Genomic DNA, 52806 nt, shown 5'->3' on the forward strand with positions numbered 1-52806 from the left:
CTTCAAATACCTTTAGTAAATCTTTATTTGATTGTTCTTCTGTCTTTAATAGCTCAGAAAATTCACTTTGCAAGCTTTTCATCTTTTCATCGAAATTGATATTTTCGTCGCGATTCACAAATTCAATATATTTACTTGGCACAAGTGAGAAGTCTTTTTTGGCTACTTCATCAAAGTTAGCGGAATAACAATATTCGGGTATGTTTTTATAATCCATATCTTTTTGTTGCCAAGTATGATAAGTAGAAGCTATATCATGTATATGCTGTGGACTGAATTGAGTAAATTTCTTTTCAAAGGGTTCACCTATTTGGCGTAAATCCATAAAGAGAATTTCATTTTCACGCTGACGATAATTGCGATTTTCATCTCCAATGTTCCGGTATTGTTCTCTTTTATTTTTATTTAAAATCCAAATCGTAACACTAATATTGGTTGTGTAAAACATATTTTGTGGTAATACCATAATGGCTTCCACCAAATTATTTTCAATCAGCTTACGGCGAATTTTGTATTCTTCGCCACCGCCGCTTAAGGCACCGTTTGCCAAGACAAAGCCTGCAATCCCGTTTTCGGATAGTTTGGATGCCATATTCAGTATCCAGGCATAGTTGGCATTACTTTTTGGCGGCACCTCGTAACCGGCCCAGCGCGGGTCATCTAACAATTCGGTTTCGGCGCGCCAGTCTTTTTGGTTAAAGGGTGGATTTGCCATAACAAAATCGGCCTTGAGGTCTTTATGCTGATCATCACCAAAGGTATCGGCTGCTTTTTCGCCAAAGTTTGCCGAAATACCGCGTATGGCAAGGTTCATTTTTGCCAGTTTGTAGGTGGTGTTGGTATATTCCTGCCCGTAAATGGAAACTTCTTTTTTGTTTCCGTGGTGTGCTTCAATAAACTTTACCGATTGTACAAACATACCGCCCGAACCGCAAGCAGGGTCATAAATAATTCCCTTGTATGGTTCAATCATTTCTGCAATCAGATTTACAATGCTTTTGGGTGTATAGAATTCTCCTTTCCCTTTTCCCTCTGCTAATGCAAATTTCGAAAGGAAGTATTCGTAAACTTTTCCAACCACATCTTGTTTTGGGTCTTTGGTAGTATCAATGTCGTTTATGGAGTCGAGCAATGAAGCCAGTTTGGTTACATCCAATCCCAAACGTGAAAAGTAGTTATCGGGCAATGCGCCTTTCAGGGCTTTGTTGTTTTTCTCAATGGTGTGCAAAGCTGTGTCAATAAGCAATGCAATATCATTTTGTTTTGATTTTTTAATCAGATAATTCCAACGACTGGTTTCTTCCAAAAAGAACACATTGTTCATATTGTAAAAGTCAGCCATTTCAATGTATTTTTCTTTGCCTTCGGAAATGAGTTTAGCTCGGTGTTCTTCAAACTTGTCACTTGCAAACTTTAAAAAAATCAGTCCTAAAACAACGTGTTTGTATTCGGAAGGTTCTATACTTCCTCTCAATTTATTCGCAGCATCCCAAAGGGTTACTTCTATCGGTTTATTGTTTTTGTTCTTTTTTGCCATTCTATATTTTATGTCCTTTAATTCAGTTTTTAAATTTACTTTTTCTGTTTCGTTGTCTGTCCGAGCGTTGGCTAAAAAATAGCTCTTTTGGTTTTTCAGGGTTTGCCTGTGTGTCGGCAAAAACCAAATGTGCTATTTGTACGTTGGCATTTCCTTTCAATTTTCTATTTGCTAACAAAAATTTTCCATTGTTCTGTATCTTTGCCTTGCCCATAACTGATTTTTATATATGAATTGCTTCATTGTAAGCTGAAGCGGCAGCTTCCATTATTGCTTCCGACATTGTAGGATGAGGATGAACTGATTTCAAAATATCATGTCCTGTGGCTCCCATTTTTTTTGAAATAATTATTTCAGCAATCATTTCGGTTACATTGCTACCGATTAAATGAGCACCAATAATTTTATCATCCTTAGAATTAAATATCAATTTTACAAATCCCTCATAATGTCCTGAGGCTGATGCCTTACCAGAGGCGGTGAAAGGAAATTTTCCTTTCCTTATTTCATAGCCGGATTCTATTGCAGCATCTTCTGTTAATCCAACAGAGGCAAGTTCGGGTTGTGTGTAAGTACAAGCAGGAATATTAGTATAGTCAAGTTTTTCAGGAGATAAACCTGCTATTTTTTCAACACAAATAATTCCTTCGGCAGAGGCAACATGTGCCAATGCAGGTCCATGAACAATATCGCCAATTGCAAAAACACCATCAATATTTGTTTTATAAAAATTGTCAACGTCAATTTTACCTTTAGTGGTTGAAATTCCTACTTCCTCCAATCCAATATTTTCTGTGTTGGGTGTGATTCCTACTGCACTAAGTACAACATCTGCTTCAATAATCTCTTCACCCTTTTTTGTTTTTAAAAATACTTTACATTTATCAGCAGATATGTCAACTTTTTCTACAGAAGAATTTGTAAAAACTTTAATTTTATTCTTTTTAAAACTCCTTGCCAATTGTTTTGCAACTTCTTCATCTTCATTAGGAACTATTGTTGGTAACAATTCTACAAGAGTAACTTTTGTTCCAATTGAATTATAAAAATATGCCAACTCAGAACCAATTGCACCCGATCCAATTACAAGCATTTCATCAGGTTGATTTTCTAATGACAAAGCTTGTCTGTAGCCTATAATTTTTTTGCCGTCAATTTTTATATTTGGCAACTGAGCAGCCCTTGAACCTGTTGCAATAATTATATTTGTAGCTTCATAAATTGTTTTTTCTCCATTAAAATCTACTTCAACCTTTTTATTTTCTAATAATTTCCCGTTTCCTTGTAATAAATCAATTTTATTTTTTTTGAAAAGATATTTTACGCCTTTTGACATCTTTTCGGAAATTTCTCTTGAACGTTTTATAATTGCATTAAAATCTACTTTCACATTGTCTATGCTAATACCATAGCTTGAAGCATTTTTTATGTCATTGGCAATTTGAGCTGAGCGAAGTAGAGCTTTTGTAGGAATACAACCCCAGTTTAAGCAAATACCACCCAAAGATTCTCTTTCAACAACTGCAACTTTTTTCCCAAGTTGAGTAGCTCTTATTGCTGCTACATATCCTCCGGGACCACTACCTATAATTATAATATCATACATGAGTAAATTTTATTTTTTATTGTAATTTGTCATTGCCTTTGCAATTCCCTCAAAAGCAATTGATTTAATTGAATCGTAAACAATAGTTGATTTATCACTTAAAATACTGATTTCCTTATCTGTCCATTCACCAAGAACATATTTTACTTGTTTCCCTTTAGAAAATTCATCACCAATTCCAAAGCGAAGACGTGAAAAATTTTGTCCTCCCAAAACATTAATTATGTCTTCTAATCCATTATGTCCGCCTGCTCCACCTTTTGTACGTATTCTAATTTTGCCAAAAGGTATGGCAATATCATCCACAATAACTATGAGATTTTCTATTGGTATTTTCAAATAATTAAGCCAGTATCTAATTGATTTACCACTAAGGTTCATAAAAGTGGTGGGTTTAATATAGAAAAAAACTCTGTTTTTAATTTTGTGCTTTGCAATAAATGCTAGCCTAGCATGCTCAAATACAAAATTTTCTTTTTCGGCAATATTGTCCAAAATGGTAAAGCCGATATTATGACGAGTATTTTTGTACTCATCACCAATGTTCCCAAGTCCGGCAATTAAAAACCTCAATTGTTTAAAATTAAATTGTTTAAAATATCCTATTGTTTTTCGCTTGAAAAAAATTCACCGAAAATTAATTAATCAAATGAAAAATTAAAATTCGGTGATATTATTTTAAAAATACTTTTCCTCTTGTTGAAACTACTTAGAATCTTTCTCTTCAGTTGCTTCAGCTTCTTTCTCTCCTTCTTCTCCTTCTTCTCCTTCTTTGTCTCCTTCTTCTCCTTCTCCTTCTTCAAGTTCTTCATCAGTTAATCCTTCTTCACCAACTTCTGGAAGTTCAACCAATTTTGGAATAGAAACGCCCACTACAGGAGTATTATCGGATGCAAGAACTTCAATATTCGGGATTTCAATTTCTCCAATTTTTAAAGTATCTCCTAATTTTAGATGTTCAATATTTATTTCCAATGTTTCAGGTAAGTCTGAAACTTTTCCTTTTAAACGTATTTTTCTTAATTTTCTAAATACTTTTCCACCTTCTGTAATACCTAAAGGAGTCCCAACCAGTGAAATTGGATAGTATATTTTTATTTCTTTGTCATCTGTAACTTCCATAAAATCTAAATGGATTGGGTCATCAGATAAAGGATTAAATTGAATATTTTTTATAACAGTTTTATATTCTTTACCTTCCACATTTAAAACAACCATATAAACTTGGTCTGTATAAACTAAATCTCTTAAGTCATTTATAAAACAGTAAATGCTTATGTTTTCTTTTATTTTATCGCCATAAATAACTGCCGGCACAAAACCTTCTTTTCTTAGTCTGTTAATTTCTTTTTTGGTTGAAGTATCTCTTAACTTCCCAGTCAACACGAACTTTTTCATAATAATTTTTCTTTTTTAGAATTTAAACTTTTTTTGTATTGCTCCCGGCATATTAAACAATGAGCTTATAGACTCATGCTCATAAACATTATGAATAGCCTTTGCAAATAGGGTTGAAATTGAAAGAACTTTAATTTTACTAGATCTTTTTTTTAACGGAATAGTATCGCAAACAACGATTTCTTCCAATTTTGAATTTTCAAGATTTTTTATTGCATCTTCCGAAAAAACAGGATGTGTAGCTAATGCTCTTACACTTTTTGCTCCTGAATCTATCATCAATTGAGCAGCTTTAACAAGTGTGTTTCCTGTATCAATCATGTCATCAACAATTATCACATTTTTACCCTCAACATTTCCAATTATCCTCATTTCTGCAACTTCATTAGCCTTTACTCTGTGCTTATCAGAAATAACTATTTCGGAATGTAACTTATCTGCAAATGCTCTTGCACGCTTAGTTCCACCAATATCAGGAGAAGCAATCACTAAGTCTGATAAATCAAGGTCTTCAATATATGGAATAAAAAGAACTGAGGAATCAAGGTGAACAACAGGTATAGGAAAAAATCCCTGAATTTGTGCAGCATGTAAATCCATTGTCATAACCCTAGTAGCACCTGCTGTGTGAATAATATCGGCTAATAGTTTTGCTCCAATAGATACTCGGGGTTTGTCTTTTCTATCCTGCCTAGCATATCCAAAATAAGGAATTACTACATTAATGTTGTTAGCTGATGCCCTTTTTGCTGCATCAATCATTAATAATAATTCCATTAAATTATCTGAAGGGGAATAAGTTGATTGAATAAGAAATACATCACAACCACGAATTGATTCATTAAAATTGGGTTGAATCTCACCATCTTTAAACTTTATAATACTTAGATCTCCAAGATCAATACCAAAAGCACGTGAAATTTTTTGCCCAAGATCAAATGAAGCATTTCCTGCAAATATTTTTATCGGATTAAACTTTGCCGGCATTTTTTTACAATTTATTTAATTCCTGCATTTACTAACATTATTTTCAGAATTGCAAAAGTAAAAATATTAGTTATTAATACTGAATATTTATCAATAAAAATTAATGTATTAATTTTTATTAGCTGATTCTTATTTTTAGGCACTTATCTAACGAGTACTTTAAAACAAAATTAAAGCTATCATATTGAATTATTGTGTTCATTATTTGTAACGTAATTTAGCAACATTCTTTTCTCTCAAAGCTTCTAGTATTTCATTAACGGTATAAGCCAATACATTAGTCAGAATATCACTCAACTACTGCCATACGGAGTTTCATAAACATGGATAAATCATCTTAATAGTCACTTGGTAGTCCAAAATTTCTTACTGTAAAAGATATTGACACCCCATTTTTGTAATAACTATAAAATGGGAATCTGACATATATGGTATTCTTTAAAACTTAGTATATCCATACTTTTATATTTTTGGAGAATTCATATCATTATATGGGGAACTCAGTTGATTCGTAGATAAACTAATAGCTACATTAAGTCCTATTATTATCAACTGTATTTCTAATACCTTCTCTATCTTCTGGGGAAAGTGCATCATTATATGGGGAACTATCTTGATTAACTACTAAACTTATATCTGTACTAAGACCTTTATTATTAGCAACTTCTTTAATCCCATTATTATCTTTTTGGGGAAATGTATCATTATATGGGGAACTACACTTTATCATTTCATTAAGATTTTCTTTATTAAATCAAATAAATCTCCCTTACTATCTTCTACATTAAGTCTGTACTTAGTTCCCTTTCCAGTTCCTTCTTGAGTTAATACATCATCTTTAACAAGTTTTTCAATCATATAACGCATCTGGTCACGAGTTAATTTATCTTCAAATATTTCCATAAAATCACTTACACTAAGTTTATTTTTACTTTGATATCCTTCTGCTATCATACTCAGATAAATTGGTCGATAACCAACAATTTTATCTTCTGTTTGTGTAATTTCAAAATACTTATCTCCAAGTGTATATATTTCACTTGTGGTTTTGCCACTTCTTTTAATTACATTTTGAGTATATAATTTCTGTACAATATCTCTATTCAAGCCACTTGATATACCTATTCGTATTTTATCCAGAGTGATTAAATCAAAAACGCCAAGTTTGTTGTTTTCATCACGTTGGCTTTGTTCTTCATTTGCAAAAATTAAAAATGAAGGGTCTTGAATGTCGGCAGATATTTTTAATTCGACCTGGAGCATACTTGTGCTAAAATAGTCTGGGACAGGCTTTGATTCCATGAGACTGTATAAAAATAATTTGTCAACTCCCTGACCTGAACGTTCAACCAATCCGGTTTTTAATAGAATGTCGGCAAGTAACCTGCTTCGGGGAGTGCTGTTAACTGTAAGTAAATTTTCCAGATTCACACCACGAGGAAAACCACCTGGGTTTGTAATAACTATTTTGTTTGGATATTGTTTAATAACTATCTCACTGGTAATTGTATAATCTCTGTGAACAATTGCATTTAATACAGCTTCTCTGATAATGTCCTCTTTAAAGAAAGGTAGATCGAAAATATATGGCCCTTGTTTTAGTTTAAATGTAGGATTGCTTGCAGGCTGATTGATATAATCCCAAATTTTATCAATAGCAACGAATAAAGGTTCTTGTATTTCTACCCTGTTATCAGATTCAATTGCTGTATCGCTTCTTCGATATTCAATAATTACTTTTGCTTGTGGTAAGATATTATGTATTTTGCCTTTTTTACCGATAAGGATTAATGCCGCATTAGATAACTTGCCATCAATCATCAGGTCGAGGTCGATTAGTACCTGTTCGTTTGATTGCGTTTTAAAACCGGGATTATTTTGCTTTTTGGCATACTTCTCTTTTAAGATATCTATTGCGTTCTCGTCAATATCATCAATTGTTAAACCTTCGCAAATCTTAGCAGAAAAATCGGGTTCTTGTTCCTGAAGAATTTTAAATAATTGTTCATCGCTCATCGGTAATAAATCCTCACCAACCCGCATTAATGGAATATCTTCAAATTTCAGTGTTTTACCAACTGGTCTGGAAGGAATATGAATAACCAATACGCGCTTATCTCCTTCATGTAAAACTTCTGTTTGAATCCTGATTTGTTTATCACGGTAAATATCCTCGGCTAATTTGCCTTCTCGCCCTTCCCAAGCTGCAGAACCGGTAATGATATGCAAGCCGTTATTATTCTCTCTTACTCCAAGAATTAATTTTCCTCCACCTTCATTTGCAAGAGCAACAACATAACCCAATACACTTCGCCTGCCATTATTATAATTGTATTGGGTTTTAGCTTCTTTAAACTCAACTTTATCTTCGCTTTCTTTAAGTCGTTTTAATTCGTCTATTATCATGTTAATTAATTTTTAGCTTCCTTTAAATTGTCTTAATAGGTATTATTTGATTTTAAGATTGACACGATTATTGACTTTTAAAATTTTTATTAAACCCCAGTTTCCAATCATATAAAACTAATCTACAAAAAAAATAAACTATCATTATTGTTAATAACTAAAATCACAAGGAAATGAATTAGTACTACGAAACCTATTTTCATATTTTATTGTAGATTTTCATTGTTTTTTTTAAATTACTACCATCATAAGTATATACTACACATTCCTGATATATCTATTATAAATACCTTAAAATACATACTTTCAATCTTGTACAATTTATAATACTCATGCAAAAGTAATAATGTTTTATCAGATAACAACGAACTTATATTCTTTTAGTTTGATTACTATTTTTTAGTCGTCTATTCCGTTTATTTCCAAATATAGGGTATAAGCAAAATTTGCTTGATTTTTTTTAAATCAATTTCATACACAAAATAAATTTGTTAATTTTGCAACTCTTTTTAAAACACAAAATATTAGAAAATTGAAAGTTAATAAAGACAATTTTGAGATTATTGTAAAAACATTCCAAGGATTAGAGGACGTTCTTATTAAGGAAATTAAAAATCTTGGAGTTGATCATGTTGAAAAAAAAATACGTGCTGTTAGTTTTATAGGAAACAACGAACTACTTTACAAAGCTAACTTAAACTTGAGAACAGCATTAAAAATTTTAAAACCAATTGCCCAATTTAAAGCAAGAGACGATTTTAATCTTTACAAAAAAATTCAGCAAATCGACTGGTCAACTTATATGAGTCATCGCGACACCTTGTTTATTGGTAGCACTGTTTATTCCGACTATTTTAAGCATTCGAAATATGTGATACATAAAACCAAAGATGCAATAGTTGACCAATTTATGAAAAAAAACAATAAGCGACCAAACATTGATCTTGAGAATCCTATTTTAAAAATTGATGTTCATATTATTAATGACAATTGTACAATATCACTTGACAGCTCAGGAAAGCCACTAAATCAAAGGGGTTACAGATTAGAAACCAATGAAGCACCGATAAATGAAGTTCTTGCAGCAGGATTAATTTTACTTTCAAACTGGAAAAAAGATTCTAGTTTTATTGACCCTATGTGTGGCTCGGGAACAATTCCTATTGAAGCGGCAATGATTGCAAATAATATTGCTCCAAACATAAACCGTCAACATTTTGGTTTTTTTAATTGGAAAGGTTTTAACAAAGCTATTTGGACACGGATTCATGAAGAAGCTTTAAATAACGAAATACGATTTAAGCATAAGATATATGGATACGATAAATCACCAAGAGCAATAAGAATTTCAAAAAAGAACCTTGCAGAATCAAAAATGCGTGATAAAGTAACTTTTGAAGTCAGGGACTTTGAAGAGCTTGAACCTCCAAAAGAAAAAGGAATGTTGATAATAAATCCACCCTACAATGAGAGGTTGCAAAATATTGATGTTGAGAGTTTTTACGAAATGATAGGTGATAGATTTAAACAAAAATTTACAGGATATGATGCATGTATTTTAAGTGCAAATATTGATGCAATAAAAAAAGTAGGTCTTAGAACTTCTTTTAAAATACACCTCAACAACGGTGGGTTAAAATGTAAATACCATAAGTATCAAATTTATAAAGGAAGTAAAAAGAATAAATTTTAGGAAGGTTCTCGTATTTTTACCTTTTTAATCAACAACAAGAAATATGAATCAAATTTTATTTTTTGAACCTTTATTAAAAAAAACTTCAAAAGTAATTTCTTTAAATGCAGAAGAAAGTCATCACTTAACACGAGTATTACGATTAAAAATAAATGATGAAGTACTTGTTTGTAATGGGAAAGGAATTATTTCAAAAACTAAAATTATTAGTATTTTAAAAAATAATGTAAATCTTGAGATTACGGAAAGCAAAGAACACACAAAGCCACAACCGATAATTCATCTTGCTTTTAGCCCTTTAAAAAAAAGGATTAAAAATGAATGGATAGTTGAGAAATCAACAGAACTCGGAGTAAGTTCTATAAGTTTTTTTCAAAGTAAACATTCGGAGCGAGTGAATGTAAATAATGAAAGAATGAGGAAGGTTGTAATTAGTGCAGTAAAGCAATCACTAAATCCTTTTAAGCCATTAATTAATGAACTTCAAAACTTTGAAAGCCTTATTAAAAACTATAACGACACAAAATATTTAAAATTAATAGCCTATTGCGGAACATCAGAAAAAGAGCATTTTTCAAAATATATAAAAAAAGGAAATAAAGAAGTAGTACTGATTATTGGAGCAGAAGGTGGTTTTTCTGAGGAAGAAATTAACTTTGCAAAATCCAATGATTTCATTACTGTTAATTTAGGAAAACTTCGGCTTAGGTCTGAAACAGCAGCATTGTCAATGCTATCAGGGATCTTAGCTTTAGCTCAAAAATAAAAATAAATATGAATAAATTAAAAATATCCATAACAATAGCTTTCACAATACTGCTTTCCTTCAATTTGTTTTCTCAAAATAGCAGTGTAAAAATAGGAAGATTGGTTTATAAAGGAGGAGGAGATTGGTATGCAAATCCCACATCATTACCTAACCTCATTAAGTTTTGTAACGAAAATCTTAACACAAATATTAATGATGCTGAAGATATTGAGGTAGGGAGTAAGGACATTTTCAACTATCCTTTTATCCACATGACGGGTCATGGAAATGTTGTTTTTAATTTTTCTGAAGCAGAAAATTTACGAAAATATTTAATTAGCGGAGGTTTTCTTCACATTGACGATAATTATGGAATGGACTCATACATTCGTCCTGAAATAAAAAAAGTTTTCCCAGAAAGTGAATTAGTAGAATTACCCTTTTCTCATTCAATTTATCATCAAAAATATGATTTTCCAAAAGGCTTGCCAAAGATACATCAACACGATAAAAATTCTCCACAGGGATTTGGAATTTTTTACCAAGGGCGTTTGGTTATTTATTACACTTATGAATGTGATTTGGGTGATGGGTGGGAAGACAAGAGTGTTCACCACGACCCCGATGCAACACGATTAAAAGCATTAAAAATGGGAGCTAATATTATCCAATTTGTTTTTATGGGAGAAAAGGAATAAGCAGTTATTCAACTGTCAAATTATTATTAACCTAGATTAATATTAATGAATTTTTGAATTTCCTTCATTCTATTTTCATAATTTTTATCAGTGTCAATTAAATCATTAACAGTTTGACAAGCATGAATTACTGTTGAATGATCGCGTCCTCCAAAATGTTTACCAATTACACAAAGTGAAGAATTAGTAAGTTTTTTAGAGAAAAACATTGAAATCTGACGTGCTTGCACAATTTCTCTTTTTCTAGTTTTTGCTTTTATATCATCAATACTTATATTTAAATGATCGGCAACCAGTCTTTGAATATGTTCAATTGTGAGGTCTTTTGATGATTTTCTAATAAATCCTTTAAGTACCTCTTTTGCCAAATCAACCGACATTTCTTTTTTATTGTAAGATGCCTGAGCAAGGATTGATATCAAAGCACCTTCAAGCTCTCTAACACTAGTATTTACATGGTATGCAATATATTCAACAACATCCCTAGGCATTTCTATACCGTCAGCATACATTTTGTTTTCAAAAATTGCAATCCTTGTTTCAAAGTCAGGCTTTTGAAGATCTGCTGATAATCCCCATTTAAATCTTGAAAGTAATCGTTCTTCCAATCCTTGAATATCTTTTGGAGATCTATCGGAGGTAAGAACTATTTGCTTTCCATTTTGATGTAAACTATTAAAAATATGAAAGAAAATATCTTGTGTTTTTTCCTTTTTAGAAAAGAACTGAACATCATCAACAATGAGAACATCAATTAGTTGATAAAAATTAATAAAATCATTAACAATTTTATTTTTTAATGATTCAATAAATTGGTTAGTAAATTGTTCAGCAGAAACATACAGTATTACTTTATTTCTAAAATTATTTCTAACCTCATTCCCTATTGCCTGAGCCAGATGAGTTTTTCCTAAGCCAACACCTCCATAAATAAAAAGCGGATTAAAAGAAGTACCACCCGGTTTTGCAGCAACTGCCAAACCAGCACTACGTGCAAGCCTGTTACATTCACCTTCTACAAATTGTTTGAAATTAAAATTACTATTTAACTGAGGATCAACTTTTATCTTTTTTAAACCAGGAATAATAAATGGATTTTTTATAGAATTACTAATGTTAACAGGCATTGATATTTCCATACCACCATCATTACTAAAATGAGATGCCGGCATATTTATCGTTCTTTGAGCATTTCCTGAACTGCTGTTTTCCACAAGGATATTATATTCTAATTTAGCACCGGTACCAATTACTTTTTTTATTATTTTACGCAACAAATTAACATAATGTTCTTCAAGCCACTCATAAAAGAAAAGACTAGGCACCTGAATAGTAAGTACCTTTTTTTCTAATTTAACCGCTTCAATTGGATTAAACCATGTTTTGTAACTTTGTGCATTAATATTATCTTTAATAATTTTAAGACATTTCTTCCAAACTTCAATATGCTGTTCGCTCATAATTGTTCAATAAAGTAAAATTTTTTAACATTTTTTCAGGTTATAAAGGTGGTAATATTTTCAACAATAGAGAAATTTTTGTTGATAAAATTTTAATAAATTTTTAAAGTCTTGCTGTGCTTGACTTTCGGCTTCAAATCTTTTTCAAAATAAAAATCCATCCGTCCGAGGTAAATACCTGCAAAGCCCTGTTGAAATATCTGACACTCAGCACCTTCTGCGTTTTCAATTATTTCAGGTTTTTTCATAAAGGTATGAGTATGACCACTTATTATGTAATTAATATAGTTTGTTTTTTGAGCAATTTTTATATCATTTATTTTATTAGATTCATAATCAAATCCTAAATGAGAAATACATATTATTAAATCGCATTTTTTCTCATTTTTCAAAATATTTTCTTGCTCAATAGCAACTTTTGTCGGATCCAAATATTTTATATTCTTGTACAAACTTTCAGATACCAATCCTTGAAGTTCTATTCCAAGTCCGAAAACTCCAATCTTAATTCCATCCATTTCAAATACTTTATTATTAATGGTAAGATTTTTCAAAGGAGTTTCAGAAACATCATAATTAGAAATTATAAATGGAAAACTTGAATTTTTAATATTTTTTGCCAAAGTATTCAAGCCTGCATCAAATTCATGATTACCAATTACAGCTCCATCATATTTCATTTCCGACATTAGCTTAAATTCAAGCTCTCCATTGAAATAGTTAAAATAAGGTGTACCTTGAATAATATCACCTGCATCAAAAAGCAATACATTTTTTTCTTCTTTACGGATTTTTTTAATTAAAGTCGCTCTTCTTGCACAACCTGCTAATCCTTGATTTCTACTTCCATCCATCGGAAATGGTTCAATCCTGCTGTGTGTATCATTAGTACTTAAAATGGTAATTTTTTTTACATCATTTTTTGCAAAAGAATTAAAGGGTATTTTGCTCGAAAGCCATATTCCTGCTCCTGCATAAACTGAATTTCTTATAAACTTACGCCTATTAATTTTTTTTGATTCTTCCATCAATCTCCGTTTTTATAAGATTAGCATTTTTTGTTTGCTCAACAATATTTTCAATTATCATATCACGTAACAACAAATCAATTTTTTGCTTTTCTTCAACCTCTTTTAAAAAAAACATTCCACTACCTCCACCTGCGAGATAATCATTTGTAAGTACAAAATAATTTTTATCCTTTTGATAAGGCTTACCATTTATTAATATATCAAAACATTTATTGTTTTTTATAGTAAATCTGATTCCCGATACTGCCATACCATCATTGCTTGCAAAATATTCAAACAACTTTTCCATCAGTTCGGGAGTCATTTTCAAAATCACAACTTTATTATTAAAAGGCATAATTTCGTAAACATTTCTAACGCTAATATCTCCCTTTGGCATAATTGCCCTTAGCCCACCATTGTTAGTAAATGCAAAATCTACTTTTTTATTTAATTTGTTTTTTACAGTTTCTAACATTAAATCGGCAACAAAATTACCAAGTAATCCCTCAGGAAAGCCCTTTACCATAACTTGAGTTGAATGACCAATTATAACATTCATTGTTTTGTCAAGGCTATCTTTGTAAGGCTTAATTATTCCCTTTATTTCAGCATCTTCATTTATGTTTGAAGAAATTTCGTATCGTTGAGAACTTACTTTAGACAGCTCATCCTTTACCTCATTTGAACAGGAAAATAAAATTATGGATAAGATCAAAAAAGACAAGCAAGTATATTTTTTTAAACCTAACATTTAAAAATCAATTAATTACCTTTAAAACAATTGCTGAGCTTCTTTTTTTAAATGTGTTTTTGCATCATAAAGAAAAACACTTATTTTTTGATTATTCAAAAGAATAATTTTTACTAAATCAAGTGAATTATTTTGATTATCAACTTTTTCTTTTGATAAATTAATAATTTTTGCAATTTCAGATTTAGCTTTCAATACTTTATCCCATGCTTCATTAGAAACATACAATTGCTGTGCTACATTATGGTCAAATTCAGCCCTAAGATTTGAAATTAATTGAGCATGTAATTGTTCAACATTCATTCCTGCTTTATTTATCCTTACAATTAAATTTTCAGGAGCAATTCGTTCAAGCAATAGCATTACTCTTTCATAAGCTTGTAACTTAAGCATTATCAAATCCTTTGCAGAATCAGATTTTACATCAATCAACTTTTTATCTTTTTCATTTTGTAAAAAGCTTTTTAAAATATAAAATGCCGTTACAAAAACAATTACTGAGGGTAATAAAACTTTTATTAATTCAATAAATACATCCATATCACATTTTTTTATTTGCAAAAATACTAAAGTAAGTTGGGATTTCAATTACTCTTTTCAATATTGTTCAAGCAAAGTTATTTTTAAAAATTGTTTTTTTTATAAAAACATGTATATTTGTAAGTTGTTTCATGATTACAAATCATTTAAATAGAACTAAATTGAAAAATTTTACTACTTCATTTTTTATTTTATTATTTTTCTTTATTTCAACTTTATCAAAAGGACAGGGTGCAGTTGATCACTGGGAAACCATAATATTTCCACAATTTTCATGGGATTATTTTGTTGGTACTACCGAGCCCGATTCCACATGGAATACACTTGCTTTTAACACAAGTAATTGGAATAAAGGAAAAGGAGGAATTGGTTATGCCGATGGAGATGACAGAACAATTATTCCATCTACAATATCACTTTACATGAGAATGAAATTTATGGTACCTGATAAGGATAAAATTGCCAGAATTATATTATCAATGGATTATGATGATGCATTTGTAGCCTACCTAAATGGAACAGAAATAGCAAGGTCGAACATAGGAACTGTTGGGATTAAACCAAAGTACAATGATACATCATTAACATTTCATGAAGCGGTTATGTATAAAGGTGAGGATCCTGAATCATTTTCCCCATCAATAGATTTAATATCTAATACACTTTCCACAGGAATGAATGTACTTGCAATTCAAGTACATAATACAGGTATTACTTCATCCGACATGTCAGCAATACCATTTTTATTTGCAGGCATTAATGATAAAAGTACATTTTATGCACCACCTCCTTCATGGTTCAAGGTAGCTAATATTTTCATTTCTTCAAATTTGCCAATTATCCAAATCAATACATTAGGAAATACAATTGTTGATGAGCCAAAAATAACTGCTGAAATGACAATTATTAATAATGGACCTGGAAAATTAAACATTCTTTCAGATTCATCAACGGACTATTCAGGACAAATCGGAATTGAATACAGAGGACAGTCTTCTCAGGAATTTATAAAAAAATCAATGGCAATTGAAACTCGCAAATCTGATGGAAGCAATAATAATGTTTCTATTTTTGGTTGGCCAAAAGAAAACGATTGGATTTTATATGCTCCTTACAGTGATAAAAGTCTGTTACGAAATGTTCTTACTTTGAAATTAGCAGAAGCAACAAATCAATATTCATCAAGGACAAAATTTTGTGAATTATTTATTAATGGAGACTATAAAGGCGTTTATGTTTTTATGGAAAAAATCAAAAGAGACAATGGAAGAGTAAATATTTCAAAATTAAAAAGCAGTGACATAACAGGAGATGACCTTACAGGTGGATATATAATAAAGGTTGATAAATCGGATACCATTGCAGAAGGTTGGTATTCGTACCCAAGTCCTGCATATCCTGATGCAATGATTCTCTTTTTATCATATCATTATCCTAAATGGGATGAAATAGTTCCCAAACAAAAAGAATATATACAAAATTATATCTTAGATTTTGAAAATACTTTAGTTAGCAATGAGTTTGCTGACCCGCTAACAGGTTATTCAAAATACATTGATATAAGTTCATTTATTGATTTTTTATTGATAAACGAACTTAGTAAAGACATTGATGCTTTTAAATACAGCGTTTTTATGTACAAAAATAAAGATAGCAAGGGTGGAAAATTAAAAATGGGACCATACTGGGATTTTAATCTTGGATATGGGAATGTTAACTATGGTGATTATCATGTAGATTCAACAGGGGGCTGGATTTATAACAAAGCATACAAAATGTTTTGGTTTGAAAGATTAATGCAAGACACAAATTTTCAAAACAAAGTAAAATGCAGATGGAATAAATTAAGGAAAGGTCCTTATAAAACAGATATTGTACTAAGCTATATTGATTCAATGACAAATTATTTAGATGAGGCTCAAAAACGAAATTTTAATGAATACCATATACTAGGAAGATATATTTGGCCAAACAAATATGTTTTTGATACTTATGAAGAAGAAATCAGTTATTTAAAAGATTGGCTTTCTGCTCGTTTTGAATGGATGGATAATAACCTACCCGGATATTGTGATCCATCGGCAATTGATGAAAAGTCAAATCCCGATTTTTACCTCACTAGCTACCCTAATCCATTTACTAACAACTTTAACTTAAGTTATAATTTGCAAAAAACTGCAAATGTTGAAATTAGCATTTATGATATTACAGGGAAATTACTAAAAACAGTTGTAAACAAAAATCAAAGACAGGGAAATTATTTCCTTAATTTTGATATAAAACAAGTAAATATTAATTCAAAAGGAATATATTTATGTGTAACAAAACTGAACAACAAAACAATATCTATTAATAAACTTGTTAAGTATTAACTAAAAAAAATTAATAATTATTTGATTATGCTTAACTTTGCAACAGAAATATAAACTAATATATTTAGATGAAAATACGTCCTGGCAATATTATTTTTCTTATTATTTTATTTATTCCGTTTTGGAGTTGGCTTTGGTGGTATTTTAGTCCAACTTACCCGATGAACATTCTTACATTAGATAAAACTGTTTCTACACCATTTAGAAATGAACATCGTTCTTTAAATTGGATACAAACCCACAATAAATATGTAAAAAAATCAGATGGTAAACTTTACAGTAACTTCAAAGATTACTATGGTTTTTTTCCCTTAAAACCTTATGAAAACAAAAAATACTGGATAAGCGACCTTGATTCCTTATCGAAAGAACAAATTGATTCAATGTCTGATGCACTTGATATGGTTTACTATACCGACCTTTACGGAGTTTATTACAATGAATGGTACCTTGATTCTCTTGAAACAGAACATTCGCCAAAAATTTATGGAGGAATGTCAAGAACAGATTATCTGCTTCTTGAAAAAATGAAGGAAAAGAAAAAACTAATACTCACTGAATTTAATATCATTGCATCTCCAACATCATGGGTAGTTCGTAGAAAAACAGAAGAACTTTTTAATTTTGAATGGACAGGTTGGACAGGTAGATATTTTAATTTATTAGACACTTTAAAAAACCCTGAATTACCCAGATGGGTAATACGGCTTTATAAAGAACAACACGATGGTAATTGGCCATTTACAAAAGCAGGAATTGTATTTGTTCATTTAGACGAAAGAATTGCAATACTTGAAAAGCGTACATCTCTTGATGTTGAAGTCCCTTTTATTTATACATCCGAATATGGACAAAAGAAATATGACTTACCAAAAAAAATCCATTATCCATACTGGTTTGATATCACTTTCACAAAAAACACAAATAAAGTTGTTTCATCCTACAAAATAAAACCTAACGATGTTGGCGATTCAATATTAACACTATACGGAATTCCTACAGAATACCCGGCTTTTATTGAACACGATGAAGACGATTATAAATTTTATTACTTTGCAGGAGACTTTTCAGATAATCCTATTACATTATATTCTTCGCATTTTCGTGGTATTGGGCTTATTAGTAGGGTCTTTTATAAAAATGCAACATTTAATGAAAGAACAAAATTCTTTTGGAGATATTATAAACCGGTAATGGAAACAATTATTGAAAACTATACAGATGAAAGAAATTTGTTTAATGAAAAATAATATAATTTAAATTTACGAATAACATTAAACGCTTTAAATTAAGCACATAGGATGGTAGAACAAAAATTATATAACGCTAGCAGATTAGAAGAAATGACAGATGGTGATACTAAATTTGCCAAAGAGATGATAGAATATTTTATCAATATTTATGAAGAAGTTATTCAAAACTTATTTTATTACTATGAAAAAGAAGATTGGAATATGCTAAGAAGAACTGCCCATAAATTTCTTTCAAATGCAAGTATGCTTGGAGCATTTAGTATTGTTGGAAATATTGACGAAATTGAAGACCTTGCTTTGCAAAAAAAGAAAAATGATAATATTCCTGAACTAATTAATACAGTAAATAAAGACTGCAAGATATTATCTATTCAATTTGAAAATGATTTTTTAAAAGATAATAATTAAAATAAATTATATAAAAAATGAAAGTTTTAGTATGTGAAGACGACACCATGATTCTGAAAATGATTGAATTACGACTCAAGAAAGATGGTTATGATATTACAATTGCAAAAGATGGGAAAAATGGAGCAACAATGATAAAAGAAAATAAATTTGATTTAATAATTACTGATTTGCTCATGCCGTTTTTTAGTGGTTTGGAATTAATTAACCTTATAAGAAATGAATTAAAACTTCAAACACCTTTAATAGTTTTATCCTCAGTAAAATTTGAGGATACTATTTTAAAGGCATTTGAACTTGGTGCTGATGATTATATTGTTAAACCATTTAGCCCAAATGAACTTTCAATTAGAGTAAAACGACATATTAAAAAAAGATAATGACAAATAAATTTGCATATTCCATTTTTTTGATATGTTGTATTCTAAACTTTACAAATATTAATATTGTAAAAGGTCAAAATATCATTCTTATCAATGAAATAGAAGATGTTGACAGTTCTTTTTTGCTTGCACGTGAATATGCATTTAATGGCTCAAGAGACACTTCAAGAGCAATTTGCTATAAAATTTTAGAAAGAGCACCATCTTATGATGATGTCCGAATACTTATTGGCAGAACTTATACATGGGATGGAGAGTACTCAAAAGCAAGAAAAGAATTTAAAACCGTTTACGATAGCTCACCCGATTATTATGATTTAATAAATGCTATTATTGACCTTGAAAAATGGTCGGAAAATTACGATAAAGCAATTGAATATTGTATGCACGGATTAAGCTATTATCCTTTTGATAGTAATTTTTTATACAAAAAAGCAGACATCCTTGACAGTAAAAAAGAATATGATTTATCATTAGAAATTGTTGATTCATTAATATTTAAATACCCTAAAGACACTTTATTCACAAATCTCAAAGAATCAATTTTAGAACATATTGAAATACAGAATGACACAATTGATACAGACAGTCTTTTTATGCAAGCCCGAGAATATGCTTTTAATGGAAAACGTGATTCTTCAAGAATACTTTGCCAACAAATTTTAAATAAAAACCCAAATTATCATGAAGTAAGAACTTTGTTAGGACGAACTTATCTTTGGGATAAAAAATATAATTTAGCAAAAAAAGAATTTCATAAAGTACTTTTAGATGATTCGGCAAATTACCAAGCAATAAGTGCTTCTATTGATTGCGAAAACTGGTCAGACGATTACGACTCGGCATTAAGTTTTTGCAATTATGGATTATTTTATCATCCTAATGACTGTGATTTCCTTTATAAAAAAGCAAGTGTTTTTGATAATCAAGAAGAATACGATACCGCCCTTAAAGTATTGAAATATTTAAATACACTATGTCCCGAACATGAAAAAGGCAACTCATTGCTTAAAAATGTAAAAGCTTCAAATCAAAAAAACAGCATTTCGTTAAACTATTCATTTGAATATTTTGGTATTCCTTGGAACAGAAGATTTCATCTTACTACTTTAAAATACGGACACAAATTTAAAAAATTCTCAATAATTGCAAAATATTATATCGGTGATATGGTTTTTGATTCCGAACATCTTCTTACAAAAGATATTGATGGCGAGCCTGAATTAGATGTATATTTTGACATTTGGAAAGATGCTTATGCATGGACAAGCTATGGTTATTCATGGAATCACAATCTATTTCCACGACACCGATTCGGATTCGAAATTTATCAATCCTTACCAAATGCCTTTGAAACATCTTTGGGAATAAGGTACATGCAATTTTATCGCGATTCTGATAGTTCTGCAAATAACATTCTTATTTACACAGCATCTGTAGGAAAATACATAGGAAACTGGTGGATATTATTAAGAACTTATATTTCTCCAAAATCCTATGGTGTTTCTAATTCCTTTCATTTGTCTTTTCGCAGATATTTTAAACACAAAGATAACTATTTTTCAGTTGTACTTTCAACAGGAAATTCACCCGATGAAAGAATAAACAAAATTGGTGATTTTGATATGTTAGATTCTAAAAGGATTAGATTAGGATATAAAGATAAAATTTCTTCTTCTTTTTTATATGAAATTAGAGTAGGATATAATTATGAAGAATATAAAACAGATAACAATATTAATAATCGTAATGCTTATGATGCTAGTATTTTATTAGAATATTTATTTTAAAGAAAACAACAAATAATTTGAATACACACACAATTAAAATATTGAATTTCATGCGTTCTCAAAACCTATTAAAAGTTATTTCAACAATAATATTTTTGGGAATTGTACAATTTTGCCTCTACTCAAATGCATTTGCACAGCAACAAGATGTTACTTTGAGTGTCCAAATATCTGCAAGAAAAGGAAGTCCCGGAGACATGATTTTTTTGAAAAAAAGACATAAAATAGACAAGGAAATTAAAGAGATACTTGACAATGGCAGATATAAATATGTTGTTGGAACTTTTTACAATTACAATGATGCTAAAGAATACCGAAACGAACTAATAGATGAACACGGATTAAAAGATGCTTTTATTGTTGCAATTCAAAACGAGAAAATACTTAATAACTGGGACAGAAATAATTATATAGCTTCTTCAAAAAAAACAACACCTCAAAAAGTTGAAGACTCGGAAGAAAAACCTCCAACTAATATTGAGGAAGAGAATGTTGTAGAACCTACAAGCACTACCGATAAAAAAGAAGAGCCTAAAAAGGAAAAGTCAACACAAGAAATTGAAAAACCACAGAAAAAAAACATTGGATTTGCCGAAGCTTTTATTAACAAAGAAAATATATTCCCACATCTTTCAAATAAAAAAGTAGAAATAGAAGATAAAAGTAACAAAAAAGAAAAAAAGCCTGAAAAAAAAGAAGTAGAGAAAAAGGATAATCAAGAAAAAGAAACAACAAAGCACGAACAAAAAGAAAAGAGCAAACTAAATACTATATTTTCAAAAAGAAAATCTAAAAAAGAAAATGAGGATAAAGTTGATAAAAAAGATCAACCGAAAAAGAAAAAACAAGCAAAAGCAAAAAACAAGCAAGAAGAAAATAAAGAAAAAATAGTTGAAAAAGAAGAAAAACCGGAACATTGGACAGGTGAAGCTGAAAAAGCAGAAACAACTAAGGAAGTAGTAGAAAAACTAAAAAAGGACAAAAGTTTACCATTTCCTCAAAATATTTTACATCCTATAATGAATGTAGTAGAAACAACTTTTAATTCAAACAAGATAATTATTATGGCAATTATCTTGATATTTTATTTCCAGTTAAGTTTTATTCTATTAGTTATTTTCATTGTAATACAACGATTTATTAAATCCGCAAAGGATAAAAAGATTGAAATAGTAAAAGAAAAATATCAAAATATTATTGCTGAATATCTTTTTAGTGATGAGCATGAAAATAAAATTCCTACTGAACTGATAAAAATAAACTCCTATTTAAAAACAGACATTTTAGTACAAGAAGTATTATCATTACACAAAAATCTTTCAGGAACGACCTATGAAAGACTAATGAATCTTTACCTTGAATTATCATTGCATACCCACTCATTAAAAAAACTTAATAGCAGAAAATGGCATATTGTAGCAACAGGAATACAGGAACTTACACAAATGAAAGTAGGATTAGCTACTCAACGTATTGAGCAATTTATAAATCACTCAAATGAAATTATTCGCTTAGAAGCTCTACTTGCAATTATAAGATTAAATAAAACAAATCCGTTTTCTTTTCTTGATAAATATACAGAAGATTTTACAGAATGGGAAAAGCTTAATATTCATTACCTAATAGATAGACATGAGATTAAAATTCCTGATTTTAAAAAATGGTTGTCATCACATAATGATGATGTAGTAATATTCTGTCTTCAAATGATAGCAATATTCAAGCAACAAAATGCATTTGATGACCTGATTAAACTTTTAAGTCATCCTAATAAAAAGATAATTCAAAAATCAATTACTGCTCTCGGCATTAATGGAAATTCTGATGCTTCTAAATATTTAAAAGATATTTATAATTATGTTTATCATCAAAATAAAATTAGAATTATTATTACTTTAGGGGATTTTAATGATGAATCAAATGTCGATTTTCTGGAAAATATTTTATCCGATAATAATTTTGATTTAAGATTCCATGCTGCAGAATCACTTGACAAAATTGGCATGTCCAGTGATAAATACCTTGATATAGCAAAAAAGGATGAAGATACAGAATTAGAAACAATTGTTAAACACATTTTTATTGAAAGAATCTAAATTATGCTTGAACTATTAAAAATATTACAAGAATTACTCAACCTTGTATTTTTCCTGTTTGGAATATTTGTTGTCTTTGCATATCTTGCACTAGCGGTAATTTCAGCTTTTGCACTTATACATTATATGCGAAAAAACAGTTTTGTAGATTACAATAAAATTCTTTCATCACCTTTTGCCCCATCAGTTTCTGTGATTGCACCTGCTTTTAACGAAGGAAAAACGATTATTGATAATGTTCATGCTTTACTACATTTATATTATCAAGATTATGACATTCTTATTGTAAACGATGGAAGCAAAGATGATACACTTAGCAAACTAATAGAATCCTTTTCACTCAAAAAAGTTACTTACGCAGTTGATTTCAGACTAGAGCATAAAGAGATAATTGGCATATACAAATCTACAAACCAATCCTTTGGGATGTTAACAGTTATTGACAAAAGAAACGGTGGAAAAGCAGACGCTTTAAATGCAGGTATAAATGTATCAAGAAAAGATGTTTTTGTTGTAATTGATGTTGACTCAATATTAGAACAAGATGCATTATTAAGACTTGCAAAACCATTTCTTGAACAAAGAGAAAAAACAGTACTCACTTCGGGAAGTGTAATTCGTATTGCAAACTCATGTGAAATAGAAAGTGGGAAAATAATTAATGTCAATTACCCTAAAGAATATTTAGCAAAATTTCAGGTTCTTGAATATAATAGATCATTTTTGATGGGAAGAATGGCTTGGGCGAAACTTAACGGACTACTACTCATAAGTGGTGCAATGGGAATGTTTAACCGAGATGTAATTATTGACTGCGGGGGTTACAGCACTAAAACAGTAGGTGAAGACATGGAATTAATTGTTCGTGTAAGAAGACACATGGAAGAAATTAATCAGAAATATGATGTAGTGTATATACCCGACCCTCTTTGCTGGACAGAAGTTCCTACTAGTCTTAAAATTCTTGGAAATCAAAGAAACAGATGGACAAGAGGAAACATGGGAACTCTTTTTATGCATCGTAAAATCTTTTTCAATCCACAATATGGAACAATGGGAATGTTAGGTTATCCTTATTGGTTCATTTTTGAATGGCTTGCACCTTTAATGGAATTCTTTGGGTTAATATACTTTATTTTCCTTGCTGTAGTTGGTGCCTCAAACTGGCCGTTTTTCTTAATGCTATTAACATTTGTTTATTCTTTTGCTATAGTATTTTCAACATGGTCAATACTGTTTGAAGAACTTACTTTTGACAGATATAAAAAGAAAACTGACTTAATAAAATTATTCTTTACTGCACTAATTGAACCTTTCCTTTATCATCCATTAACTGTTTTTTGGTCACTTATGGGAAACTATGATTATTTCCGTGGCAAAAAAACTTGGGGTAAAATGGAAAGACATGGCTTTACGCATAGTGCATAAAAACAATTAATCTTATTCAGGCAAGCACATCCTGCATCTTGCATCCTGTATCTTGCATCCTGCATCTTGCATCCTGCATCCTGGCATCTTGAATCCTGCATCCTGCATCCTGCATCCTGCATCTTGAATCCTGCATCCTGCATCCTGCATCTTGAATCCTGCATCCTGCATCTTGCATCCTGCATCCTGCATCTTGCATCCTGCATCCTGCATCTTGTATCTTGTATCTTGTATCTTGTATCTTGCCCTACCTTACCTTCTTAATAACTTTCTCAACTTCCTTGATTAGGCTTTGAAAAATTTCATCCTTTTTGCCAAGACCGTCAATATCAATAACAGGACTTTGTTTTTTGTAATATTTTAAAATCGGTTGTGTTTTCTTTTCATGTTCCTGTAGCCTTTCAACAATAGTTTCAGTATTAGAATCATATTCCATTCTGTTTTCTGTTTTTCCCCTTAAAGCCAATCTTTTTACTAATTCTAAATGAGGAACATTAATATTAAAAATACATGAAATTGAAGAATTTATCTTTAACAGTAGCCCATCAAGAATATATGCCTGAACCATTGTTCGTGGAAATCCTTTAAAAATAAATCCATTTGTATCAGGATTCATTTCAATTCTTTTTTCTATCAACTTAATTACAATTTCATCAGGAACCAATGCACCTTTTTCCATTAAACGTTCTACTCTTTTACCAAGTGAAGAAGCTTTTTTGATTTCTTCCTGAAGCATATCACCTGTCGAAAGATAAGTGAGATTATATTTTTCTGCCAGTATTTGTGCCTGAGTTCCTCTGCCTGCTCCCGGATATCCAAAAATTACAACATTTAAAAGCACTTTTCTTAAAGCAATTTCAATACTTTCTTGAACTTCTGAAAACACATCTTCAATTTTTCCCGTACCATCAATTCCTATATAATTATTTTTTTCTTTATAAAATGAAATTACAGGAACAGTTTTGTTGTCATATTCCTTAAGCCTGTTTTGAATAATTTCTTTTGTATCGTCTTTCCTATTTTCTATTTCTGCTCGTTTCAATAACCTTTTAACAGATTCTTCTTTAGGCACTTCAAGGCTTATTAAACTTGTTAATGAAGAATGTACTCTTAACAAAAGCCCTTCTAAAATATAAGCTTGCACCAAGGTTCTTGGAAATCCATCAAATAAAAAACCACTTGATTCAGGGTGCATTTTAATTTTCTTTTCAATAATTTGTACAATTATTTCGTCAGAAACAAGCCCGCCTTTTTCAATAATATGCTTTGCTTCCAAACCGAGTTCTGTTTTTTCAGCTATTTCTGCTCTCAAAATATCACCGGTTGCAATGTAAATAAGATTATAATTTTCAATTAACAGCTTTGATTGAGTACCTTTTCCTGCTCCAGGAGGTCCAAATAGTGCAATGTTTAACATATCTTTTTTCTTTTAAAATTCATTTAAATTATTCCATAACATATCTTTTAACTCAGCTATTCCCTCTCCTGTAATTGACGAAATAAATACAGAAGGTAAATCAGGAATAAAGTTTATTAATTCATTCTTTAATTCATTGTCAAGCAAATCAGATTTTGTAATTGCAAGTATTTTCTTTTTTCCAGCAAGCAATGGATTAAACTTTTTTAATTCATCAAATAAAGTTTCATAATGATCACTAATATTTAAATGCTCAGCAGATATCATAAAAAGCAAGACAGAATTCCTTTCAATATGTCTTAAAAACCTTAATCCTAAACCCTTTCCTTTTGACGCACCTTTAATAATTCCCGGAATATCTGCCACTACAAAAGATTTTTCATCCTTGTAATCCACCACACCAACACTTGGAGTTAAAGTTGTAAACTCATAATTTGCCACTTTTGGTTTAGCTGCAGAAATAACTGACAATAGTGTTGATTTTCCGGCATTGGGAAAGCCAACCAAACCAACATCAGCCAATAATTTAAGTTCAAGAATAACTTCACTGTATTCTCCTTCTATTCCCGACTGGGAGTAACGAGGTGCTTTACGAACAGAAGATCTAAAATGATAATTGCCTAATCCTCCTTTTCCTCCTCTGAGTAAAATTTTTCTTTGATTATGTTCCGTAATTTCAAATAATGGTTTTTCATCATCAATTTTTTTTGCTATTGTACCCAATGGCACTTCAATAATTCTATCTTCTGCATTTGCTCCTGTTTTTAATGATTTACCTCCACCTTGTCCATTATTTGCAATAACATGCTTCATATATCTTAAATGTAATAATGTCCAAAGGTGATTGCTTCCTACTAATATCACATGACCACCTCTGCCTCCATCACCTCCATCGGGTCCACCCTTAGATGTCGTTTTATCACGATGAAAATGAGACATACCTGGACCTCCTGCTCCCGAACGACAAAATATCTTTATCCTATCTATAAAATCTTGATTACTCATTTCTTTCTATTCTATATATTATCTTATGTTTTTGTTTAAAAACAATCTTTAAAGTAAGCATTAGAAACATTGTAAAAATAAAACAAATACATCACATTTTGTCTTCAAAAGTATTGAAAAAATCAATTTCTGTAAAATATTCAAAAATTTGTAAAATTTTTGTTTTTTAAGATTTATATTTCATTCTATCTAATTGTATTTGTAGCGTTTACAGAATTTTTTATTTTTTTTTCATATAATTTCAAAAAAGTTTTTCCATTTCGTATAAAATATTATATTTGCACAAAATCTAAAAGAAGCAGAATATGTATTGGACAGTGGAATTGGCATCATATCTGATTGATGCTCCGTGGCCTGCAACAAAGGACGAACTTATCGACTACACAATCAGGACGGGAGCACCCCTTGAGCTCGTAGAAAACTTGCAAGAGCTTGAAGATGACGGTGATCCGTTTGAAAATATTGATGAAATTTGGCCTGACTACCCCTCTAGTGATGAATATTTTTTCAACGAAGATGAGTATTAATTAACACTTTTTCAATTTACCTTAGTCCGTTTTTTTTGTTTCAAATCTACTCAAAGCTGATAATTGACTTTTCCAAAGTTAATTTAGCTTACTGAAACAACATCATAGCTATTGCATCTTGAAAATGAGATTTCAATTCTTTCTCTTTACCTTTGTAATTCTAAAAAAAATACAACAATGAAAAGCAAGAAAGTAATTTTAATGATTCTTGATGGATGGGGAATAGGAGATAAATCCAAAGCAGATGCTATTTTTAATGGAGAAACACCTTACATTGATTCCCTATTAAAAAATTATCCAAATTCGGAACTTTTAACCTCAGGAAAAAATGTTGGACTACCCCAAGGACAAATGGGAAACTCGGAAGTAGGACACATGAATATTGGTGCAGGAAGAATTGTTTTTCAAGACCTTGTAAAAATCAATAAAGCTATTGAAGATAATTCAATAATTAAAAATGAAGAAATTAATAAGGCTTTTCGCTATGCTAAAAATAATAATAAAACGGTTCATCTTTTAGGATTGGTTTCAAACGGTGGTGTTCATTCGTCCCAAAAACATCTTTACAAATTATGTGATATTACAAAAGATTTTGGCTTAAAAGAAGTTTTTATTCATGCATTAACTGATGGTAGAGATACCGACCCCAAAAGTGGATTGGGATTTATTAAAGAACTTGAAAAAAAAATTGAAGATTCAAACATAAAAATTGCTTCACTTACAGGCAGATATTACACTATGGACAGAGATAATCGTTGGGAAAGAATAAAGGAAGGATACGATTTAATGGTTCATGGAAATGGGAAAAAAACAAAAAATATTCAAAAGGCAATTCAGGAATCCTATGATAATAATGTTACTGATGAATTTATTAAACCTATTGTAAAAACGGATAAAAACAACAAAGCAATTACAACAATAAAAGCAGGCGATGTAGTAATTTGTTTTAACTTTAGAACCGATAGGCTAAGGCAAATAACAACGGCACTTACTCAAAAAGATATTCCCGACTATGATATGAAATCATTGGATCTTGAGTATTTTACAATGACAAAATATGATAAAAATTTCAAAAATATCAATGTCATTTTTAAAAAAGATAATGTAAATAATTCACTGGGAGAAATACTTTCAAAAAAAGGTGAAAAACAAATAAGAATAGCTGAAACAGAAAAATATGCTCATGTAACATTTTTCTTTTCAGGAGGTAGAGAAGAAGAATTTGACAATGAAAAAAGAATAATGATTCCTTCTCCAAAAGTGGCAACCTACGATTTGCAACCCGAAATGAGTGCTTACAAAGTAAAGGATGCAATTGTAAAAGAATTAAAAACAAAAGAACCTGATTTTATTTGTCTTAACTTTGCTAATGGCGACATGGTGGGTCATACAGGAATTTATCCAGCAATTTTAAAAGCAATAAATGCTGTTGACAATTGTGTAAAAGAAGTTGTAGAAACAGCCAAAGCAAACGATTACACGATTTTAATAATTGCTGATCACGGAAATTCAGATCATGCTATAAATTCGGATGGAACACCAAATACAGCTCATTCCCTAAACCCTGTTCCATGCATTTTAGTTTCAAAAGAATATCAAAAAATAAAAAATGGAATTTTGGCAGATATTGCCCCAACAATTTTAAAAATTAAAGCTTATCCTATTCCTAAAGAAATGACAGGGAAAGTTTTGATTTGATAAATGAAAAAATTATTTTTCAGCAACCACAATTCTATCTTTATCAAAGCTATCTTTCAGAATTTTTGTTTTGAAAAAACCATTCATTTTCAATAATTCAACAACATCTTTTCCCAGTGCTTCATTTATCTCAAAAAAGAGTTTTCCTCCTTTTTTTAAGTGTGATTTTGCAAACTCACAAATTTCTTTGTAAAAAATCAAAGGATTATCATCACTCACAAATAAAGCTTTTTCAGGTTCATGTTCCAATACATTTTTGTGCATCAAATTTTTTTCCGATTCCCGAACATAAGGCGGATTGCTAACTATGAAATCAAATTCCCCCTTTATGTTTTCTCTTTCGGTTTTTTCTAAAATATTAATTTTATTGAAAATTATTGAAACATTATTTAAGTCAGAATTTCCTTTTGCAATCATTAATGCCTCTTCCGAAAAATCAATTGCTGTAATCTCTGACTTGGGAATTTCCTTTTTTAATGCAATTGCAATACAACCGCTTCCTGTTCCAATATCAATAATTCTTGGAAAAGTTAAAGTATTTTCATTAACAACTGTTGATACCAATTCCTCAGTTTCAGGTCTTGGGATTAAAACATCATTACTAACTTTTATTTCACAATTACAAAAAAATGTTTTACCAATTATTTGTTGAATAGGCACATTATTTAAAAGTTTTTTAATAGCTACTTCTAATTTATCTTTTTCTTCTACCGAAATTTTATAATTACTTTTTGTTGTAAAAATATCTGTTCTCTTACAATCAAATAAAAACTCAATTAACTCGTAAGCAATACTTTGAGCTTCCCTTTCGGAATAAATTGATTTTATTCTGCTAACAATATTTTTAAAAATTTCATTCACTAACTTATTTTATAAAAAAAGTTGTCTTCTAATAATCCTTTAATTTCGGTTCTATGTCTAATACTGTGGGTAATCAAATTTGCCACAGATTCACAGATTACAAAATTACTCTTTTTGTAATTAATGCTTATAAGAAAACTCATTAATTGCCTACCTGTGCCGTAAATCCCCTAAAGGACATATCTTATTAGAATATTGCATATAAATTAATTTTAATCTGTGAATCTGTGGCTTTAATTTTTTTTACCCACACAAATCAACATAGAACCTTAATTTTTCTATCGGCACATATTAAATTTACAGCTGACTATTTTTTCACAAAAGGTAAAACCTTAGAAATATCTTTGTCTGAGAAAAATCTTATTAAATAATATCCTGATGATAATTCTGCTGTTGAAATTGAAATTATTGAATTATTATAGCTTATAAATTTTGCATTTTTAACAACTTTTCCATCCATTGTAAATATTTTATAAACACCTTCTTTCGTAAATTCTGCATTAATTTTTACATTTAGAATATCACTTACAGGATTTGGAAAAAGCTGTATTGATTCGTTTTTAACCATTTTTTCTTTTGTACCTAATGTACCCCAGTAACCATTTTTATTAATAACAATTATATCATTTATCGGAGGATTGCTCACTCTTGTGTAGGTAATAGGGTTTGTTTGCCATCTAATTACAATTGAATCAACTGTGCTATTATTGTCCAAACCAAAATTTCTAATAAAAGGTTGCTGACCGCTAAAATGACCAAAGCCTGCCGATACTTCCCGTGTTTGTGCAACTCCTCCCGAATAAACTGTTATTCGTGAGCCAATCCCACTTTTATTTGAAGCTTGCGGAGGGTCAAGTTTTATTCCTACCCAATTATTGAATTCACCAACTTTATTTTCAATCAGAAGCACTTCATGTTTAGCTTCATGCTCTCCGTTGCCGTGGCAAAGTAAAATATCATCATCACCGTCAAGGTCAAAATCAATAGGTTGGATTGAATAAAGTTCTCTAATCATAGTGCTTACTCCTGCAATTCCAATATCTGAGGAAATATCATCAAAATAATTATCTGATTGTTGTTGAGAAATAAACAATCTTGTATTATTTGAATATCCACCGTTTCCTACTGCAAGGTCAAGAAGCATATCATTGTCCAAATCAAACCAACAAGCATCATAATCGCCAATATGAGATGCTCTCGGAGGTTTTCTTTCAACACGGTCAAGAGCCCATTCAAGTTCATAATTTCCACTTTCACCTTTATTGACAACAATTGTTGACCTTCCTGCAAGTTTCCCGAACACATCATTTCCAAATCCTCCATGTACCAGAACATAAAAGAAATCCATATCTCCGTCATTATCAAAATCAGCAGGTTGACTTGCCCATGTACAAAGTGCTTTTGCTTTTGTCATTTGCATATCAGCCCAGCCATCTCCATTCAAAAATTGAGTGTTGTATCCAACAGTTTTAGCAACATCACGAAACCTACCGTTTTTCATATTTTTCCATAAGCTACCACCACTACGGCAATATGGTGAAGTAGCAATATCCATCCATCCGTCATTATTCCAATCAGTAGCATTTACTCCGTACAACGGATAGTCATTTTGTTCAATCCATGTTTCAAAACTCACATCTGTAAAAGTACCATCACCATTGCCTTTAAGCATATAGCTTGAAGTTATTTTGTTATTTTTATAATCATCAAACCAAGATGCAACAAAAACATCAAGATTACCGTCAAGATTATAATCAAGAAACGACATTCCTGTTGTATTTACCAAACCTTCATCATTGCCTGAGTGAGGTCCTATTTTATTTAGTCCGCTGTTTTCTACAAGTTCAAATTCTCCCCATCCTTTGTTCAACAAAACTTCACATCTATCTCCGGGGTCGTTGCTGTCGGGATGATAATATTCCCACCTATGATAATAAATTCCTGTAATGCAATCGTTATCTCCGTCATTATCAATATCTCCAAAAATAACATTATCTATCACCCTACCCTTTTCGCCATTTCTCCTTATGTCAATATGTGAGCCTTTTGTAATGTCTTCAAAAAATCTGTCTTTTGGATTTGATGAACCGGGCTTTTGAATATTTCTGTATAATTTTATATGACCTTTGTTAAGATTTGCTTCAATAATAGCAATATCGGGATAATGATCGTTGTTGATATCCACAACATAAACATAGGAAGCACGTGCACTGTCAAGCCCAACATCTTTAGTAACATTTTCAATCCAGCTTTCTGATTGTGAAAATGTTTTTATTGAGAAACTTATTAAAATAACAAAAGTGAGATAAATGTTCTTTTTCATTTTTAGAATATTATTTTTTAAAAATACGAATGTAATAAACTTATCCTTGAGTCCACTCTAAAAACTATTATAATCAACCTTCTGTTATTCCCATACTTTTAGACAACAATTCAGCAGTTTTATCCCATGAAAACTTCTGTTTTTGAACTTTTAATTTTTCGATAAGTTTTTTTCGTAGTGTATCGTCTTCTGCAATTTTTTGCATTGCAATAGCAATTTCTTCAACATCAAAAGGATTTACAATCAATCCTGCATCTCCTACTACTTCGGGCAATGATGAACTGTTGGAAGTAATTACCGGAACATTGCAAGCAAATGCTTCAATTAATGGAATTCCAAAACCTTCAAAATAAGAGACATAAGTCATTGCAACTGCGGAAGCTATATATTTCGCCAAACGTTCATTGGAAACTCGTCCTGTAAAAATAATATCATTTTTATATTTCATGGAATCAAAAACATCTTCCATTTCTTTTGTTCCCCAAGCTTTTCTACCAACAATAACAAGCTTTATTTCTTTTTGTGAATTATCCCTGAATTTCTCATAAGCTTTTAAAAGATTAGGAATATTTTTTCGTTGATGCAAAGCACCTACATATACAAAATAATCTTTTGAAGCTGTCAGTTCTTTTTTTACATCTGCTTTTTCTTTTTCGGATAATGCTTTAAAAATATCGGAAGCACCATTGTAAACAACATCAATTTTATTTGGCTCAATACCATATTTTTGAATTAAATCATTCTTAGAAAATTCTGATACAGTAGCAATTCTATCAGCTTTTTGAGCAAACTTAGGGAAATAATACTTGTAATATTTCTTTACTAAAAAAGGAATATCCTTAGGATAATGTTCAAAAGCAAGATCGTGAATAACCGTTAATGATTTGGTTTTATTTCTTAAAGGTAAATATCCATCCATAGAAACAAAAATATCAGCATTAATTTTTTTTAGAACTTTTGGCAACGACCATTCAAACCATAAATACCAAAGAAAAGGATGACGGGCTTGAGGATGAACAATAATAGCTTCGATGTTTTTGGAGAAAATAAATTCCTTATCAACTTTTCTGTCAAAAAGAAAATAAAATTTATGCTCAGGATATTTTTCAGTAATAATTTTTAGTGTTTCAAAAGTAAAAACACCAATTCCTTCGAGTTTATCTTTTATTAAAAACCTTGTATTTACAGCAATTTTCATCTATTAACACTTCAAAAACAAAATGCTAAATTAAGAAAACAATTTGTAATAAAGTATGCTATAAAAAAACCATTCTTTCAATAAAAATTAAATTGTTATTTCGGATGATTATCTCTTCAACTATCCGTAAAATAAGGTGTTGGAATTTGTGTGCTAACTTCTACTGATAATTTAAATTAGCATAAAAAAACAAAACAACATAACAAAATAATTTTCGTTTCAATAATTCGCTGTTAATAAAGTTTTTTTCAGACCTTTGCCATTGCAAAAAATTGAAAATGATTGTTACTAACATCAAGGATATTTTGAGAAGAAACAATGAATTGAACTAAATCAAATGTGAAAATGGAAAACAAAAATGAAAGTTTTGTTATTGTATTACGCTTTTTACTAAAATGGAAATACCTTTTATTAATAATTAGTTTTGTTGCAGGATTAGTTGCTGCAATATTTACAGGACCAACATTTGTTGACCCCAAGTATGAAGCTTATGTAATATTTTATCCTACATCATCAATAACAGTATCAAAAGGATTACTCACCGAAAATAATTTTTCAGATGAAGGCTTTCTTTCGGTTGGAGAAAGTGAAGAAGCAGAGCAATTATTGCAAATTTTACAATCAGACAGAATAATTCATAAGATAAAAACAAAATACAATCTTATGGAGCATTACGAAATTAGTAAAGATGAAAAATATGCTAATTCAAAATTCGGTTCAAGATTTCACAAAAATGTTAAATCCAGCTTAACAGAATATACTTCAATAAAAATATCCGTTAAAGATAAAGACCCGAAAATGGCAGCTAATATTGCAAATGACATGGTTGAATATATGGATACTATCAGAAATGATATTTTAAAAGTTAGAGCAAAAAACGGCTTGGAGATTGTAAAAGAAGATTATTTCAACAAAAAACAATATATTCAATCACTTATTGATTCACAAAATGTTCTTGCTCAAAAAGGAGTGCTTAACTTTGAAGGACAATCAGAGGCATTGAGTACTGCTTATGCAACAGCACTTCAAAAAGGAAACTCTGTTGCAATAAAATCCGTTGAAGAAAAACTTGATTTGCTTTCTAAATATGGACCAACACAAGAATGGATAACAGGAGAACTTGAATGGGAACAAGAAGAACTTGTTAAGCTAAGAAATAAATACAAGCAAATTAAAGTTGATTTTAAAAACTTCATTCCTCATAAATTTATTATTGAGAATGCTAGTACTCCTGAAAAAAAATGCTTTCCGAGAAGAACAATTATTACTTTAGCATCAGCTTTTATAACTTTAATCCTTACAATTTTGATCCTGATTTTTGTTGAAAATTTTAAAAAAATTGAATTAAATTAATTTTTTTCAACATTTATTCTTTAAAAGAACTCAATAAAAACTCAGCAATTGATAACAAAAAAACACATAACGGGTTTAGCTTTTGTTCTTCTTTTTATTGTTGCCAATACTATTTTAATGCTCCATGAAATTTATTGGCTCAATCTACTTCCTTTTGTTTTATTGATTGCTTACTCTTTCTTTTATTTCCCCGAAAAATTACTTTATTTTTTAATATTTATCACCCCATTATCTTTCATTTACAAATTTGAAGATTTTGGAATTTCAGTTAGTATTCCTACAGAGCCTATCATTTTAACACTCATGATATTGTTCTTTTTACGGTATTTTATTAAAGGTGATTATGACAAAAAAATTCTCAAGCATCCTATTTCTATTGCAATTTACATAAATCTTTCTTGGATTTTAATTACATCTGTTACAAGCACAATGCCTTTAATTTCTCTTAAATTTTTCCTCTCACGTCTATGGTTTGTAACTGTCTTTTACTTTATGATTATCAATCTTTTTAAAAGTGAAAAATCAATAAAAAACTTTTTTTGGTTATTTCTAACACCTCTTATATTTGTAATTATTTTTACAATTTACAAACATCATCACTTTTTCTTTTCTCATGATTATGCTAATAAAGTTACATATCCGTTTTTTAAAGACCACACAATTTATGGAGCAGTAATCGCAATGTTTCTGCCTGTTATTGGAGGCTTTTTTGTTAAAAACAAAATATTAAAATTAAACAAATTTCAAAATGCTTTTGCTCTAATAATTACAATTATTCTTATTGCCGGTGTTTCTTTATCATACTCAAGAGCCGCATGGATAAGCATTGTTGTTGCAATTTCTTTTCCACTTTTATTCTGGTTAAAAATTAAATTTAGAGGTCTGATTTTAATTTTATTAATTTCAGGCTTTTCAATATTTATCTTTTGGTCACAAATAATCCAACCATTGAGAAAAAACACTTCTGTTTCATCAACAGATGTAAGTGAGCAAGTAAAATCAATTTCAAATATTTCAACGGATGCAAGCAATGCGGAACGAATTAATAGGTGGAATTGTGCAATACGTATGTTCAAAGAAAAGCCACTATTTGGATGGGGACCCGGCACTTACATGTTTAAATATGCACCTTTTCAATTGGCAAAAGAAAGAACAATAATAAGTACCGATTTCGGTAACTTGGGAAACGCTCATAGCGAATATCTCGGTCCTCTTTCGGAATCAGGTTTTCTCGGAATGCTTTCATTCCTTTTACTCGCATTTACAGTTCTTTACACAGGAATGAAAGTATATTACAAAAACAATTCGAGTAGTTTTACAAAAGTCATGACCATACTTTTATTAATGGGTTTCGTAACATATCTTACTCACGGAATATTGAATAATTTTCTTCAAACAGATAAAGCATCTGTTCCTTTTTGGGGATTTATTGCTATAATTACAGCAATGGATATTTATTTTAATAAACAACAAAAACTAGAAAAATTATGAAAAAAACAACTTCTTTACTCCTTTTATTTATTGCTTCAATTTTTATCCAAGCAACTATGCCTGCCTATAAAATTTACAATTCAAAAGGCAAAGAAATAAACTTTGAAAAAATGGCAAACAAAATTTCATCAGCAGACGTAATTCTATTTGGTGAGCTTCATAATAATTCCATTTCCCACTGGTTGCAATTTGAACTCACAAAAGCACTTTACGAAACAAAAGGTAATAAATTGCTTTTAGGCTCAGAAATGTTTGAAGCTGATGACCAAATAAAAATTAACGAATATTTTAGCAATTATATAACTCAAAAATATTTTGAAAAAGAAGCACGAATATGGCCGAATTACAAAACCGATTACAAGCCTCCATTTGAATTTGCAAAAGAAAAAAAGCTAAAATATATAGCTACAAATATTCCTCGCAGATATGCTTCATTCGTTTCTACAAAAGGACTTGACTCTCTACAACTTTTAAGCTCGGAAGCAAAAACATTTATTGCTCCACTACCAATTGATTTTGACCCTGAATTACCCGGCTATAAAAAAATGGCTAAAATGATGAGAGGACATAGTATTTCATATCTTCCTCAGGCACAAGCATCCAAAGATGCTACAATGGCACATTTTATCTTAAAAAACCTTAAAGAAGGACAAATATTTCTTCATTTTAACGGAGCTTATCATTCAAATAATCATGAAGGAATTTATTGGTATTTAAAAAAACAAAATAAAAATCTTAAAATAATTACAATTACTACCATTGAACAAGATGATATTAAAAATTTTGATGACGAAATAAAAAATATGGCAGACTACTTTATCGTTGTTGATAGTGATGTAACTAAAACTTATTAAAAATGAAAAAACTATTTTTTATACTTGCACTTTTACCTTTTCTTTTCTCGTGTAACAATTCAGAAGAAAAAAGAGATTCAGAATTACAATCTCTTAACGAGCAAAGAGATGAATTTTATAACAAATTAACAAGCTCGGACTTTGACTTTGAAGAAGTCCGCAACCTTGCTGATAATTATGAATCCTTTATTGAAAACTATCCTAAGGATATCGTTTGCTCAAAACTAACAATTGAATTAGCAAACATTTATGTTAATTTCCTAGGAGATCCTGATAAAGCTATTGAATTATATTCTTCAATAGAAGAAAAATATCATGATAGTGAATATTTACCTGAAAGCTACTTTGCAATAGCAAATATTTATAATGACAGACTTCATAAACTAGGGAAAGCAAGTGAATATTATAGGAAACTAACAGAAGAATTTCCTGACCATGAACTTAGTAAACAAGCAAAATTTTTGATGGAAAATATTGGTAAAACTCCTGAAGAACTTCTAGATGTGATTTTAAAGAAAAAAGCTGAAAGAGAAAAAACAAATAAAAACGATTCAATTATAAATTAATTCTAAAAAATAAATTTATGTCAAAAGTTTTAATTCTTGGTGCCGGAATGGTTTCAAAACCAATAGTTAACTATCTTTTAAACAAGGGGTTTTTTGTTACCATAGGAGATTTTGAAAAAGATAAAGCCATAGAAGTAATTAGTAATCATCCAAAAGGAAAAGCCATCTTTTTTGATGCAACAGATGATAAAACTCTCAACAATCTTGTTGAATCTCATAACATTGTTGTAAGCATTCTCCCTTATGTTTTCCATGTAAAAATTGCCAAAACTTGTATTGCACATAAAAAAAACATGATAACAACTTCATACGTAAAAGCAGAAATGTCTGATTTAGATAAAGAAGCAAAAGAAGCAGGCGTAATTATTCTTAATGAAATAGGACTTGACCCTGGAATTGACCACATGAGTGCAAAAAAAATTATTGATGAGGTTCATGAAAAAAATGGGGAAATCAAAGAATTTTATTCTTTCTGCGGTGCTTTACCAGAACCCGATGCAATAGATAATCCATTTGGGTATAAATTTTCTTGGAGTCCGGAAGGTGTTGTAATGGCAAGTAAAAATCCTGCTATTTACAAACGCAACAACAAAATAATTGAAGTATCAAGATTAGACATCTTTAAAGACCTTCGTTGGATAAAATTTCCAAAAATTGGCAAAGTTGAAGTTTACCCTAACAGAGATTCTCTTGCTTATATCGATATTTATAATATTCCTGAAAGCAATACAGCAGTGCGAGGAACAATTCGTTTTTTGGGATGGAGTGAAATTCTTGATTCAATAAAAAAACTTGAACTTCTTTCTTATGAAGAAATTGATGTTAAAAATAAAACTTATGCAGGATTTCTTGCTTCAAGGATAAATGCAAATAGCACCAAGAGACTACCCGAAAAATTAGCTGAATATCTGAACATAAATATTACTTCAAATATTATCAAAGCATTTGAATACATTGGTTATTTTAAAAATAAACCTATTGACGAAAAAAACAAATCACCATTCGATATTACAGCAGGACTTATGATTCCAAACATGATGCTTCAGCATGATGAAAGAGATTTGATATTGATGCTTCATACATTTCTTGTAGAATACGAAGATGGAAAAACTGAAATAATCAAATCAAGAATGATTAACTATGGAGAAATCGGTGGCAATACGGCAATATCAAAAACCGTTGGATTACCTGCAGCAATAGCTGTTAAAATGATTCTTGATAATGAAATTAAAATAAAAGGAGTTCATATTCCAACAATTCCTGAAATTTACAAACCCGTTCTTAAAGAATTGGAAAATCTCGGTATTAAAATGGAAGAAGAATACGGACTTTCGGAATTAGGAATAATTAGAGATACGGAATGATTCTTGTTTTTGTTACACAAAAAAAATTATTCCTACACTTATAATAATGATTCAATAAAATGGTAAAAAAAATATTATTATTATCAATTTCCTTATCATTGTTAACCTTTACACTTCTTGCACAAGAAGATTATTCCAGAGAAAAAGATGACAAATATTCTAACGACAAAAGTTTTTCACAAAAATTAAATTGGGGTGGTGGTGCAGGAATGCAATTCGGAGCAAAAACATACATAGAAATTTCCCCGAAAGTATCATACCCGATAACCGAAAAACTTTATGTAGGTGGTGGAATAACGTATATTTATTACAAATTTGATTGGGACAAACTTATTGGTTATGGTGGTGTTAGCAAATCAAGTGTTTATGGAGGTAGTTTATTTACTCAAGATATGATTTACAATAATATTTTTACTCATATTGAATACGAAGCTTTAAGTTTTGAATATTATGATGTTACAATTTCTGACTACAACCGACAATGGGTAGGAAGCTTTTTTGTCGGTGGAGGTTTTAGGCAAGCATTCGGTAAAAACGGCTATCTGCAACTCATGCTTTTGTATAACCTAAACCATCAAGCACTTTCACCATACTCAAGTCCGTGGGTTCCACGTATTTCAATCTTTTTCTAAATTTTTATTTTGAAATTTAAAGAAATTAAAATATCGCCACATTTTGTTATTCTGATATTATTTTCTCTTTACATTTTCTTCCCTACAAACAACTCAACTATCGATGCTTACGGCTATGCTGCCGGAATAAAATACGGAAATGAACTATTTAATCCTCACCATCTTTTTTATTCAGCAACAGGATATTTACTTTTTAACTTCCTTCAATGGCTAGGTTTTTCGTTAGATACTCTTGAGGTCATGAAAGTCCTAAATGCTTCGTTTGCAACATTTTCGTTACTAATTTTTAAAAATATTCTCGAAGTCAACAATATCAATAAAAAAGAATTGACCTCATGGATTATTATTGCCGGAACAAGCTTCGGATTCTGGAGATTTGCTACCGAAAATGAAACTTATATCATCCCAATTGCATTTTCTCTTCTTGGATCTTTGTACTTTTTAAAATCTTTAAAAAAACATAAAACCAACTTTTTACTTGCAGGTTTCTTTTCCGCATTAGCTTGCCTTTATCACCAAATACATTTCTTTTGGTGGTTTGGTTTATTTATTGGAATATTGATTTATTCAAAAAAAATTAAAAACATTTTTTGGTATTTATTGCCAGTTTTAATTGTCTTTTTATCCTACGCTTTAATCATAGTATTTTACAACAAGCAACAACTTTCATTCAGCAACATCATCCATTTTGTGTTTTTGGAATTTTTTAAAGGAGGAGTAAGGACAGGTTCAGGACTCGATAATTTGCTATTTACAACAATAAATTTTATTCGCACATTCTTTCAAGCACACGGACTAATGCTGTTTCTATTTAAAAAAAATATTCTTTACATTCTGCCTACTATAGTTTCAATAATTTTAATCTTTTTTTCTATTTTTCAAAAAAACTTTCTAAGACTAAAAAAAATAAAACAACAAACGCTTATTTCCAAAATATTCATTTTTATTTTTTTTCTTCAGCTTGCATTTGCCTTTTATTCAATCGGAAACTCAGAGTTTATGGTAATGTTACCATTTTTAGCGATTATTCCTCTATCAATATTTTTTCAATTTAATAAAAAATCATTGCAACTAATTGCTCTCTCCCTACTAATCTGGAATTTTAGTTATGGTATTTTACCAAACAACTTTATTGATTACTCAAATAATAAAGTACTAATCAGCAAAATTCTGGAAAATCAAAATTCCCTTTTTATTTTAAAAGAAGATATTCAAATACAAAATGAGATTTATTACAAAACTGGAATTGAAGACATTGCAAATGTTTTAAAATCTCCTTCCGAAACAAAAATAAAAAACAGATCCTTAATAAAACTTGACAACAGCATCCAAGATCATCTAAAAAACAACAAAAAAGTTTATACTGATTGTTTAAACGAAAATAACGTCATTAACCGTGCTTGCTTGATAAAAAATAACACTAATAAACAATTTTTTATAAAATATAATCTCACAGCAGTTGATTCATTTAAAACACTTTTTAACAGTAAATATCTTTTTGAAATAAAAAACAATTGATAGTTCCTTTTTCTCTAATTTGATTTATTAATTATTTATTTATTCTAAATTTTAAAAAACTGTAAATTAAAATGCAAATACACAAATTTTTGTTATTTTTAATAATACACTTGTAAATAAATGATATTCTAATATATCGTTCAAAATTTAATATATCATACTGGAAAATTTCAAGTTAATATATGCAACAATATTGAAAATCAAATCATTATAATCGAAATTATATCAGCATTTGAAAGAATCATTAAAAATATTGTAATAAAAAACCCTAGCAATTTTTTAATTACTAGGGTTAGAATAATTTGGCAATTACATACTTTCCCACCTATTGGCAGTAACATCTGCGTAAATGAGCTTAACTTCTCTGTTCGAAATGGTAAGAGGTGAACCTCATTGCTATAATCACCAAATTAAATTTTTATAAACATGCTGGAAATAAAAAATTAGAAAGCTTACGGGTAATTAGTACTACTCAGCTAAAAACATTTCTGCTCTTACACTTGTAGCCTATCAACGTTATAATCTTTAACGACCCTTAATCAGAAATCTTATCTTGAAGTGAGCTTCGTACTTAGATGCTTTCAGTACTTATCTCTTCCAAACATGGCTACCCTGCGGTGCAACTGGCGTTACAACAGGCATACCAGAGGTTTGTCCAACTCGGTCCTCTCGTACTAGAGTCAGGTCTTCTCAAATTTCTAACGCCCACAACAGATAGGGACCGAACTGTCTCACGACGTTCTGAACCCAGCTCGCGTGCCACTTTAATAGGCGAACAGCCTAACCCTTGGGACCTTCTCCAGCCCCAGGATGTGACGAGCCGACATCGAGGTGCCAAACCTCCCCGTCGATATGAGCTCTTGGGGGAGATCAGCCTGTTATCCCCGGAGTACCTTTTATCCTTTGAGCGATGGCCCTTCCATTCGGAACCACCGGATCACTATACCCGACTTTCGTCTCTGTTTGACTTGTCTGTCTCACAGTTAAGCACCCTTATGCTATTATACTCAATGCACGGTTACCAACCGTACTGAGGGTACCTTTGGAAGCCTCCGTTACTTTTTTGGAGGCGACCACCCCAGTCAAACTACCTACCAAATACTTTTTCTATTAAATAGATTAGATTTCAACTAAGCGAAGAGTGGTATTTCAAGATTAGCTCCACAATTCCTAGCGAAATTGCTTCAAAGCTTCCCACCTATCCTACACATCACTTACCCAAAATCAATATTAAGCTGTAGTAAAGGTTCACGGGGTCTTTCCGTCCCGTTGTGGGTAATCGGCATCTTCACCGATACTACAATTTCACCGAGCTCATGGCTGAGACAGTGTCCAGATCGTTACTCCATTCGTGCAGGTCGGAACTTACCCGACAAGGAATTTCGCTACCTTAGGACCGTTATAGTTACGGCCGCCGTTTACCGGGGCTTCAGTTTGGAGCTTCTCCCGAAGGATAACACCTCCCTTTAACCTTCCGGCACCGGGCAGGAGTCAGGCCTTATACATCATTTTTAAATTTAGCAAAGCCCTGTGTTTTTGGTAAACAGTCGCCTGGACCTTTTTACTGCGACCTATTTCCCGAAGGAAATGAGGTGCCTTTTTTCCCTAAGTTACAAGGCTAATTTGCCGAGTTCCTTAGCCATGGATCACTCGAGCACCTTAGGATTCTCTCCTCGACTACCTGTGTCGGTTTGTGGTACGAGTAAATAATAACTAAGTTTAGAGGTTTTTCTTGGAAATTTGATTAGGACTACTATCCACTCACCCGAAGGCTTGTGGTACTATCAAGTTTCAGCACAAATAACGGATTTTCCTATTATTTGTATACCTTTACTTTTCAACGTACTATTCCGTCAGTACGCGAGTCTTTCACTATTTCGTCACCCCATCACATTATTATTTAGTACAGAAATATTAATCTGTTGTCCATCGACTACCCCTTTCGGGTTCGCCTTAGGTCCCGACTAACCCTGATCCGATTAGCGTTGATCAGGAAACCTTAGTCTTTCGGTGTGCCAATTTCTCATTGGCATTATCGTTACTTATGCCTACATTTTCTTTTCTTGAATCTCCAAAAAACCTTACGATTCTTCTTCATTGATGCAAGAATGCTCTCCTACCTTTCAATATTGCTATTGAAACTATAGCTTCGGTAATATGCTTAATGCCCGATTATTATTTGTGCTCGACCGCTCGACCAGTGAGCTGTTACGCACTCTTTAAATGATTGGCTGCTTCCAAGCCAACATCCTAGCTGTCTTAGCAGTTGAACTTCATTTCAACAACTTAGCATATATTTTGGGACCTTAGCTGATAGTCTGGGTTGTTTCCCTCTTGGCATTGGACCTTAGCACCCAACGCCTCACTCCCATATAATGGTGTCTTGGTATTTGGAGTTTGCCTTGGTTTGGTAGGCGATGAAGCCCCCTAGCCAAAACAGTAGCTCTACCTCCAAGACAATAAATATGAGGCTGCTCCTAAAAGCATTTCGGAGAGTACGAGATATTTCCTAGTTTGATTGGCCTTTCACCCCTATCCACAACTCATCCAAGCACTTTTCAACGTACAATGGTTCGGACCTCCGGACAGTGTTACCTGTCTTTCATCCTGGTCATGGATAGATCACTAGGTTTCGCGTCTACCCCCACTGACTAATCGCTCTGTTAGAACTCGCTTTCGCTATGGCTTCAAATATAATTTTAACCTTGCCAGTGAGGAGTAACTCGTAGGCTCATTATGCAAAAGGCACGCAGTCATCCCGAAAAAATCGGGACTTCTACCGCTTGTAAGTGCATGATTTCAGATACTATTTCACTCCCCTGCTAGGGGTACTTTTCACCTTTCCCTTACGGTACTTGTTCACTATCGGTCTCTCAGGAGTATTTAGCCTTACCAGATGGTGCTGGTATATTCCCACAGAATTTCACCGGTTCCGTGGTACTCAGGATACTGCTAGTTTTAAATAATTTTACGTATACAGGACTATCACCTTCTATGGTAAAGTTTTCCAAAATTTTTCTACTTCAATTAAATAAATCATATTGCAGTCCATAACCCCACTATTGCCTAGACAATAATGGTTTGGGCTGATCCCTGTTCGCTCGCCACTACTTGGGGAATCGCTATTGCTTTCTTTTCCTCTGCTTACTAAGATGTTTCAGTTCGGCAGGTTCGCTTCCCGAAAACGGGATGGCCAAAAGGCCAGGTTTTCCTATTCGGAGATCTTCGGATCAAAAGTTATTCGGCACTTACCCGAAGCTTATCGCAGCCTATCACGTCCTTCATCGCCTCTGAGAGCCAAGGCATTCATCATGCACTCTTATTTGCTTTCTAAAGAATTTTAAATTTCCAGCATGTAAAAGAACTTTGTTTTCTATAGACCAAATGTCTATTTTTTGTTGTGGAGAATATCGGGCTCGAACCGATGACCTTCTGCGTGCAAGGCAGACGCTCTAGCCAACTGAGCTAATCCCCCTCATATAATCTAGTAGTCCCGCGCAGACTTGAACTGCGGACCCCTACATTATCAGTGTAGTGCTCTAACCAGCTGAGCTACGGGACTGTGGGACATTTAATTAAGATTATTTGAAGGAAAACAAATAAAAGGAGAGTGGAAAAATAGGTAAACAGTGTTTTGACTCTAAAAAGGAGGTGTTCCAGCCGCACCTTCCGGTACGGCTACCTTGTTACGACTTAGCCCTAGTTACTGGACTTACCTTGGGCGATTCCTTTCAGTTATCGACTTCAGGCACTTCCAACTTCCATGGCTTGACGGGCGGTGTGTACAAGGCCCGGGAACGTATTCACCGCACCATTGCTGATATGCGATTACTAGCGAATCCAACTTCATGGAGTCGAGTTGCAGACTCCAATCCGAACTAAGGCTATTTTTAGAGATTAGCATTCTATTGCTAGATAGCGACCCATTGTAATAGCCATTGTAGCATGTGTGTAGCCCTGGACGTAAGGGCCATGCGGACTTGACGTCATCCCCTCCTTCCTCACTGCTTACGCAGGCAGTTTTCCTAGAGTGCCCAGCATTATCTGATGGTAACTAAGAATAAGGGTTGCGCTCGTTGAGGGACTTAACCCTACACCTCACGGCACGAGCTGACGACAGCCATGCAGCACCTTGCTTTGTGTCCCTAAGGAAAGCCCCATTTCTGGGGTTGTCACTCGCATTATAGTCCAGGTAAGGTTCCTCGCGTATCATCGAATTAAACCACATGCTCCTCCGCTTGTGCGGGCCCCCGTCAATTCCTTTGAGTTTTAATCTTGCGATCGTACTCCCCAGGTGGAACACTTAACGCTTTTGCTTGGACACGTATCGCTAGGCGACACACGTCTAGTGTTCATCGTTTATGGCGTGGACTACCAGGGTATCTAATCCTGTTCGCTACCCACGCTTTCGTACCTCAGTGTCAGTAATAGTTTAGCGAGCTGTTTTCACAATTGGTGTTCTGTAACATCTCTATGCATTTCACCGCTACATGTTACATTCCACCCGCCTCAACTATACTCAAGCTTAGCAGTTTTAATGGCAGTTCTACAGTTGAGCTGTAGGATTTCACCACTAACTTACTAAGCCACCTACGTACCCTTTAAACCCAGTAAATCCGGATAACGCTTGCACCCTCCGTATTACCGCGGCTGCTGGCACGGAGTTAGCCGGTGCTTATTCTTTAGGTACCGTCAATTATCGAAAAATCGATAGTGTTCTTCCCTAAAAAAAGCAGTTTACAACTCATAGAGCTGTCAATCCTGCACGCGGCATGGCTGGTTCAGGCTTTCGCCCATTGACCAATATTCCCTACTGCTGCCTCCCGTAGGAGTCTGGCCCGTGTCTCAGTGCCAGTGTGGCTGATCATCCTCTCAGACCAGCTACCCATCGTTGCCTTGGTGAGCCATTACCATCACCAACTAGCTAATGAGCCGCATGCCCATCCCTAACCACCGAAGTTTTAATTTTTAAAACATGTGTTAAAAAAATATTATGGAGGATTAATTCCGATTTCTCGGAGCTATACTCCAGTTAGGGGTAAGTTGCATACGTGTTACGCACCCGTTCGCCACTCGCTTTCAGCCGAAGCTGAAACTGCCGTTCGACTTGCATGTATTAAGCCTGCCGCTAGCGTTCATCCTGAGCCAGGATCAAACTCTTCGTAGTAAAAAGTAATTTTTAATCTAAAACTCAAGTAAACCTATTTATTTCCACAAACCTTCAAAGAACTTATATATTCAACCTCTATTGGTTGTTTGTTTTTCTTTCCTCTCCCAAAAGGGAGTGCAAAGGTAATACAATTTTATTAACTAGCACAAAAAAAGTTTTTTTATTTAAAGTCTTTTTTGTTGTTTCTTTTAACTTTTAAAAAGAAGTGCAAAGATAAAACATTTTTTTAAACTAACACAAAAAAATCTTTTTTTTTAAAGTTTTTTGTTTCCCTTTCACTTTTAAAAAGGAGTGCAAAGGTAATATTGTTTTTTTAATAAACAAGAAAAACTTTAAATTTTTTATTTCAGATTTTTTAAGCTATTGTTTCCTCTATTGGAATCATTGCAATATTTAATTGCGAGGGCAAAGGTAGTATAATATTTTTAACTACAATACAAAAATGATAAATATTTTCAATAGTTGATTTTGTAATTTATATTTTATTTATAATACTTATTATATGTTGCTGTTTTCAAGTATTATATATACGATATTTCATATATTTAATAAAAGATATTTTTTTATATTACTAATTTTATTTATACATTAATATATATAGTTATCAATAGCAACGATATCTGTTTATTAAAATGTGATAAAATCATTTCATAAAGTTCTAAATTATTTGATTAATCGCATTGGTTATCTCATTTTTTACCTCTTAAATTGTTCTGATTTTCTCATCAACCTATTTCTTTCAATAAAAATTGCATTTACAATTCTAATAATCTTATTGCATAATATATTACGATTATTCTTCTATATGAAATTGTAATAATTTTCAATGTATATATAATATATGTTTGTTAGTTTTGCAGTAATTCTAAATTGATTAAATTTAAACATAAAACATAATGATTACAGATTTTAAAATTGCAGATATTTCGCTTGCAGATTTCGGGAGAAAAGAAATTGAACTTGCAGAGATTGAGATGCCAGGATTGATGAGTATCCGAGAAAAATATTCAAATGAAAAGCCATTAAAAGGAGTTAGGATAATGGGATCGTTACACATGACAATTCAAACTGCTGTGCTAATTGAAACTTTGGTAGAATTAGGTGCTAATGTTAGATGGTCAAGTTGTAATATTTTTTCTACACAGGACCATGCAGCTGCGGCTATTGTAAGAGACAGGAATGTTCCTGTATTTGCATGGAAAGGTGAAACATTAGAAGAATATTGGTGGTGTACTAAGCAAGCATTATCATTTCCTAATGATAAGGGTCCAAACTTAATTGTTGATGATGGAGGAGATGCAACTTTAATGATGCATTTGGGTTATCAAGCGGAACAGGATTCTTCAATTTTGGATAAAGAAGTTGACAGTACAGAGCAAGCTTTATTGTTTAAGCTTTTAAAAGAGACACAAAAAGAAGATTCGCAAAAGTGGAGTAAATTTGTGAAAGAATGGAAAGGAGTTTCGGAAGAAACAACTACAGGGGTTCACAGATTGTATTCAATGAATAAAAATAATGAATTATTGGTTCCAGCAATTAACGTAAATGATTCCGTAACAAAGTCAAAATTTGACAATAAATATGGTTGCAGGGAATCATTAGTAGATTCTATTAAACGAGCAACTGATTTAATGATTTCCGGTAAAATTGCAGTTGTACTAGGATATGGAGATGTAGGGAAAGGATCTGCAGAATCATTAAGGTCAAATGGTGCAAGAGTTATTGTAACAGAGATTGATCCTATATGTGCATTACAAGCATCTATGGAAGGTTTTGAGGTAAAACGTCTAGAAGAAACCTTTGATGAAGGAGACATTTTTGTAACAACAACAGGTAACAAAGATGTTATTACAGCAGAACACATGAAAGCAATGAAAAATATGGCTGTTGTATGTAATATTGGTCATTTTGATAATGAGATACAAGTTGAGAAGCTTGAAAATTTGGACGGAATGGAGAAAATAAATATAAAACCCCAAGTTGATCAGTTTAAATTTTCAGATGGACATTCAATTATTTTACTTGCAGAAGGAAGATTAGTTAATCTCGGTTGTGCAACAGGACATCCATCATTTGTAATGAGCAATTCATTTTCTAATCAAACATTAGCACAAATAGATCTTATGAAAAATGATTATGAAATCGGAGTTTATAGGTTGCCTAAATATTTGGATGAAGAAGTTGCAAGATTACATCTTGAAAAATTAGGTGTTAACTTAACAAAAATGTCAGAGGAGCAATCAAAGTATATTGACATACCAATTGAAGGTCCTTATAAGCCAGATCATTACAGATATTAGAAAAAGAGATGACGAGATTAAGTGTAAACATTAATAAAGTAGCTTTAATAAGGAATTCCAGAATTGGAAATCTTCCTGATGTATTACAAGTTGCAAAAGACTGTGAACATTTTGGTGCTGAAGGTATTACTGTTCATCCTCGTCCTGATGAAAGGCATATACGATACAGTGATGTGATTAATTTAAAATCATCAGTTACAACAGAGTTAAATGTTGAAGGAAATCCTATTTCAAAATTCATGAATCTTGTTTTAGATATTTTGCCAGATCAGGTTACACTTGTTCCTGATTTACCCGATGCATTAACTTCGGATAATGGTTGGGATACTATTAAAGAGAAAAGTTTTTTAACAGAAATTATTTCAGAACTAAAAAACAATGGAATAAGAACATCCATTTTTGTAAATCCTGATTGTAGAATGATAGATGGTGCAAAAAGTGTTGGTGCTGATAGAATAGAATTATATACAGAATCGTATGCAAAAGGATATTTAAAAAACAAAGAAAAAGCAATAAAGTTGTTTGTAGAAGCAGCAAATCATTCAAATAAAATTGGAATTGGGTTTAACGCTGGTCATGATTTAAATTTAGAAAACCTTAATTTTTTTAACACAAAAATAACAGGTTTATTAGAGGTTTCTATAGGACATGCTTTAATTTCAGATTCTTTATATTTAGGATTAGAAAATACAATTCAGTTATACTTAAGAGAATTAAAAAAATAATAATATAAATAGTTATGGATACAAATCTTATATTTTCAAAAAGCAAAAAAGGAAGGAAAGCATACACACTTCCCAAAATTGATGTACCTGATGTAACAAAAGAACTTTCAGTAAAATTTGTCAGGGAGGAAAAAATTGAATTGCCTGAAGTAAGTGAAAACGAGCTTTATAGGCATCTTGTTAAACTTTCGAATAAGAATTTCCATATTGATGTGGGAATGTATCCTTTAGGATCGTGTACTATGAAATACAATCCAAAAGTTAACGAAGTTACATCACGTTTTGATAATTTTTTAAATTTACATCCTTTACAATCGCGGGATAATGTTCAGGGGTCATTAGAGATAATTTACAAAATCCAGGTAATTTTAGAAGAGATATCCGGATTTGATCAAGTTTCAATGTCTCCGGCAGCAGGTGCCCATGGAGAGTTTGCCGGTATTCTTGCAATAAGAAAGTATCATGAAAGCAGAAATGAAATTGAAAAAAGGAGAAAGATTTTAGTTCCTGATTCAGCACACGGAACAAATCCAGCAAGTGCTTCAATGTGTGGTTTTGATGTAGTAAGTATAGAATCTTTAGAAAATGGACAAATTGATATAGAAAGTTTGAAAGATCATTTAGGTGATGATATCGCAGGAATGATGATTACTATGCCAAATACTGTTGGTATTTTTGAGGAGCAGATAACAGAAATTTCTAAATTAGTTCATGAATGTGGAGGTTTGATGTATATGGATGGTGCAAATCTTAATGCAATTATGGGGATTGTAAAGCCAGGAGATATTGGATTTGATGTAATGCATTTTAATTTACACAAAACCTTTTCAACACCTCATGGAGGCGGAGGTCCAGGTTCAGGTCCTGTTGGTGTAAATAAAAAGTTAAGCCAATTTTTACCATCACCAATAGTTGAAAAAGAAGGGAATACTTATAAATTTGCAGAAGTTACTCCTGATTCAATTGGGAAAATGCTTACATTTTGGGGAAATTTTGCAATTATTGTAAGAGCATACACTTATTTAAGAATGCTTGGTGCTGATGGTTTATTTGCAGTTTCTAAAAATGCAATTATAAATGCAAACTATATACTTCAACGATTAAAAGATTATTATGATGCTCCTTATAAAAAAGAAAAAATTATGCATGAAGCAATTCTTTCTTCTGATAGTTTAAAAAAGAAATATGGTATTTCTACTTTTGATGTTGCTAAAAGGCTTCAAGATTATAATTTTCATCCACCAACAATTTATTTCCCGCTTATTGTTCATGAAGCATTAATGATAGAACCAACAGAAACTGAATCAAAAGAAAATATTGACGCATTTTGTGATGCTATGATAAAGATTACAGATGAAGCAAAAAATAATCCTGAAATAGTAAAATCAGCACCAAATAATTTACAAATCGGAAGATTAGATGATGCTTATGCTGCTAAAAATATTAATGTTTGCTGTTATTTAAATTAAAGTATGAAAGAACTCAATAATAATTATCTTTTAGAAAATTGGATTGAGAAGGAAAAAGCAGCTAGTAAGCTTTCCAGAATAGTTGTTGATTTATGGTATAATAAATCTATTGAATTAGTCTTATTTAGGAAAAAGCTTTTTGATAAAGGGATTGAATTGATTTTACAACATCATTCTTTAGCAAGAAAAATAATCCAAAAAGATTTGACAATACACGATACGTTAAGGTTAGCAGAATGTATTTCAAAGTTGGATATTGCTCCCTCAAAAATTGATTTAGGTAGATTAGGCAGTGAATATCTGGATATTAAGAATGATAAAAATATAAGTTGCAAAGATTTTACTAAAGAACGTTTAGATGATTTAATTGGTTCGAGTAGGTTAAAACTTGCTTCCAAGGATATTGTTTTATTTGGTTTTGGCCGAATAGGAAGAATAGTTGCGAGATTATTGATTGATAAAACAGGAAAAGGAGATCAATTACGACTTAAAGCAATAGTAATAAGAGGACAATTAGATGAAAAACAAATAACGAAACGTGCAGAATTATTAAGAACAGATTCGATTTTTGGACCATTTAGAGGAAATGTTACTGAGGATTTTGAGAATAACAGATTGATAATAAACGGTCAAGCCGTTCAATTAATTAGTAGCAAAGACCCTGCGACAATAGATTATACAAAGTATGGAATAAACAATGCATTATTGATTGACAACACAGGAGCATGGAGGGATAGAAAAGGATTAGGTCAGCATTTGAAAGCAAAAGGTATTGAAAAAGTATTACTAACAGCTCCTGGAAAAGATGATATTCCAAATGTTGTTTATGGTGTAAATCATGAGGAATTTTCTATTAAAGATGAGAATATCTTTTCTGCAGCATCCTGTACAACAAATGCAATTGTACCACCGCTAAAAATTATTGATGATTTTTTTGGAATAGATTACGGACATATTGAAAGTATTCATTCTTATACAAATGACCAAAACCTACTTGATAACTACCATGATAAATCAAGACGAGGCAGAGCTGCGGCATTAAATCTTGTAATAACAGAAACAGGTGCAGGTAAAGCAGTTTCAAAAGCATTGCCTCCTCTTAAAGGAAAACTTACAGGAAATGCTGTACGAATTCCAACTCCTAACGGTTCATTAGCAATACTTAATTTAATTCTTTTTCAAAGAACAAGCAAAAAAGATGTTAATGAAATATTAAAACAGCATTCATTAAATGGAAGAATGATTGAACAATTAGGTTTTTCCGAAAACCAAGAACTTGTTTCAAGTGATATTATCAGAGATAATCATACTTGTATTATTGATGGTGCATCAACGATTGTTTCAAAAAATAAGAAGAATTTAGTGCTGTATGTTTGGTATGATAACGAATGGGGTTATTCTGAACAAGTTATCAGATATGCAAAACATATTGCAGGTGTTGAACGTTTGACATACTACTAATTAATGTATAGATTTTGCATTTGTATTTCTTTCCAAAACAAAAAATAAATTTTTTATGAAAAATGATAAGTATTTAAAGGTTGTATTGACAGTTATTGCAACATCCTTAGTTATTCTTGTTTTACAGAATTTTGATTTTATTACAAAAGCTCAAGCTGATGTAAATAGTCAACAACATTATGTGCAATTACCTGTAAATTCTGACGGGACCATTAATGTAAATGTAAAATCAATAAATGAAATAATGGATGTAAATATTTCTGAAGTTGGTGGAAATTACATAAAAAAAGCTCTTCCAATAAAACCA

42 protein-coding genes, 2 tRNA genes and 3 rRNA genes are annotated in these 52806 nt (G+C 31.4%); 24 read left to right on the top strand and 23 right to left on the bottom strand.

The window, feature by feature from the left end:
* From U9R42_00645 to U9R42_00680, 8 genes are all read right to left on the bottom strand, one after another.
* Positions 1 to 1537, bottom strand: a 1537-nt coding sequence (locus U9R42_00645) for a class I SAM-dependent DNA methyltransferase (GenBank protein ID MEA3494527.1), incomplete at its 3' end; no start/stop codon positions are given.
* A gap of 22 nt (positions 1538 to 1559) precedes the next feature.
* Positions 1560 to 1751: a hypothetical protein gene (locus U9R42_00650; protein MEA3494528.1), complete on the bottom strand. Its 192-nt coding sequence runs from the start codon at positions 1749 to 1751 to the stop codon at positions 1560 to 1562.
* Between the two features lie 9 nt (positions 1752 to 1760).
* On the bottom strand, positions 1761 to 3143 hold the full coding sequence (gene lpdA, locus U9R42_00655) for a dihydrolipoyl dehydrogenase (protein ID MEA3494529.1): 1383 nt from the start codon (positions 3141 to 3143) through the stop codon (positions 1761 to 1763).
* A 9-nt stretch (positions 3144 to 3152) separates the two neighbouring features.
* Positions 3153 to 3716 carry an aminoacyl-tRNA hydrolase gene (pth, locus tag U9R42_00660; protein MEA3494530.1) on the bottom strand — a complete coding sequence of 188 codons (564 nt, stop codon included), beginning with the start codon at positions 3714 to 3716 and terminating at the stop codon, positions 3153 to 3155.
* Positions 3717 to 3848: 132 nt separating this feature from the next.
* Positions 3849 to 4541, bottom strand: coding sequence for a 50S ribosomal protein L25 (locus tag U9R42_00665; protein ID MEA3494531.1), 693 nt, complete (start codon positions 4539 to 4541; stop codon positions 3849 to 3851).
* Between the two features lie 15 nt (positions 4542 to 4556).
* Positions 4557 to 5528 (bottom strand): ribose-phosphate pyrophosphokinase, encoded by a 972-nt coding sequence (locus U9R42_00670; protein ID MEA3494532.1) that lies wholly within the window; start codon positions 5526 to 5528, stop codon positions 4557 to 4559.
* Between the two features lie 532 nt (positions 5529 to 6060).
* Positions 6061 to 6258, bottom strand: coding sequence for a hypothetical protein (locus U9R42_00675; GenBank protein ID MEA3494533.1), 198 nt, complete (start codon positions 6256 to 6258; stop codon positions 6061 to 6063).
* Positions 6255 to 7934 (bottom strand): ATP-binding protein, encoded by a 1680-nt coding sequence (locus tag U9R42_00680; GenBank protein MEA3494534.1) that lies wholly within the window; start codon positions 7932 to 7934, stop codon positions 6255 to 6257. Before U9R42_00680 ends, U9R42_00675 begins: the two co-directional genes overlap by 4 nt.
* A gap of 532 nt (positions 7935 to 8466) precedes the next feature.
* Here U9R42_00680 and U9R42_00685 point away from each other — a divergent pair.
* Genes U9R42_00685 through U9R42_00695 form a run of 3 tightly spaced genes read left to right on the top strand, consistent with a single transcriptional unit; the run spans position 8467 to position 11073 of the window.
* Positions 8467 to 9627: a class I SAM-dependent RNA methyltransferase gene (locus U9R42_00685; GenBank protein ID MEA3494535.1), complete on the top strand. Its 1161-nt coding sequence runs from the start codon at positions 8467 to 8469 to the stop codon at positions 9625 to 9627.
* 43 nt (positions 9628 to 9670) lie between these two features.
* Positions 9671 to 10393, top strand: a complete 723-nt coding sequence (locus U9R42_00690; protein ID MEA3494536.1) for an RsmE family RNA methyltransferase — start codon at positions 9671 to 9673, stop codon at positions 10391 to 10393.
* Positions 10394 to 10401: 8 nt separating this feature from the next.
* Complete coding sequence (locus U9R42_00695; GenBank protein ID MEA3494537.1) at positions 10402 to 11073, top strand: DUF4159 domain-containing protein; 672 nt, start codon at positions 10402 to 10404, stop codon at positions 11071 to 11073.
* A gap of 26 nt (positions 11074 to 11099) precedes the next feature.
* Here U9R42_00695 and dnaA read toward each other — a convergent pair whose 3' ends face one another.
* From dnaA to U9R42_00715, 4 genes are all read right to left on the bottom strand, one after another.
* On the bottom strand, positions 11100 to 12533 hold the full coding sequence (dnaA, locus tag U9R42_00700; GenBank protein MEA3494538.1) for a chromosomal replication initiator protein DnaA: 1434 nt from the start codon (positions 12531 to 12533) through the stop codon (positions 11100 to 11102).
* Positions 12534 to 12625: 92 nt separating this feature from the next.
* The gene (locus tag U9R42_00705; protein ID MEA3494539.1) at positions 12626 to 13561 is read right to left on the bottom strand and encodes a metallophosphatase; all 936 of its coding nucleotides are present in this window, start codon (positions 13559 to 13561) and stop codon (positions 12626 to 12628) included.
* A complete protein-coding gene (locus U9R42_00710) occupies positions 13539 to 14270 on the bottom strand; it encodes a 5'-nucleotidase C-terminal domain-containing protein (protein ID MEA3494540.1) in 732 nt (243 codons plus the stop codon). Before U9R42_00710 ends, U9R42_00705 begins: the two co-directional genes overlap by 23 nt.
* A 48-nt stretch (positions 14271 to 14318) precedes the next feature.
* Positions 14319 to 14837 (bottom strand): hypothetical protein, encoded by a 519-nt coding sequence (locus U9R42_00715; protein MEA3494541.1) that lies wholly within the window; start codon positions 14835 to 14837, stop codon positions 14319 to 14321.
* 161 nt (positions 14838 to 14998) lie between these two features.
* Between U9R42_00715 and U9R42_00720 the strand changes: the two genes are divergently transcribed.
* From U9R42_00720 to U9R42_00750, 7 genes are all read left to right on the top strand, one after another.
* Complete coding sequence (locus U9R42_00720) at positions 14999 to 17209, top strand: CotH kinase family protein (GenBank protein MEA3494542.1); 2211 nt, start codon at positions 14999 to 15001, stop codon at positions 17207 to 17209.
* 68 nt (positions 17210 to 17277) lie between these two features.
* Positions 17278 to 18459, top strand: coding sequence for a hypothetical protein (locus U9R42_00725; GenBank protein MEA3494543.1), 1182 nt, complete (start codon positions 17278 to 17280; stop codon positions 18457 to 18459).
* A gap of 51 nt (positions 18460 to 18510) precedes the next feature.
* Positions 18511 to 18870 (top strand): Hpt domain-containing protein, encoded by a 360-nt coding sequence (locus U9R42_00730; GenBank protein ID MEA3494544.1) that lies wholly within the window; start codon positions 18511 to 18513, stop codon positions 18868 to 18870.
* A 17-nt stretch (positions 18871 to 18887) separates the two neighbouring features.
* The gene (locus tag U9R42_00735) at positions 18888 to 19250 is read left to right on the top strand and encodes a response regulator transcription factor (GenBank protein MEA3494545.1); all 363 of its coding nucleotides are present in this window, start codon (positions 18888 to 18890) and stop codon (positions 19248 to 19250) included.
* Positions 19250 to 21043, top strand: coding sequence for a YaiO family outer membrane beta-barrel protein (locus tag U9R42_00740; GenBank protein MEA3494546.1), 1794 nt, complete (start codon positions 19250 to 19252; stop codon positions 21041 to 21043). The genes U9R42_00735 and U9R42_00740 overlap by 1 nt, the downstream gene beginning before the upstream one ends.
* A gap of 17 nt (positions 21044 to 21060) precedes the next feature.
* Complete coding sequence (locus U9R42_00745) at positions 21061 to 23139, top strand: hypothetical protein (GenBank protein ID MEA3494547.1); 2079 nt, start codon at positions 21061 to 21063, stop codon at positions 23137 to 23139.
* A gap of 3 nt (positions 23140 to 23142) precedes the next feature.
* Positions 23143 to 24567 (top strand): glycosyltransferase, encoded by a 1425-nt coding sequence (locus U9R42_00750; GenBank protein MEA3494548.1) that lies wholly within the window; start codon positions 23143 to 23145, stop codon positions 24565 to 24567.
* A 12-nt stretch (positions 24568 to 24579) separates the two neighbouring features.
* On the opposite strand, the gene U9R42_00755 is transcribed toward U9R42_00750, so the two are convergent.
* From U9R42_00755 to obgE, 3 genes are read right to left on the bottom strand one after another with little or no spacing between them, the layout of a single operon-like run.
* Complete coding sequence (locus U9R42_00755) at positions 24580 to 24780, bottom strand: hypothetical protein (protein ID MEA3494549.1); 201 nt, start codon at positions 24778 to 24780, stop codon at positions 24580 to 24582.
* Positions 24781 to 24814: 34 nt separating this feature from the next.
* Entirely contained in the window at positions 24815 to 25984 is a 1170-nt protein-coding gene (locus tag U9R42_00760; GenBank protein ID MEA3494550.1) for an adenylate kinase, read from the bottom strand.
* A 12-nt stretch (positions 25985 to 25996) separates the two neighbouring features.
* Positions 25997 to 26989, bottom strand: coding sequence for a GTPase ObgE (obgE, locus tag U9R42_00765; GenBank protein ID MEA3494551.1), 993 nt, complete (start codon positions 26987 to 26989; stop codon positions 25997 to 25999).
* Positions 26990 to 27294: 305 nt separating this feature from the next.
* Between obgE and U9R42_00770 the strand changes: the two genes are divergently transcribed.
* Complete coding sequence (locus tag U9R42_00770) at positions 27295 to 27516, top strand: DUF2795 domain-containing protein (protein ID MEA3494552.1); 222 nt, start codon at positions 27295 to 27297, stop codon at positions 27514 to 27516.
* A gap of 177 nt (positions 27517 to 27693) precedes the next feature.
* Positions 27694 to 29214 (top strand): 2,3-bisphosphoglycerate-independent phosphoglycerate mutase, encoded by a 1521-nt coding sequence (gene gpmI / locus U9R42_00775; protein ID MEA3494553.1) that lies wholly within the window; start codon positions 27694 to 27696, stop codon positions 29212 to 29214.
* A 12-nt stretch (positions 29215 to 29226) separates the two neighbouring features.
* On the opposite strand, the gene prmC is transcribed toward gpmI, so the two are convergent.
* From prmC to U9R42_00790, 3 genes are all read right to left on the bottom strand, one after another.
* Positions 29227 to 30075, bottom strand: coding sequence for a peptide chain release factor N(5)-glutamine methyltransferase (prmC, locus tag U9R42_00780; GenBank protein ID MEA3494554.1), 849 nt, complete (start codon positions 30073 to 30075; stop codon positions 29227 to 29229).
* A 307-nt stretch (positions 30076 to 30382) separates the two neighbouring features.
* Positions 30383 to 32398, bottom strand: coding sequence for an FG-GAP-like repeat-containing protein (locus tag U9R42_00785; GenBank protein MEA3494555.1), 2016 nt, complete (start codon positions 32396 to 32398; stop codon positions 30383 to 30385).
* A gap of 73 nt (positions 32399 to 32471) precedes the next feature.
* Positions 32472 to 33596: a glycosyltransferase family 1 protein gene (locus U9R42_00790; protein ID MEA3494556.1), complete on the bottom strand. Its 1125-nt coding sequence runs from the start codon at positions 33594 to 33596 to the stop codon at positions 32472 to 32474.
* Positions 33597 to 33941: 345 nt separating this feature from the next.
* Between U9R42_00790 and U9R42_00795 the strand changes: the two genes are divergently transcribed.
* The 7 genes from U9R42_00795 to U9R42_00825 are packed head-to-tail and all read left to right on the top strand — an operon-like array spanning position 33942 to position 41374.
* Positions 33942 to 34949, top strand: coding sequence for a hypothetical protein (locus U9R42_00795; protein ID MEA3494557.1), 1008 nt, complete (start codon positions 33942 to 33944; stop codon positions 34947 to 34949).
* Between the two features lie 48 nt (positions 34950 to 34997).
* Positions 34998 to 36440 (top strand): O-antigen ligase family protein, encoded by a 1443-nt coding sequence (locus U9R42_00800; GenBank protein ID MEA3494558.1) that lies wholly within the window; start codon positions 34998 to 35000, stop codon positions 36438 to 36440.
* The gene (locus U9R42_00805) at positions 36437 to 37294 is read left to right on the top strand and encodes a ChaN family lipoprotein (GenBank protein ID MEA3494559.1); all 858 of its coding nucleotides are present in this window, start codon (positions 36437 to 36439) and stop codon (positions 37292 to 37294) included. The genes U9R42_00800 and U9R42_00805 overlap by 4 nt, the downstream gene beginning before the upstream one ends.
* Positions 37295 to 37296: 2 nt before the next feature.
* Positions 37297 to 37860 carry a hypothetical protein gene (locus tag U9R42_00810; GenBank protein MEA3494560.1) on the top strand — a complete coding sequence of 188 codons (564 nt, stop codon included), beginning with the start codon at positions 37297 to 37299 and terminating at the stop codon, positions 37858 to 37860.
* Between the two features lie 17 nt (positions 37861 to 37877).
* Positions 37878 to 39224, top strand: coding sequence for a saccharopine dehydrogenase C-terminal domain-containing protein (locus U9R42_00815; protein ID MEA3494561.1), 1347 nt, complete (start codon positions 37878 to 37880; stop codon positions 39222 to 39224).
* A gap of 59 nt (positions 39225 to 39283) precedes the next feature.
* Positions 39284 to 39856 (top strand): hypothetical protein, encoded by a 573-nt coding sequence (locus tag U9R42_00820; protein ID MEA3494562.1) that lies wholly within the window; start codon positions 39284 to 39286, stop codon positions 39854 to 39856.
* A 9-nt stretch (positions 39857 to 39865) separates the two neighbouring features.
* Positions 39866 to 41374 carry a hypothetical protein gene (locus U9R42_00825; GenBank protein ID MEA3494563.1) on the top strand — a complete coding sequence of 503 codons (1509 nt, stop codon included), beginning with the start codon at positions 39866 to 39868 and terminating at the stop codon, positions 41372 to 41374.
* A 300-nt stretch (positions 41375 to 41674) separates the two neighbouring features.
* On the opposite strand, the gene rrf is transcribed toward U9R42_00825, so the two are convergent.
* From rrf to U9R42_00850, 5 genes are all read right to left on the bottom strand, one after another.
* Positions 41675 to 41784: ribosomal RNA gene (gene rrf, locus U9R42_00830) — 5S ribosomal RNA — on the bottom strand.
* Positions 41785 to 41816: 32 nt separating this feature from the next.
* A 23S ribosomal RNA gene (locus U9R42_00835) occupies positions 41817 to 44707 on the bottom strand.
* A gap of 68 nt (positions 44708 to 44775) precedes the next feature.
* Positions 44776 to 44849 (bottom strand) — tRNA-Ala (locus U9R42_00840).
* Between the two features lie 13 nt (positions 44850 to 44862).
* Positions 44863 to 44936: transfer RNA gene (locus tag U9R42_00845), tRNA-Ile, on the bottom strand.
* Positions 44937 to 45018: 82 nt separating this feature from the next.
* A 16S ribosomal RNA gene (locus U9R42_00850) occupies positions 45019 to 46541 on the bottom strand.
* Together the 16S, 23S and 5S rRNA genes with 2 tRNA genes alongside form the textbook arrangement of a ribosomal RNA operon.
* Before the next feature lie 899 nt (positions 46542 to 47440).
* Between U9R42_00850 and ahcY the strand changes: the two genes are divergently transcribed.
* The 5 genes from ahcY to U9R42_00875 form a co-directional block, all read left to right on the top strand.
* Positions 47441 to 48844: an adenosylhomocysteinase gene (gene ahcY / locus U9R42_00855; protein ID MEA3494564.1), complete on the top strand. Its 1404-nt coding sequence runs from the start codon at positions 47441 to 47443 to the stop codon at positions 48842 to 48844.
* Positions 48845 to 48852: 8 nt separating this feature from the next.
* Positions 48853 to 49569: a pyridoxine 5'-phosphate synthase gene (locus tag U9R42_00860; protein ID MEA3494565.1), complete on the top strand. Its 717-nt coding sequence runs from the start codon at positions 48853 to 48855 to the stop codon at positions 49567 to 49569.
* Positions 49570 to 49583: 14 nt separating this feature from the next.
* Positions 49584 to 51038 (top strand): aminomethyl-transferring glycine dehydrogenase subunit GcvPB, encoded by a 1455-nt coding sequence (gene gcvPB, locus U9R42_00865; protein MEA3494566.1) that lies wholly within the window; start codon positions 49584 to 49586, stop codon positions 51036 to 51038.
* A gap of 3 nt (positions 51039 to 51041) precedes the next feature.
* Entirely contained in the window at positions 51042 to 52499 is a 1458-nt protein-coding gene (locus U9R42_00870; GenBank protein ID MEA3494567.1) for a glyceraldehyde-3-phosphate dehydrogenase, read from the top strand.
* A gap of 55 nt (positions 52500 to 52554) precedes the next feature.
* The coding region (locus tag U9R42_00875; GenBank protein MEA3494568.1) for a hypothetical protein at positions 52555 to 52806 on the top strand (252 nt) is incomplete at its 3' end.

Source organism: Bacteroidota bacterium (assembly GCA_034723125.1).
In the GTDB taxonomy this organism is placed as follows: Bacteria; Bacteroidota; Bacteroidia; order CAILMK01; family JAAYUY01; genus JAYEOP01.

Bases quoted from the DNA above. Each gene is read 5' to 3' on its own strand.
- U9R42_00650 (MEA3494528.1), bottom strand. From the start codon at position 1,751: ATGGGCAAGGCAAAGATACAGAACAATGGAAAATTTTTGTTAGCAAAT.
- lpdA (MEA3494529.1), bottom strand. From the start codon at position 3,143: ATGTATGATATTATAATTATAGGTAGTGGTCCCGGAGGATATGTAGCA.
- U9R42_00665 (MEA3494531.1), bottom strand. From the start codon at position 4,541: ATGAAAAAGTTCGTGTTGACTGGGAAGTTAAGAGATACTTCAACCAAA.
- U9R42_00670 (MEA3494532.1), bottom strand. From the start codon at position 5,528: ATGCCGGCAAAGTTTAATCCGATAAAAATATTTGCAGGAAATGCTTCA.
- U9R42_00675 (MEA3494533.1), bottom strand. From the start codon at position 6,258: ATGATAAAGTGTAGTTCCCCATATAATGATACATTTCCCCAAAAAGAT.
- U9R42_00680 (MEA3494534.1), bottom strand. From the start codon at position 7,934: ATGATAATAGACGAATTAAAACGACTTAAAGAAAGCGAAGATAAAGTT.
- U9R42_00690 (MEA3494536.1), top strand. From the start codon at position 9,671: ATGAATCAAATTTTATTTTTTGAACCTTTATTAAAAAAAACTTCAAAA.
- U9R42_00695 (MEA3494537.1), top strand. From the start codon at position 10,402: ATGAATAAATTAAAAATATCCATAACAATAGCTTTCACAATACTGCTT.
- dnaA (MEA3494538.1), bottom strand. From the start codon at position 12,533: ATGAGCGAACAGCATATTGAAGTTTGGAAGAAATGTCTTAAAATTATT.
- U9R42_00705 (MEA3494539.1), bottom strand. From the start codon at position 13,561: ATGGAAGAATCAAAAAAAATTAATAGGCGTAAGTTTATAAGAAATTCA.
- U9R42_00715 (MEA3494541.1), bottom strand. From the start codon at position 14,837: ATGGATGTATTTATTGAATTAATAAAAGTTTTATTACCCTCAGTAATT.
- U9R42_00725 (MEA3494543.1), top strand. From the start codon at position 17,278: ATGAAAATACGTCCTGGCAATATTATTTTTCTTATTATTTTATTTATT.
- U9R42_00730 (MEA3494544.1), top strand. From the start codon at position 18,511: ATGGTAGAACAAAAATTATATAACGCTAGCAGATTAGAAGAAATGACA.
- U9R42_00735 (MEA3494545.1), top strand. From the start codon at position 18,888: ATGAAAGTTTTAGTATGTGAAGACGACACCATGATTCTGAAAATGATT.
- U9R42_00740 (MEA3494546.1), top strand. From the start codon at position 19,250: ATGACAAATAAATTTGCATATTCCATTTTTTTGATATGTTGTATTCTA.
- U9R42_00750 (MEA3494548.1), top strand. From the start codon at position 23,143: ATGCTTGAACTATTAAAAATATTACAAGAATTACTCAACCTTGTATTT.
- U9R42_00755 (MEA3494549.1), bottom strand. From the start codon at position 24,780: ATGCAGGATGCAGGATGCAAGATGCAGGATGCAGGATGCAAGATGCAG.
- U9R42_00760 (MEA3494550.1), bottom strand. From the start codon at position 25,984: ATGTTAAACATTGCACTATTTGGACCTCCTGGAGCAGGAAAAGGTACT.
- obgE (MEA3494551.1), bottom strand. From the start codon at position 26,989: ATGAGTAATCAAGATTTTATAGATAGGATAAAGATATTTTGTCGTTCG.
- U9R42_00770 (MEA3494552.1), top strand. From the start codon at position 27,295: ATGTATTGGACAGTGGAATTGGCATCATATCTGATTGATGCTCCGTGG.
- gpmI (MEA3494553.1), top strand. From the start codon at position 27,694: ATGAAAAGCAAGAAAGTAATTTTAATGATTCTTGATGGATGGGGAATA.
- U9R42_00785 (MEA3494555.1), bottom strand. From the start codon at position 32,398: ATGAAAAAGAACATTTATCTCACTTTTGTTATTTTAATAAGTTTCTCA.
- U9R42_00790 (MEA3494556.1), bottom strand. From the start codon at position 33,596: ATGAAAATTGCTGTAAATACAAGGTTTTTAATAAAAGATAAACTCGAA.
- U9R42_00795 (MEA3494557.1), top strand. From the start codon at position 33,942: ATGGAAAACAAAAATGAAAGTTTTGTTATTGTATTACGCTTTTTACTA.
- U9R42_00805 (MEA3494559.1), top strand. From the start codon at position 36,437: ATGAAAAAAACAACTTCTTTACTCCTTTTATTTATTGCTTCAATTTTT.
- U9R42_00810 (MEA3494560.1), top strand. From the start codon at position 37,297: ATGAAAAAACTATTTTTTATACTTGCACTTTTACCTTTTCTTTTCTCG.
- U9R42_00815 (MEA3494561.1), top strand. From the start codon at position 37,878: ATGTCAAAAGTTTTAATTCTTGGTGCCGGAATGGTTTCAAAACCAATA.
- U9R42_00820 (MEA3494562.1), top strand. From the start codon at position 39,284: ATGGTAAAAAAAATATTATTATTATCAATTTCCTTATCATTGTTAACC.
- ahcY (MEA3494564.1), top strand. From the start codon at position 47,441: ATGATTACAGATTTTAAAATTGCAGATATTTCGCTTGCAGATTTCGGG.
- U9R42_00860 (MEA3494565.1), top strand. From the start codon at position 48,853: ATGACGAGATTAAGTGTAAACATTAATAAAGTAGCTTTAATAAGGAAT.
- gcvPB (MEA3494566.1), top strand. From the start codon at position 49,584: ATGGATACAAATCTTATATTTTCAAAAAGCAAAAAAGGAAGGAAAGCA.
- U9R42_00870 (MEA3494567.1), top strand. From the start codon at position 51,042: ATGAAAGAACTCAATAATAATTATCTTTTAGAAAATTGGATTGAGAAG.